Annotated in this window: 46 protein-coding genes and 1 pseudogene; 20 read left to right on the forward strand and 27 right to left on the reverse strand. The window is 45.1% G+C overall.

The features are described 5' to 3' along the window. Positions 1-440: 440 nt before the first annotated feature. The 5 genes from ACVCAM_RS20190 to ACVCAM_RS20210 form a co-directional block, all read right to left on the reverse strand. Positions 441-932, reverse strand: a complete 492-nt coding sequence (locus ACVCAM_RS20190) for a hypothetical protein (protein WP_000636790.1) — start codon at positions 930-932, stop codon at positions 441-443. 84 nt (positions 933-1,016) lie between these two features. Beyond that, entirely contained in the window at positions 1,017-1,532 is a 516-nt protein-coding gene (locus ACVCAM_RS20195) for a hypothetical protein (RefSeq protein WP_000228894.1), read from the reverse strand. A 564-nt stretch (positions 1,533-2,096) separates the two neighbouring features. After that, positions 2,097-5,432 (reverse strand): hypothetical protein, encoded by a 3,336-nt coding sequence (locus ACVCAM_RS20200; protein ID WP_000502666.1) that lies wholly within the window; start codon positions 5,430-5,432, stop codon positions 2,097-2,099. Between the two features lie 222 nt (positions 5,433-5,654). Then, complete coding sequence (locus ACVCAM_RS20205; protein ID WP_000769182.1) at positions 5,655-6,008, reverse strand: hypothetical protein; 354 nt, start codon at positions 6,006-6,008, stop codon at positions 5,655-5,657. 153 nt (positions 6,009-6,161) lie between these two features. Continuing rightward, complete coding sequence (locus ACVCAM_RS20210) at positions 6,162-6,770, reverse strand: hypothetical protein (RefSeq protein ID WP_000926374.1); 609 nt, start codon at positions 6,768-6,770, stop codon at positions 6,162-6,164. 193 nt (positions 6,771-6,963) lie between these two features. Here ACVCAM_RS20210 and umuD point away from each other — a divergent pair, with 193 nt between their 5' ends. Next, entirely contained in the window at positions 6,964-7,398 is a 435-nt protein-coding gene (umuD, locus tag ACVCAM_RS20215; RefSeq protein ID WP_000111290.1) for a translesion error-prone DNA polymerase V autoproteolytic subunit, read from the forward strand. Then, positions 7,388-8,641 carry a translesion error-prone DNA polymerase V subunit UmuC gene (umuC, locus tag ACVCAM_RS20220; protein ID WP_001371894.1) on the forward strand — a complete coding sequence of 418 codons (1,254 nt, stop codon included), beginning with the start codon at positions 7,388-7,390 and terminating at the stop codon, positions 8,639-8,641. Before umuD ends, umuC begins: the two co-directional genes overlap by 11 nt. A 45-nt stretch (positions 8,642-8,686) precedes the next feature. Here the strand turns inward: umuC and ACVCAM_RS20225 are convergent, their stop codons facing one another. Beyond that, positions 8,687-9,496, reverse strand: coding sequence for a DsbA family protein (locus tag ACVCAM_RS20225; protein WP_000031378.1), 810 nt, complete (start codon positions 9,494-9,496; stop codon positions 8,687-8,689). A 370-nt stretch (positions 9,497-9,866) separates the two neighbouring features. Between ACVCAM_RS20225 and ACVCAM_RS20230 the strand changes: the two genes are divergently transcribed. Further along, on the forward strand, positions 9,867-10,214 hold the full coding sequence (locus ACVCAM_RS20230; protein ID WP_121343843.1) for a hypothetical protein: 348 nt from the start codon (positions 9,867-9,869) through the stop codon (positions 10,212-10,214). Positions 10,215-10,273: 59 nt separating this feature from the next. Here ACVCAM_RS20230 and ACVCAM_RS20235 read toward each other — a convergent pair whose 3' ends face one another. The 3 genes from ACVCAM_RS20235 to ACVCAM_RS20245 form a co-directional block, all read right to left on the reverse strand. Then, positions 10,274-10,534: a hypothetical protein gene (locus tag ACVCAM_RS20235; protein ID WP_001439466.1), complete on the reverse strand. Its 261-nt coding sequence runs from the start codon at positions 10,532-10,534 to the stop codon at positions 10,274-10,276. Positions 10,535-10,729: 195 nt separating this feature from the next. Further along, on the reverse strand, positions 10,730-11,122 hold the full coding sequence (locus ACVCAM_RS20240; RefSeq protein ID WP_000843243.1) for a hypothetical protein: 393 nt from the start codon (positions 11,120-11,122) through the stop codon (positions 10,730-10,732). 24 nt (positions 11,123-11,146) lie between these two features. After that, positions 11,147-11,896 carry a thioredoxin fold domain-containing protein gene (locus ACVCAM_RS20245; RefSeq protein ID WP_000720274.1) on the reverse strand — a complete coding sequence of 250 codons (750 nt, stop codon included), beginning with the start codon at positions 11,894-11,896 and terminating at the stop codon, positions 11,147-11,149. Positions 11,897-12,043: 147 nt separating this feature from the next. Here ACVCAM_RS20245 and ACVCAM_RS20250 point away from each other — a divergent pair, with 147 nt between their 5' ends. From ACVCAM_RS20250 to ACVCAM_RS20265, 4 genes are all read left to right on the forward strand, one after another. After that, a complete protein-coding gene (locus ACVCAM_RS20250) occupies positions 12,044-12,583 on the forward strand; it encodes a lytic transglycosylase domain-containing protein (RefSeq protein ID WP_000494968.1) in 540 nt (179 codons plus the stop codon). A gap of 82 nt (positions 12,584-12,665) precedes the next feature. Continuing rightward, positions 12,666-13,223: an HAD domain-containing protein gene (locus tag ACVCAM_RS20255; protein ID WP_001371950.1), complete on the forward strand. Its 558-nt coding sequence runs from the start codon at positions 12,666-12,668 to the stop codon at positions 13,221-13,223. Between the two features lie 123 nt (positions 13,224-13,346). After that, positions 13,347-14,408 carry an HNH endonuclease signature motif containing protein gene (locus tag ACVCAM_RS20260; protein ID WP_000902297.1) on the forward strand — a complete coding sequence of 354 codons (1,062 nt, stop codon included), beginning with the start codon at positions 13,347-13,349 and terminating at the stop codon, positions 14,406-14,408. A 9-nt stretch (positions 14,409-14,417) separates the two neighbouring features. Further along, positions 14,418-14,924 carry a YrhA family protein gene (locus tag ACVCAM_RS20265; RefSeq protein WP_000654195.1) on the forward strand — a complete coding sequence of 169 codons (507 nt, stop codon included), beginning with the start codon at positions 14,418-14,420 and terminating at the stop codon, positions 14,922-14,924. 122 nt (positions 14,925-15,046) lie between these two features. Here the strand turns inward: ACVCAM_RS20265 and ACVCAM_RS20270 are convergent, their stop codons facing one another. The 5 genes from ACVCAM_RS20270 to ACVCAM_RS20290 all read right to left on the reverse strand — a co-directional run bounded on the left by ACVCAM_RS20270 (position 15,047) and on the right by ACVCAM_RS20290 (position 23,363). Further along, complete coding sequence (locus tag ACVCAM_RS20270; protein ID WP_094166804.1) at positions 15,047-18,997, reverse strand: conjugal transfer protein TraG N-terminal domain-containing protein; 3,951 nt, start codon at positions 18,995-18,997, stop codon at positions 15,047-15,049. Positions 18,998-19,005: 8 nt separating this feature from the next. After that, positions 19,006-20,421, reverse strand: coding sequence for an IncHI-type conjugal transfer protein TrhH (trhH, locus tag ACVCAM_RS20275; RefSeq protein WP_001257292.1), 1,416 nt, complete (start codon positions 20,419-20,421; stop codon positions 19,006-19,008). Further along, complete coding sequence (locus ACVCAM_RS20280) at positions 20,411-21,457, reverse strand: thioredoxin family protein (protein ID WP_000196727.1); 1,047 nt, start codon at positions 21,455-21,457, stop codon at positions 20,411-20,413. Before ACVCAM_RS20280 ends, trhH begins: the two co-directional genes overlap by 11 nt. 591 nt (positions 21,458-22,048) lie before the next feature. Beyond that, positions 22,049-22,561 (reverse strand): hypothetical protein, encoded by a 513-nt coding sequence (locus tag ACVCAM_RS20285; protein WP_001140952.1) that lies wholly within the window; start codon positions 22,559-22,561, stop codon positions 22,049-22,051. Position 22,562: 1 nt separating this feature from the next. Further along, entirely contained in the window at positions 22,563-23,363 is an 801-nt protein-coding gene (locus ACVCAM_RS20290; protein ID WP_000004208.1) for a hypothetical protein, read from the reverse strand. A gap of 759 nt (positions 23,364-24,122) precedes the next feature. On the opposite strand from ACVCAM_RS20290, the gene mobI reads away from it, so the two are divergent. From mobI to ACVCAM_RS20330, 8 genes are read left to right on the forward strand one after another with little or no spacing between them, the layout of a single operon-like run. Continuing rightward, positions 24,123-24,608 (forward strand): conjugative transfer protein MobI(A/C), encoded by a 486-nt coding sequence (gene mobI, locus ACVCAM_RS20295; protein ID WP_000071885.1) that lies wholly within the window; start codon positions 24,123-24,125, stop codon positions 24,606-24,608. Beyond that, positions 24,605-25,342 carry a hypothetical protein gene (locus tag ACVCAM_RS20300; protein WP_000995978.1) on the forward strand — a complete coding sequence of 246 codons (738 nt, stop codon included), beginning with the start codon at positions 24,605-24,607 and terminating at the stop codon, positions 25,340-25,342. The genes mobI and ACVCAM_RS20300 overlap by 4 nt, the downstream gene beginning before the upstream one ends. A 9-nt stretch (positions 25,343-25,351) precedes the next feature. Further along, entirely contained in the window at positions 25,352-28,498 is a 3,147-nt protein-coding gene (gene mobH, locus ACVCAM_RS20305) for a MobH family relaxase (protein WP_001011152.1), read from the forward strand. Then, positions 28,498-30,582, forward strand: a complete 2,085-nt coding sequence (traD, locus tag ACVCAM_RS20310) for a conjugative transfer system coupling protein TraD (RefSeq protein WP_001284073.1) — start codon at positions 28,498-28,500, stop codon at positions 30,580-30,582. Before mobH ends, traD begins: the two co-directional genes overlap by 1 nt. Next, complete coding sequence (locus tag ACVCAM_RS20315) at positions 30,582-31,691, forward strand: hypothetical protein (RefSeq protein WP_000343600.1); 1,110 nt, start codon at positions 30,582-30,584, stop codon at positions 31,689-31,691. Before traD ends, ACVCAM_RS20315 begins: the two co-directional genes overlap by 1 nt. Further along, a complete protein-coding gene (locus ACVCAM_RS20320; RefSeq protein WP_000718549.1) occupies positions 31,678-32,340 on the forward strand; it encodes a DUF4400 domain-containing protein in 663 nt (220 codons plus the stop codon). The genes ACVCAM_RS20315 and ACVCAM_RS20320 overlap by 14 nt, the downstream gene beginning before the upstream one ends. A gap of 10 nt (positions 32,341-32,350) precedes the next feature. Then, positions 32,351-33,532, forward strand: a complete 1,182-nt coding sequence (locus ACVCAM_RS20325; protein ID WP_094166803.1) for a S49 family peptidase — start codon at positions 32,351-32,353, stop codon at positions 33,530-33,532. A gap of 1 nt (position 33,533) precedes the next feature. Beyond that, positions 33,534-34,265 carry a nuclease-related domain-containing protein gene (locus ACVCAM_RS20330; protein WP_000338612.1) on the forward strand — a complete coding sequence of 244 codons (732 nt, stop codon included), beginning with the start codon at positions 33,534-33,536 and terminating at the stop codon, positions 34,263-34,265. A 286-nt stretch (positions 34,266-34,551) separates the two neighbouring features. Here the strand turns inward: ACVCAM_RS20330 and ACVCAM_RS20335 are convergent, their stop codons facing one another. From ACVCAM_RS20335 to ACVCAM_RS20385, 11 genes are all read right to left on the reverse strand, one after another. Continuing rightward, positions 34,552-34,905, reverse strand: a complete 354-nt coding sequence (locus ACVCAM_RS20335) for a hypothetical protein (protein ID WP_000210769.1) — start codon at positions 34,903-34,905, stop codon at positions 34,552-34,554. 65 nt (positions 34,906-34,970) lie between these two features. Continuing rightward, on the reverse strand, positions 34,971-35,255 hold the full coding sequence (locus ACVCAM_RS20340) for a hypothetical protein (protein WP_001091367.1): 285 nt from the start codon (positions 35,253-35,255) through the stop codon (positions 34,971-34,973). A gap of 356 nt (positions 35,256-35,611) precedes the next feature. Further along, the gene (locus ACVCAM_RS20345) at positions 35,612-35,911 is read right to left on the reverse strand and encodes a hypothetical protein (protein ID WP_000442693.1); all 300 of its coding nucleotides are present in this window, start codon (positions 35,909-35,911) and stop codon (positions 35,612-35,614) included. A gap of 432 nt (positions 35,912-36,343) precedes the next feature. After that, positions 36,344-36,712: a hypothetical protein gene (locus ACVCAM_RS20350; RefSeq protein WP_000537761.1), complete on the reverse strand. Its 369-nt coding sequence runs from the start codon at positions 36,710-36,712 to the stop codon at positions 36,344-36,346. Positions 36,713-36,937: 225 nt separating this feature from the next. Continuing rightward, positions 36,938-37,474 (reverse strand): hypothetical protein, encoded by a 537-nt coding sequence (locus ACVCAM_RS20355; RefSeq protein ID WP_000800251.1) that lies wholly within the window; start codon positions 37,472-37,474, stop codon positions 36,938-36,940. Positions 37,475-37,541: 67 nt separating this feature from the next. Beyond that, positions 37,542-37,979, reverse strand: a complete 438-nt coding sequence (locus tag ACVCAM_RS20360; protein WP_000286108.1) for a hypothetical protein — start codon at positions 37,977-37,979, stop codon at positions 37,542-37,544. A gap of 44 nt (positions 37,980-38,023) precedes the next feature. Beyond that, positions 38,024-38,320 carry a hypothetical protein gene (locus ACVCAM_RS20365; RefSeq protein WP_000856246.1) on the reverse strand — a complete coding sequence of 99 codons (297 nt, stop codon included), beginning with the start codon at positions 38,318-38,320 and terminating at the stop codon, positions 38,024-38,026. 134 nt (positions 38,321-38,454) lie between these two features. After that, positions 38,455-39,156, reverse strand: a complete 702-nt coding sequence (locus ACVCAM_RS20370; RefSeq protein ID WP_000237191.1) for a hypothetical protein — start codon at positions 39,154-39,156, stop codon at positions 38,455-38,457. A 314-nt stretch (positions 39,157-39,470) separates the two neighbouring features. After that, positions 39,471-39,752 carry a hypothetical protein gene (locus ACVCAM_RS20375; protein ID WP_000708863.1) on the reverse strand — a complete coding sequence of 94 codons (282 nt, stop codon included), beginning with the start codon at positions 39,750-39,752 and terminating at the stop codon, positions 39,471-39,473. A gap of 65 nt (positions 39,753-39,817) precedes the next feature. Further along, on the reverse strand, positions 39,818-41,002 hold the full coding sequence (locus ACVCAM_RS20380; protein ID WP_001272971.1) for a hypothetical protein: 1,185 nt from the start codon (positions 41,000-41,002) through the stop codon (positions 39,818-39,820). Positions 41,003-41,418: 416 nt separating this feature from the next. Beyond that, a complete protein-coding gene (locus ACVCAM_RS20385) occupies positions 41,419-41,595 on the reverse strand; it encodes a hypothetical protein (RefSeq protein ID WP_001371930.1) in 177 nt (58 codons plus the stop codon). A 510-nt stretch (positions 41,596-42,105) separates the two neighbouring features. Here ACVCAM_RS20385 and ACVCAM_RS20390 point away from each other — a divergent pair. The 5 genes from ACVCAM_RS20390 (at position 42,106) to ACVCAM_RS20410 (ending at position 45,010) form a co-directional block, all read left to right on the forward strand. Further along, a complete protein-coding gene (locus tag ACVCAM_RS20390; RefSeq protein ID WP_000778029.1) occupies positions 42,106-43,050 on the forward strand; it encodes a DUF5417 domain-containing protein in 945 nt (314 codons plus the stop codon). 95 nt (positions 43,051-43,145) lie between these two features. After that, positions 43,146-43,748, forward strand: a complete 603-nt coding sequence (locus ACVCAM_RS20395; RefSeq protein WP_224222681.1) for a hypothetical protein — start codon at positions 43,146-43,148, stop codon at positions 43,746-43,748. Between the two features lie 59 nt (positions 43,749-43,807). Then, positions 43,808-44,158, forward strand: coding sequence for a hypothetical protein (locus tag ACVCAM_RS20400; protein WP_000743059.1), 351 nt, complete (start codon positions 43,808-43,810; stop codon positions 44,156-44,158). A 46-nt stretch (positions 44,159-44,204) separates the two neighbouring features. Then, positions 44,205-44,408, forward strand: coding sequence for a hypothetical protein (locus ACVCAM_RS20405; RefSeq protein WP_001015183.1), 204 nt, complete (start codon positions 44,205-44,207; stop codon positions 44,406-44,408). A gap of 281 nt (positions 44,409-44,689) precedes the next feature. After that, positions 44,690-45,010: a hypothetical protein gene (locus tag ACVCAM_RS20410; protein WP_000332796.1), complete on the forward strand. Its 321-nt coding sequence runs from the start codon at positions 44,690-44,692 to the stop codon at positions 45,008-45,010. A gap of 608 nt (positions 45,011-45,618) precedes the next feature. Here the strand turns inward: ACVCAM_RS20410 and ACVCAM_RS20415 are convergent. Further along, positions 45,619-45,738: a type I toxin-antitoxin system Hok family toxin gene (locus ACVCAM_RS20415; protein WP_223152483.1), complete on the reverse strand. Its 120-nt coding sequence runs from the start codon at positions 45,736-45,738 to the stop codon at positions 45,619-45,621. Then, a pseudogene (locus ACVCAM_RS20420) lies at positions 45,686-45,796 on the reverse strand (DUF5431 family protein); the annotation flags it as partial. The pseudogene ACVCAM_RS20420 and the gene ACVCAM_RS20415, both read right to left, overlap by 53 nt. Positions 45,797-45,849 lie beyond the last annotated feature (53 nt).

Raw genomic sequence — 45,849 nt, forward strand, 5'->3', positions numbered from 1 at the left:
AATGGCTCATGATGTCCCTCTGGGATGCGCTCCGGATGAATATGATGATCTCATATCAGGAACTTGTTCGCACCTTCCCTAGACTTAACGATGTTAAAATTTTGGTTGTATTAAAATCCTCCTGCGAAAGTGAAATCATCCATGTATTATCTTTATGATAGTCGGTGATATAAATAAAATGAGATGTAAAAGGCGTTGAGTGATTGAACTCTCCTAAGTTCCATCCATACTGTCTCACTGTATTTGAGCTAAGTTCTTTGTCGGTAATGTTCATAATTCATACCTTTCGATAAAGTCTGTAATGATAATTAGCTATCTCAAAGGCCCAGAACAACTCTTGAAATAACCTCACTCGAAGAATTTATCATATTGAACACCCCTACCTAATAACCTTGCCGACTTAATAAATCACAATAGCCCTCCCCTGTCATTTTAAAACGCTACTTGAATTTTTGATAGCTTATAGTTGTTTTACGTTCTTTGTGATACTCATATGTCATCTTCTCTTTCCAGTACCAATCTTGTAAATCCTGCAAGTCTAGCCCATTTTTCTCACGTATGCTTTCGTGTAATTCGCTAAGCGCGAGTTTATCATTAGGTTTATAAATGGCTAATTTTTCTTCAAATAAATCCAGCCAACGTTTCCCCATCTTTCGACGCAAAACAAACACCATCGTGATAATTGTACTGAAATGCACAGCAATTAGTTCCAACTTATGCGATTGCTGACCAGATAAAATTACTATTGTAACAACAGGGATGGCCGTATATAAAGCAATCAAAGCGACCATAAGTTGATATGGTTTTTCCCGTATTACCATGTCCATGGGTAAACCAGAGGACGCTACTGCTTGCCAAAATCTTAAATACCTTCCGATGGACTTAAACCTTTTCCCGTTTTTATGCATAAACCTGTTTTTATTTACTATCATGTTAGACCTCTATTTTTCTGTAATTCTAGAAGAATGTTACCTTAACCCTTAACAGGGATAACACCGCATGTATTATCTCCATAATCAAAGCGCAGGGCCGGTAATAAAAAGTACCATACCATCGATGTGTAGTTCGTTCAGTGCATCCCTGTCCGTGGATAGCTTTCTAATGTTGTCAGGAGTTGCATCAATCGGGTATAAATCTTGCGTCAGTTTGACGAGATTCTTCTCAGTGCAGGTAAGACCGCCTTCAGCGAGAGTGCGCAGGTAATCACTAAACACGACTTCTTTTTCATCAGAGGTAAGTCGCTCGAAGTACCCCATATGTTCGGACGTGAAATTCTCATCTGCAATACTTCTCACTACTGAGATGATATCCGACCTTATGACCAACTCCCGCACCGCAGCATAAAAAATCCTGCCGTAATGTCCTGACACGTTTTCCTTTGCGAGCCACCAGCGCTCATCCGTGGTAACGGGTACTGTGGTCGGGGATGCCAGTAGCAGAACGGGGCTTAAACCGGATCGCGATAACCCTTCAGCAAAAGCTTCTTCAGGAAGACTGCTAACAGGCTTGCCTTGATAACGTGCTTCTACCATCTATGCTTCTCCTTTCTGATGTAGGCATGACTGCCTTCTATTTAAGCAATCAGTAAACCGGATTGAGCTGAGCAACGTTATCCTTCTCCCATCATTGCTTGCCACTTTTACCATAAGCGCCAAACAATTAGCCCCATTATTCCGGTTGTAAACTGAACCTTAACACTAACCAGTATGAATCGGTCATCTGGGGCAAAGTGTCCACCGGGTTGAAGTAGCCAGGTTGTTAGCGGCGGATGGAAAGCCAGTACGAATCCGTAAACTATAAAAGCCAAGCTCAGTAAAAGAAGGAGCATGCGCCCAATACGTTTGAGTTGATAAGATAAACTCGCGCTAGTTTTTCGTGGGGGTACGATATGGTCTTTCAACACTGTCTCCTTGCCAGCAAATGCCGAAGCGCTGGCATAAAGATTAAACAATTTTTATGCCAGTTACTCCGGCGAGATGGGTGATAATCCTCGTTGCCATCATAAAGCCTTATCTCTTTCAAATTTGAGCGATAAGGGGTCTTTGAGCCTGTAATGGCTTTTTGTTTGATGTTTTGATGGCACCTGCCCCCGCGTTTTACCATGACCGAAGTACATAGCGGCTCACACCTTCTGCTGGCTGTTGCCACTCGCTATTCTCCGTTGACGGTCTGAGGCGCGTCGAGCCCCGGGAGATGTTTTTCATCGCCTGCTCAAGAGTGTCCATCCTGTAGGTTTTGATGTTCACCCCTTCTTCAGAAATAGGCCCCAGCAGTTCCGTAACCTCACGCTCACCCTGATAAATATCGACCCACTGTGTAATATTCACCTTATCACCATTCGCATCAATGCCACGTCGGTTAAAGTGGTCAATTTCAAACTCACACACGGTTACCGGTACCAGCCCCTCCGGGCGCGGATACCCGAGTATTTCATCAAAACCAGGTTCCCCTTCATCAGTGACCAGATCAGGCGTCAAATAGAGTTTTCCGTTACGGGAAAAATGCGCAACATGGCAGGACCACTGGTCATTTAACATCGTTGGCATGCTTGTGAACATTCCTGAATACCACCGTCTGGCATTATCAACTGATTTGGTGACGAGGATTTCATCTGGTACTTCCCCGTTGTCCATGGTGTAAAAACTGAGAGACAGAGCGGTATTTCTGCGTGAAAGTAGCTTTTCTTTATTGACCTCTTTATTTTCAAATTTGGACAGGTATTCCTCAAGGAACAGCGCCTGCAACTCGGGTGTCGGCGCTTTCTGATAAAACCAGTCGGCCAGGTCTTTAGTGCCAATATAGATGAGGCTGGCTTTACCTTTTTCGCTCTTGACCGCAACAGGAGCCATTAGGCTTACTTGCTGTACGTACTCACTGGTTTCATTGATACTTTCATAGGCCTCAATCCACTGGCCAAGCAGATTGGTGTAAATCACCGGATCGTTCAGCTTTAAAAACTGCTTAAGAGCCTGAGCGCCACGGGAGCATGTATCAAAATAACGCTGCTTCTCTTCGAAGCTTTTGAAAGCAGTCTTTTTGCCCGACCATGTGGCCACCAGCTGTTCATCTTCGAACAGGGTGTTTTCAGCTGGTAAGAAGTGTTTCATTTTCGCAAAACGTTGATGAGTGACGTTTAAGACATTTCGGGATGTAGCAAGTACCATTCGATGAACCCAGGCATGCCCTTCCATCCGGTTGTCGCATTCAAAATTTGCTGGTGCGGCATATGCAACAAGTTTCCCTGAAGCATTTACCGATAACCTGACCAGCTCATAGCCTTTGCTGCTAATAAAATTACGAACCCCGGGAAGATGTTTGAGCCCCACATCAGCGAGCATATAGAGCTGGTTCAGGAGCTCTTTGGAGCCCTTCTCTGTACTCATGGCAGCTTCCAGCGTCGCCCCCCTGTTATCAGCTCGCCAGGCTACAATGCATCGATCTATCAACTCTGATCTCAGATTAGGCTGGCCAATATTTCCATCGGCCAGAGCCTGGCTCAGCATCTGCCGGTAAGGTTCTTCTGCCTCACGCTCGGCACGAATATAATTTAAAGCCATCTTGAAGAAGCGAATGTAAAACAGGTGATTAGACCTGAATTTACGTCTGTGAATGTACCATTCGAGCTCCTCCGCTTTAATGGTATCCATGCACAGGAAACCCAGTTCAGCATCATTCCTGCTGGACTCCTTAAATAAAGACAAATTCACCTTACAATTGAAATCTCGATCCGTTGAGTATCTGTTTACTGTTGCGTTGACACAGATATCGTCTCCCTGACGGAATGCAATAACCGGCTCATAGTTTTTATGGGTTCTCCCAAGCCATTTATAGCCAGAGTAGCTGTTGTCTTCCTGAACTGCTCCTGGTGCTGTCACTGGGTTCATCAACGAATCCCAGTTGCACATTACCCGGGATCCGGACTGAAGGCATGAGTTTGCCTGTTCAAGATAACTTTGCAGAGACGGCCGTGTCTCAGCCATACCCAAAAGGCCAGAACCGTCTTTGTCGTGCAGAAATTGGAAGTACCGTTCCTGGAACTCAAGGCTCAGAAAACTGTAAGGGGTATTGGTATCATAGAAATCACCAAATAGTTTGAGCCGGTGATCGAGGCCGCAGATAAGGATCAGGAAACGACGGTAGTGAAGTGCCATAAGATCATGCTGCTTCAGTCGGTCGGTATAACTGACGTCCTCAAACTTTATGGTGCTGCCATCAATCCCCTGGAAATGTGCTTCCTGTTCGCTGGCGGAAGGGAATAGCTGCGAAGCCCCAAGATGGCTTTCTACCGAAGAGTAAACCTGATGAATATTTTGACCGTCCCGGACCAGAAGGAATACAACCCGGTTCCTGTCATTGCGGACATGATTTTCCCAGGGATCGCGGTAATCGATATAACGTCGTGTTGTGGCCATACATACGATGGAACGTTCGGACGGAAAAATCTGCTCCACCAGCCCGGGGCTGGTTCGTAAAGTTTCATGAAATTTTTCCATATCAGAGAAGTCGAACCAGCTATCGAGATCGCACCATACGGCCAGCTCTTCATCCACCATCAGCTTTGCCTGAACGACCTGGAGCGGGAGGTGTGATGGAGCGGATTCACCCTTCACGATATTCACTACCTCAACGTCTTTGCCGGTATACAGTTCCAGACTGCCAACGCCATCGTGGATTTTCTTCACATATTCCATGGCTTCTTCTGTAGTGGCCAGACTTGCCGCTGCAACTTCCTCGAAATAGGGCAGCATTCTTTTGCTGGCATTAGCGATTGCCTGCGTTCGTTGTGTGATGATTTTGCTGATGGCTGTGCTGATCTGCCCTTCTTTTAAGGCCGCTTCTCTGATTTGTTCAATGCGGGTATCTGAAATACCAGAGGACAGAGCATTTTGAACTGATCCAATCGCCAGTGAGGTTACCGCCTGCTGCTCTTGTGGGGGCACTAACGCAACGCTAAGGCCCGTCACAGGGTTTTCACGGTCATCTGTTCCTAATTGCTCAATCGCAAGGTCACGGAGCCCCTGAGCATCGCTCACGAGGGCTGTAAGCGATGCCTGTAGGCTATTCACTTCTTCCTGAGCTTGTCTGAGTTCAGCATCCCGGATTACCTTATGGTCGGGTTCAAATACAAAACTGGACAGAAAATCCTTAACCAGGAAGCGATGCTCTCGCATTTCTTTGCCACGTTCCCTACGGTTGCCGCTGCTGTCTTCAGTGACAATAGCTACAGTCTGACCGTAAACGCGGGGATGGGCGCGTAGAATCACTGTGTGCAGCTTATCTTCAACGTAACGCAAAGACGTAATGAGCAGCGTATCCCCTGCCACAATACCCTCTTCAGGGATGCTGTCAGTGGACGTCCAGTACTGACCCGCCAGCAAAGAATGAAATCGCTCTAAACGGTCAATGTTATTTTTGCTGACCAGGTCACCCATATACCTTTCCTTCCAGATTCGTATGTTAGGTGAATCATACCAGATTGCACTTACCGTCTAATAACTCAAAAAACACCAACTTCGGCATTCACTAGAAATGAATCCGTCCACTATTATTCATTAATTAAATAGATTCTTAGATATGAATAGCGCATTGCTTTTAAAGCAGGTTTCGCAAAGGGTTAAAAAAGGCTTCTTAAGTGAAGCCTTTAATAATAAATGCTACTTATCTTCAGAGGGATACATTTCCCAGTATTTATTACGTACATTAACAAGGCAATGGTCTGCTGTTTCTGAAGCGCCTTTGTCGCGGTTTACAAAGGCTTCTGCAACTTCATCCAACTTATCCGGTACCGTATTTAATGGTAATGCCTGCTTCAGGTTGGTGGTTACCAGTTCCTTTGCTTTATCATGATTAAGTTCAGTTCGGATGCTTGCATCTTTACAAATATCATCAACCTTACCATCAAGAATAATGTTTGGGATAGGTTCGTTTTCAACTTTATGTGTAGTATTAGCAGAGGAGCCAAAAGCGACTGACATCATCGCACACAGCAGAATATTTTTTAATTTCATAGTTCACTCCATTATGACTATTGATATCTACTTATGAAGTATTAGTTATATCATGTTTGCCGTCAAAACATAGAACCCACTGTTTTGACTTTAAACATATCATGCTACAACGTTTTTTTGCACGTGACTTTAGTAGGCATGATTTATGAGGTTTCAGCAGGACGTCAGATTGTTGTCGATCCAGTATTGATGCAAGCCTACCGTCCATTTCTTCGATAAGGCCGAAAGTAAAAGCGCTAAACCACAGCAGTTACCAGGAGTAAAAATTCGTATGGGATCTGGAGAACCGACTTTAACACTCATAATGAACTCCAGAATGTTGCCATGGCATAGACTATTTCTAAGCCTGACGATATCTGCTTCAGGTTTTTTACCAGCGTCTATCTTTGCCAACATATTCTTCTCGGCTGGAAATGACAGTAATTCTATCGGCATCCCTTCCTGCTTAGCCTTTCGCATTAAAGCGTTACTCATTACTGACGTACCATCTAAGTCCACCAGTACAGGAACTGACTGCTGAACGTTAACAGTTGATTTCAACTTCAGCGTAACCCTGAGTGATGTTTCGATCCCATTCAGAAAGCTCGTACAGGCCGGTAACCATAGACCATGATGCAGCGCCTCGGTTGCTTGTTTAAAAAACCAGTCAATCACGGGGACAGTGCAATGCTCATAATAGTGATTTACCTCGCTGAACCTTGCCATATAAGCATCGTACTCAGCCTGGTCTTCAGGAGATAAAAAATTTGGTGGGAGGAGCATCAGAATCCTTTCATCCTAGCTTGTATACCTTCTTCGTAGGCCAGCTCGCCATTATCGGTAAAAGATGGTTTTTGATGTTTATGATAAAGCTTAATTTTTCGTCAGGCTTGATAGCGTTACCGGAGAGATTTGATCTTTTCTCTTCAACTCGCAATACTGTTTATACATACAGTACAAGAATTCGAGTGTAGCTATGTCTGTTATCCTTGAGCACATTAGCAACAAGCCTTACGAAATGGCACCTTTTTTCAGTGATTTACTAAGCTGTGGAGTGATGAGTCCGTGCGCCGGGCATGAAGATAATGAATTAAATTTGCATGAATATGTAGTCCGCAACCGCCCCTCAACCTTCTTTGTCAGGGCGGCGGGCCTCAGTATGATCAATGCCGGTATCAATGATGGAGCAATACTGGTTGTGGATCGGTCTTTAACAGCACGACACGGCTCTATCGTCGTTGCGCTGGTGGATGGAGAGTTTACGGTAAAGATCTTACACACGTATCCTGAGCTGCTTTTGATGCCTTCTAATCCAGCCTATAAGCCGATACGTGTAAATCCTGAATCCCTTGAGATATGGGGCGTCGTCACCTTTGCACTGAATCAGTTCAGCCATGTACATGCACGTTGATATTAACGGAGCCTATGCGGCATTTGAGTGTGCGATGGATCCCAAGCTGTCAAAAAAGCCGCTCATCATAGCCAGCAATAACGATTCGTCCGTCATTGCAATGAATAAACTGGCTAAAAGCGTTGGTATTAAGCGTGGGACCCCAATTTTTAAGTGCAGGGATTTGATTCAGCAACACCGGATCGAAGTCAGGAGCTCTAACTTTACTTTGTATGAAGACTACTCAAATCGCTTCCATGAAACGCTGGAAAGCTTCGCGCCTCAATCGAGTCGATATAGCATAGATGAAAATTTCATGTTATTGAAAAACATGAACAAGATAATAGATTATGAAGATTACGGCCGGTTGATCAGAAGTACACTTCTTCATAATCTGTCCCTTACCTGTGGTGTGGGTTGTTCAAGCACCAAAACCCTCGCTAAATTATGCACCTATGCGAGCAAACGATGGGCAGCTACAGGCGGGGTTGTAGTTTTGACTGATCAGGCCAGGATCAGGAAGCTCCTGAGCCTGATCAGTACCAGAGAAATATGGGGTATTGGTCGAAAGATTAGTGAACGCCTGTCGGCTTTCGGGATCATCACTGCCGGTGATTTTTATAATAGCGACGTTCGCTTTTTACGTAAAAGCTTTGGCGTTGAAATCGAGCGTACCTGGCGGGAACTGCATGGCGAACCATGTTTCCGGCTGCACGAGTCTCCTCCTGTCAGGCAACAGATTATCGTTTCCAGAAGTTTTGGTCAGCGCCTTAATGAGATAGGCAAGCTACATGAGGCAGTTTCATTTTTTACCGCCCGGGCGGCAGAGCAGCTGCGCAAGGATGGCTCGTGGACCCGTCAAATCACAGTCTTCATTCAGAGTAGCAATTATGCGCAAGGTGAAAACCGCTACAGCAATTGTGGTATCGAGCCGCTTACCGCTACACAGGACACCCGCGATCTGGTTGATGCAGCCATGACCATCCTGAACCGCATTTACAGACCCGGGATAGCGTATGCGAAAGCAGGGGTAATGCTCTCCGCTATGACTGACGGCACAGAGCAACTCAGCCTGTTTGATACTCGCCCGGCCAGGCCTGGCAGTCAGGCACTGATGAAAGTTATGGACCGGTTCAATAAAGAAAAGCGCGGAGCTCTGTTTTTACTGGGGGAAGGCATTCAACAGGATTTTCGTATGAAGCAGGCCATGCTATCACCGAGATATACGACCCGCTGGGATGAATTACTCGTTGTAAAAGCGTAGCGGCCATGACCGGCATGGCCGTACTCATCAAATGTGAAAGTAACTTTAGGCCCCGCGAGCTTTTTCGATTGCGCCCTGCAAAGTTGCTGCGTCCATAGCCCCGGGGATAAATGTGGTAGTCGCCGCATTCGGCTTTTTCATATTCATAATGATGAAACCGGGTGTGCCGGTGATCCCGAGCGCTTCGCCCAGCTGCATATTGCCGGAGATCACGTTTTCATACCGGTTTTTTTCCCTGTCAGAAAACGTGCTGTTAAACCCTGACTTTTCCACCACAGTATTAAAGTCAGTGAGTTCGAATTTGCGTTGAGAGGTCATGAAGGTATGAGCCACAGCCATCAGGTTGTTGTGGTACTTACGATAGGCTTCAGCACCGAAATTCTGATAGACGTGCAGACCCGTAGCGGCCCCCATGGCAGATACAGGTTTTGAACCGGCAAAAATCGGGAATTCTTTAAAGAAGAATTTTACATCTTTGCTCTGATTCATTACCGATTCAACAACAGGTGTAACCCGCATGCAGTAAATACACTGATAGTCGAAGAACTCGATTACCGCGACGTCGGCGTCATCAGGGCCGATGTTTGGCGTCTCCTTGGTATCCAGCAGAGCTGGCGCATATGGAATTATTCGTTCCACTGAGGCACTCACGTTCTGATTTTCCAGCGCCTTACCTGCTTCCACTAAATAATGGGGATTTTTTACCAGGTAAGTAGCGGCAATTTTGCCAATTTCTTCCTCACTGAGCACCTTCGGTTTAAAATAAGTTGCCGTGATTAACGCCGAGGCAGCGGTAGCAATAACCGCAGAAATTAAAATCGTGGCCATCGGTTTTAAATAAAATTCTTTAGACATAGCTACCTTTATGCTTTTCAGCCTGTTAGTTATTAACCTGCGATGGATTATACTGGCCCGGTAAATCGGAATTATTCGTGAAACAATGCTTTTTGGAGATTAAAGGATGATTAGGCAGGGCTTTATACTCACAACCGCAATGCTTTTGAGTGGATGCGGATATCATTTCGCAAACCAGGTAGATGCGTACGATCTAATGCCTCGTCCTGTTACAAATAAAAGGTTTCAGATAGTCCCTCCGGACGAAAGTATTCAGTCCAGAATGTTTTCAGGCCGTTTTGCTGATGGATTAGCAAAAAAAGGAGTCATTATTTCCACTCACCAGCCAGATTATGTGCTCAGGTTCCGAATCAGCAGCTCACAGGAGAACATGCAGTATAGCGAGCAGCTTCTTACTGGGGTGACAGGCTACGTTGTAGATAAAAAGACAACGAGAACTGACAAGCATGGCGAATTGCATACTGACTATGACTACAAGCCAGTCGATGGGGTAATAGGCACTGAGACGATGTCGCAGATGCACTATATGCGACAGCTGGATGTCGAGGTATACCCGTCAGCGAAAGGAGCAAAGCAGGTTCTGAAAGTGAGTATGCAAAGCAATGCACCTGTGCCGTCAGACAGCATTGCTTATTCAGCAATGATCGACGCCTTTACTGATAAATTTGATGCGCCGCTGCGTTCCGGAAATTATGTTGCAGTGATCCCCTGGAACTGAAAGCAGACGGCGGGAAGAGAATGTTCAAAAGTGACTTTTGGACACGCACATTAACGTGGCTATCGCCCTCCCCCATTAAAATCATAAAGTCGGTAAAGATCGCCCATCGTGATGGAATTGGGCTTATTAATGAACAGATACTGTAACTGTTCTTTATGTTGAGTACTGGCAGCTGCATTCATAAGCACTTCCAGGTAGAACTTGTAGCCTATGCTTCGCTCTGAATACATATACTGGAACTGCATCAGTAAAATGCCTGACATAACATACAACAGCAGCAGACTGAGTAATACAGTGCTATCAGGCTGTTCCAGTGCCATACTGACATACCCTGAACCCAGAATGCACAGAAGCCACCCCGTCATTAGAGCAGGCACCCTACGACTCAGACGTTTATAACAACGTTTTATTACGGGATCCCGGAGATACTTTTTGTCAGGTATCCCCGTTGCTCTGATGACGAAGCTACTGAGTATCGACATCTTTTTTCCTTCTGGACGCTCTCAGTCAATAAATCAGGCCAGGCGCTCATTGAAAGCTACCACGAGCTGCGAATCGGGATTTTTTACCAGTTCGGGCCGGATAACTTTTAGTTGCCTCGTTGGGGCGAGCTCATCTGTAGGCCTGATGGTGGTATTACCCGGCCCCTTGCGGGTACTGTCGGTGTTTACCTTGAGCTTTTTATTTCCCAGGTAGCTTTCCATCTTTTTAGAGATGGTGTCACCTGTGGTCGCAACACCAGAGAGTTCCTTTAGATGTTCACCTTTATCCATTTGTACCGATGACATCAGAAATCCGATTCCGGGATCGTTTTCCGTTCCACAGGCTCCGTACTGACATTGTGCAGCGAAAACGGGCTGTACACCTACAGCAACCAGCATTAACGTACTCAGTAAAGTAGATTTCATACACACCTCTTACAGTCGGAAAAGTTACTTTTGCGCAGCGCCCATTTGGGTCACCAGGTTTTCCGGGCTCAGCCACCCCGTAAATAACTGCGGTTTGCCGCTTAGTGTCACCATGGTAGGAGTACCTTGCAGCGGGATTGTTGAGGCCACCTGGAAATGCGATTTGATAATGTTTAAGCAAGCCTCATCAGGACGTCCTTCCGGGATAGTTGAAACCGGATTCATCGCTGCATCCAGAGCTTCGTTTGGCTTTGCTGAACACCAGATTTTGGCCATGTTCCCGGCTACTACCGAGTTCAGTCCTGCACGTGGGAATGCAAGAAACTTAATCGAAATACCGGCATCAAGATAAGACTTCAGATCATGATGCAGTTTTTGGCAGTATCCACAGGTTATATCGGTAAAGATAGCAAGCCGGTATTTTTCGTTTGGTGATTTGTAGTCGATGGATTTTGTTTTGGATGCGAATTCCCGGACGCCCATTAAAATGGCCTGCTCAGTGGTGTTTACCACATCTTTACCTTTCACGTGGAATAAGCTTCCGGTAAAAATGTAATCTCCGTCTTTGCTCACGTAACTTACCCCCTCCCTGGAAATCACCGTAAAAATATCTTTTACTGGCGAGGGTTCGACGTGCTCGATTGAAAGCCCAATGGCTTTGAGCTTATCCCGGGCTGCATCTGGCAGTACCATTGTATTAACCGGCTCGGCATTCATCGTGAAGGCGGTACTTAATGAAAGAAGTAATACCGATGCCTTAATAATTTTTTTCATTTCCGCTCCTTAAATCGAGCACTAATATTATCACGCCCCAAAATTCCAGAATTTTGCTTAAACGCTTAAATCAACGGGTAAAGCCGAAAGAAAGTCGATAGATATATGGGAGAATAGATAAAACGTAGATTCAGTGGAGAAATCGTTGTGTTTACACCACCAGCAGATGATGTGAAACCTATTCCCGTTCCTGATGAGATTTACACTCAGTGCATTACGGATGCCGCCCGCTACTTCGGAATTGATGCTGAACTGGTTTTTACGTTGTTTGACAATGAAGGCGGTAAGGTTGGTACTTTCAGCAGGAATACTAACGGCACTTATGATATTGGCCCAATGCAGATCAACTCATCCAATCTACCTGAAATAAAAAAGCATTTCCCGACGGTAACGTGGCGGGTTCTGGCTTACGATGCTTGCGCAAGTTTCTGGGTTGGAACATGGTGGCTCTATAGAAAAATTGTTGATCGCAAGGGCAATGTGTTTGAAGGGATTGCAGATTACAACAGCAAAACCCCAAAGGTACGTGCAAAGTACATATTTAACTTCATGGTAAAGTACAATCGCCGGATCCAGCAGCGTAACGGGATGGGTGAGCTTTATCAATGGACCCAGCAACCTCCTCGATACAATGGCCATATAGCTAAAAATGTCCCGGAGCAAAACCCGACTCCTGTTGTTAAATAAATACAACCCGATATTACAGAAGATCATCGAGTGGCTTGGGTAAACCACCACAAATATTTCACACTGACTCAGGAGTAATATATTGTCTTCTTCTGCAAGAAATTTATTTAAGATTCTCTCTTCTTTCTTGATCCAGAAAAACCCTCATCATGAAGAAGTATGTGTTCATGAAGAAACAACAGCTGGTTTATGGGCCCCTCTCCCTGATTCGCATGTCGTGCTTTTCTTAGATTTCGATGGGGTTTGCCACAGGTGTAAAAATGAAACCTTTGAGCGAATGCCACTGTTAGAGAAATTGCTGGATAACTGCCCTGCCATGGTGATTGTTATCTCCAGCTCATGGCGTGAGTGCGCTAATACAAGTTATCTGAAATCTCTGTTCCGGGTGCCTTATAGAGACAAAATCATAGGTGCAACCGGTTCGGTATATTTAAAACACGGACAGACTGGTGTGCGGGCTGCCGAGTGTGAGGACTTTGTCTTTTCACATCGAGTTAAAGCATTTATCTGCCTTGATGACGACGAATCATTATTTCCGGCCGGTTATCCGCATTTGCACAAAACCGATTATTACACGGGCCTCACCGAATCTGACCTTGCAGCTCTTAACGCAAGGTACCATCAGCTCATGGGACGCTGATGAACAAAGTAACTTTCCTTTTACCCTGTCACTGCTGATCTCGTACGCCCATCCACTTTAGGATTGATTGTTTTATACCATACGCAATAATGTCTCATATGAATTCGACAAGAAAGGGACATTATGCTGCATCACTGTCAGGCTAAGTCACTGGATGACATATACCTTGAGGATATTCCCCACATCATACATCCGGCCACGGCGGTACATGACCTCGAAGATACCGCCCTGCCAAACCGGATTATTCAGGAATGGAATTTACCGCAGGGATATACACAGTTTGTCAGCCGGTATCACCAGTTCCACCATCAACGCCCCTGGCTCGCTTACCGCGATACGCTTGACGACATCAGATACGGTAAGATCGTTCTGCTTAGAAAAGACATAACCGGCAATGCCGGGCCGGGGGTTATATCAAATGGCAACCTACGCAATGACCTGCCCCTGTCCCTCTTTACCCGTCTGCGCGATATCATCTCTCGTCAGTTGAAACGCCCGGGGTATTACGTTCGATCAACGACACCAGCACAGCACGCCCAATCAACAAAAACCATTAATTCCAAAGCGGCTGGTCGTCTTCTCGCAGCTGGCGGGCTTTATAATGGAAATGTGGAGGGATTTCGACATACGGCTGAACAACTTGGCGGCGAAGCTGTTGAAGGCTATGACCAGGTATTGAACGAAACAACTTCAGGTATGCTGGTTGCAGCGGCTTCACTTCTGGTTATCCGAAATCCAAGGTCTGCGGATGAATTGACAAGTTATCTCGGCAAGTACAAAAAAGCACACGTTTTGCTCGATGATATGAATGTTAGCGAATTGAACTACATGCGCCGAGACAGAGCTGAATATTTAGCTCTCCGTGGACAATTCAACAATACTGTACGCCCTAACTTCCTTAAATCACTTTCAGACCACCCAGATGCCCTGGCTACGTTTGAACCTAACGATTTGATGAAACTTGCAACAGGCAAGGTCCCCTCTGGGTGGCAGGTTCACCACAAGATCCCTCTTGATGATGGTGGCACAAACGCTATAGACAACCTGGTACTTATTCAGAATTCACCATACCATTCAGCACTGTCGAAAGCACAATCCATCATTACGAAGGATCTACCGTATAATTCAAGCACCAAAGTTCTATGGCCATCGCCGAACGGTGTTATCTACCCGGTAGGAAAGTAAGAGGCGCTCATGAAAGATTTAACTCAACTACTCAGCAGCTTAAAGAGGTTGATGGTTGCAGATCACTACCCTTTAGCCAGCCCGGTAGCCCCGGAAGTCTTGAAAGACTTAATCTGCAATCCGCCTCCAGTGGAGTGGGCAGATCACAAAAAGAGCGCCTATATAGATATACAGAAACTCATTAAAACCAGGCTTGATTATGCCCAAGTGTTTAATGCTATGGATGGTTTTGAGTACAACGGACTTACGTTTTATAACCTTGTTCAGGCAGAGAACGAAAATCTATTGTGGTCAAATATTTACATACGCAACTTTGAAGCACGAGACAATGAAATCTACGTTGACCCAAATCTCACTGATAAGGTGTTAATCGGAGAAGATGGCATGTCACTTTTCGCTTATAGTTTTGCAGACGACTGCTTTCAGATAAGAGACAAAGCATCTACTGATTATGTTATTGAATCTCATACAGAGTTTGATAGATTTTTGTCTTCACTGATTCAAACCGTCAGTTGAATGTTCCGCAAGAGCGGTACTTCTGAAAAAAAGGCCGCAAACACATACTTTGCGGCCTTAATTGTTTAGCAGTAATTTACAATCTATTGATAGTCATTTCAGGAGGTTATATTCAACCTCCCTTATTTTTTATTTTCATTAAGCCACTGATCCGCTTTATCGACACGTGACTGGTAAGGCTCATTTGTGTTGCTCAGCTCTGACTTCATGTACTGAATGAATTCATCTGCTTTCTGAGGCCCAAAGCGTGGGTCATCCGTCAATTGCTGCCGGATAGCCCTTTCAGAGTTCTGCGCTGCATTCGCATAAGTCGAAACGCCGTCGCTGCTAATACTCTGATACCGGTCACTTACAGCTGCGACGCCATCAGACATCTGCATGTGATTAAGGACTTTACCCTGGAGAGAATCAGGCATATTTGCAGGGTTAGAGGCATCATTTGCTATCGATGTCTGGGTTTGAAGGATGCCCGCTCCCGTAAGCATCTCATTTACCGGTTTCGCCCCAACGCTGGTTAGCGTATCCGAAACAAATTGCTGGCCCCCGAGTAGCGCACCAGAAATCGCGCCCCGCTCAGTGTTGGCCTCTATCTTTTCCCCAACCAAGCGATCTGTGACGGTCTGAGTGCGGTTACCAACGAGACCACCGCCCGACCCACCTTCTCCCAGGTTTGCCCGTACGACTGACTCAAGTGAACCATCAGCTCTGTTATGAGTGTTGAAACTGCTATGGATGCTCTTAACGTCATTCATACTCCAGTTAACGTTATAGTTACCCAGTTCATTAAGGATCTTCTGGGTATCCGCTTTGAGCTGCTCTCTTTCGGCACCGGTAGCCATGGTGCTGGCACCATAGGTAAAGACAGCTTGCTGTGCCAATTCAGCTCGCTTATCGTCCCGGCTTAAGTTCGGGTTGTTGGCAACACGACTAAAGTAGTTATCAGTGTTATTAGATAAGCCACGAACTTGCCCGCTCTGATACATACTGTTCAAAGCAGTGGCTCGTTGATCCATTCCATCACCAACCACCCGACCTCCAACCTTTTCCAGATCGTTAAATGTGCCTTCTGCATTTCTGACATCCTGACCCGAATTGACGACTTTCTCTACACCCTGATTATTCAGTACAGGTCCATTCTTTTCGAGAGAATTAAGCACATTCCTTTCTTCATCAGAATAAGTGCGGCCCACGTTGTTGTTATGTATTCCCTGAATATCGCCTTTGCCCGCGTTATCAAGGTTATACGGAGTAAAGCCAGCTTCACTTTTTCCAGGGACATGCTGTGTCGCGTCCTGAGCGTTGGAGGAAAGACCGAGTTTAGCCTGCGAATCTACACTTCCACCCAGTTCCCCTACGCGTGACGCACTCATCACGCCAGACGTATTTACGCTGTCAGGAGTTCTATCCTGTGCCTGAGTGATAGTATTAATTCCTGACCCGTCACCTGAAATTCTGTCGAGCTGATTGGTGATAGGTAGCAGCTGCTGTGCATTACCACCGAAGTCGGAAACCAGACTTTTAAGCAGGCTGGAGGTTTCACGGAGATCCTGTTTATTACTTTCGGCCGTCTCTCCCCGGGCGGTATCAATCGCAATTTTTTGCTCACTGAAATCTCGGGTTGCAGCCACAAGCGCGTCAGTACGTTGAAGCTGCGATCCAAGCTGATTACTGGCCTTGAAGGTATCGTTATAGGAGTTGAATTTCTCCATAAACGCATTCTCATCCAGCCCATTCTTACGAGCAAAATTCCTTACATCATCATCACTGAAGTTTTTGTTGCGAATAGAATCGGAGAACCTGTCCAGGTTAATGCTTTGTTTAGAATCAAGGCTCATTCCACTATTGGAGCTTGCGTTAGTCGAAACCGATGTAGAAATATTTTGCGCCATCGTCTGTGTCGCCTGGTTCATTTTCGACGATGCTTCTTTAAACGCATTAGTATTGGATATCTGATCGCTGCTTACCTGAGACGCCGCTTTACTGAACTGGTCAGTTAACGCAGAATCCTGGCTAAGCTGATTCGTGATTGCTTTTGAAAGGTCATTTGAAAGCGAGTCACTGCCTGTATTGGTCTTAGATGCACCGCTACTCAATTGCCCTGCTACAGCCGCTTTCAGCCCGGCTCCATTGCCAGTTCCAACACCTCCATTAAGCCCAGCGTTGAGAATAACATTTGAAGCAATGCTGGCCATCTGAGACGCACTCACCCCATGTTTCGTTGCAATACCTTCTGCTACAGAGGCACCAATCTTATCCGAGATCTGCTTCATTGTTTGCAGGTTGGTTGAGAACTGCTGGCTCGACTGTCCTGACCTTCCAATTTCGCTCATCTGACTGTAACCAGCCTGGAATGAATTACTTGCCGCACTCATAACTGATGAGGTTACAGCTGATCCTTGTCCCTGGCTGTTAGCGATACTTGAACCAGCATTCCACATTCCAAGACGGAAATTACTTGAATCAACTGCGCCGCCATCGCTGTATCCCTGACCGGTACTGGTTAAGGCGGTTCGTGTCACGTCACCAAATGAAGATTTACCGCTGTTAGGGCCATCCCATACTTTGGGCGTTACATGACCAGTATCCACCGGCGCATCGGGGGTCACTCCCTTAACCGCATTCATCATCGGGTGAATCGACTGTGTCATCAGGAATAATGTGAGTACCGGAATCAGAGCATAGAGGGCGGAAGCAACAGACAGGTATGAACTGTATGTTTCCGCAAGCCCTGGGAGTCCCATCCACGTGACGGCATTATTCTGGCTGTTGAGGGTGCTCCAGGTATCCAAGTCGGCCGTCGCGACTTTCTTCACATACGCGTTGACCATTACTGCCGTAAGCGGCCACATATTCACGAAGAGGATAAGTTGCAAATATTTCGCCGCAGCGGCAACACCATTACCACCTAACGCCAGCAGCATAAGCAAAGCAAATGGAGCAACCATATAAGCAAACATTTCAAGGAATGCGATTGCTGCTCCCGACAGTTGTAACCACAACTGGCCCTGTGAAGCCATTGTGTTGGTTCGCTTCAGAGAAGCCTCAAACAACTGCATATCGGAAGCCAGACCGAGTGGGGTCTTATATTTGCTTGCGCCATTTCTGAGCTCATTCATAATGAACAGGTTCAGGGTGGCGTCATACGAACCAATAGCCTTACCGTACATACCATTTGCTGACGCCATAACATCAGTAAAGCTTGCGCCGGTAGGTGCACCATTTGCTTCGTCTGGAGTAAGGATGCCGTTTGTCTGTCCTATAAGGGAAATAGTCTGGCGAGCTTCAGCTGTACTGGTAACCTGTTTCACAGTTGACCAGACCTCATCACACGTACCAGATTTTGAACCGTTAGCGCCAACAATACTGGCAGAGGCATTCTTCAGTGCGCCTTTCATCGCCTGATTAATCCGGTCCATGCTATCTGCCAGATTAGCTGAGAAAATATCGTTAAAAATAGTTTCTTTACCGGCAATATTTGCGCTTGAGTTTTGGGTAGCCTTCAGGCAGTTGTATGCAAGAGACTGAACGGTAGCACATACGTTCATTGGCCCTAGCCCGCTGGCCGGTTCAGGAAATGCGGAACAGTAGCCCAGGCTATCGCCGCCCCATTGCAAAAACTTCACGAATCGGATCATCGGACCGAGGGTGATGTCATCGTCCAGAGTTGTTGCAGACAGGTCCACCGGAGAAAGCGGATCAAACGCTGTTTTATAATCCTTCAGCAAACCCTGGCTTAAGTTAGTGGTGACGGTTGCCATCGCAGCAATAAAAATTGGAATTCCGTCGACGTTTCTGACCTCTCCCGACTTTACAGATTCAATAGTTACATCCACTCGAACCATTGCCATCATGAAAAGGATCAACCCCAAAAACCAGGAGAAAAACGGTAATTCATTTTTGGTCGGAGCCTGAAGCCATAGCCACGTTTTATAGAATAGGCTCACACCTGCTACAACGGCGGCCGTGGTCAGGAACTCTTTTACACCAGTATATTGAGAAAAGATCAGGGCAATACCGGTAAAAGCCGACCAGACAAAATCAATATCACCCAGGGTATATATGTTGTAATCCATGTCAGACCTCAGTTACGTGTGCCACGAATACTTTCAGTGAAAGCCTTCCGTTGCAGGCGACGGTTATCCCAGGTTGAAATGACGTCCGAGCTGGTACCGACCTGGCTGTGCGATAGCTCATAGGCGGCTTTAACCTGTTTTGAGAGATTGTCTGTTAATCGGTTGAGATCATCCCTTTTACCCGACAGCGACTCACTCGGTATGCTCATGGTTGAAATTTTGGCCTCAACCTGGCGCAACATGTTGATTACGAGGCTCGTCGCAGCAATAGTGCTGATGTCCTGAATGTATGCGTACCCTTCCGGTGCTTCGAATGTTTGCAAAGAGTCGATAATGGTCGGGATGCCGATATAGGAGATAATGCGTAATTCATCATCTGAAACACGAACGTCGTTGATGATTTTTTTCTGTACGTTTAAAAGAAGATCAGAAATGGTATCCTTCAATCCCTTAAAACCACCGTCATTAACTTCTGACATGACAAGGCACTGAGCCTTTCGTGGGGATGATGGATCTGGTGCCGGAGAACACTTGAGCATTTTAATTGATCCGCCAGCTGGTGGCCCCATGATGTAATCCGTGACAGTCATGGTAGACGGGCGGACTTCCATTCCCGCTTTTTCGCCTTTGCTATCCCAGTTGATAATGACAGTACCTACGAGAGACATAAGTTGTTCTGCCAGTTTATAACCGGATAACTCCGTTACCCCTCCGATGTTCATCGTTCCCTTATCAATATCCATGAACGACATATAGAAGAGGTTACCACTGAATTTTTCAGCGAACTCTTCGGGATCCTTTGCTTTAACCTGAGAAGTGACAGCTTCAGGTGACTTTGTCATCGATGAGCCAAAATCAGGAATAAGACCATTAATCGATCCCAGAATTGAGGCTGGTCCAGAGCTAACTGAGTTAGCGAACTGGCTTGGCGTACCCACGTTTTCAGAAAGGAAAGAGTAAGTTGCATTGCATGAATCTTTCGCAAATTTATTTAGCGCTTGCAGTTTGTTTTGGATGTCATTAATCGTTGCAGCACAGTCAGCACAAATAGCTGAAACAGCAACGTTAAAAGCATAGATAGCCGCACCCTGGGCAATACCACGGGCCACCTGCACAAGCTGGTCCCCGTTGATCATGCTGAAGGACCCAAGAAAAACGTCAATACCGTTACAACCGACAGAAGCTTTTGGAAACGACATGGAAACAAGGTTGGTATTAACGTTTGTTGTTCGGTAAGACATTGACCCGCCAACTATGCCTGTACGGGTTGCTGTGGAAAAGGTGGCCGGGCTGGTAGACGTCATCATGCCATTGAAAATGTTACGCATTGCGTTGTCTGCATTTGCAGTCGGGGCTAAAATTGCAGCACAAACAGAAAGAGACAAAAGTAACTTTTTGAAGTTGAAAACGGCATTACTGCGCATAAGTGCCTCCAAAACTGCCGCCAGCATTGAGATAATTGACCGGATCGGCCGTAGGCATGTCATAGCCTTCGAGTTTTTGGTCCATTATTTTTTGAAGTAGGAATGGGTCTGATTCCATTTCGGATTTATTAACGGTAATAACGCCATCATCGCCGATGGTATATTGCCTTTTAATATCTAGAGTTGACTGGAACGAAGCGTCATCGATCAGATTCATGCCCTTCGCGGCAAGTATAATAGTGTTCTTTAATTCATCAGCGGAGATCATGCCTTCACTAATGCGCTGAGCTGATGTCCCATCCTTTGAAACCAGGAAAATTGTAGGTACCTCTCGAATTTTAAATTGATCAATAATTTGTGCGTTGGGGATGTTAAAATCCTGAAAAAGGCCATTATGCAATGGCCTTCCATCCATACTGATTGGAAGAATATCTACCGAATAATAGTTCTGCATAAATTGAAGTATTTGGCTTTCTTCGTGGCAAAACTGGCAAGTACTCTGGAAAAAGAAAAATAAACCTGACTTAGTAAAGATATCTTTCATTACCGTTTGCTGATTTTTTTCAACAACAGTGCGGTGAGCATCCAGTGCCACCTTTTCCACTGGTTGCCTGCGTTTTTCAGACATCATCGGGTTTTTAAGAAAATAATCTTTTGATTTGTCAGAAAAACGCGTACTGATATCCAGCATTAACCTTTGCGCCGTGTAATAACGTGATAGATTTTCTGCGGTAGGGTTATCCATTGCCTGCGTTAACAGTCGAGGCATATTCTCTTTTAGCCATTTTGAATTTAAATCTACCATTTCCTCTTTTGAAGGCGAGCTAGCAGCACCGGTTGGTGGCAAAACCTCTTCTTCTTCAGCTTCGCTTTTTTTAGCAGGATCGTCATACCAGAAGAAACCCTTCTTATAAGCCTGGCCAGATACAAAGGGCGTATCTTTTATTAGGGGTTGCTCAGGGCTGGCGTGGGCACCAGTAATTACCAAAGACATAAGCAAAACCATCTTTGAAGGCGCTAATGCAATACGAGTCATAGACCGTTCTCCTTTTCTGATGCGGTTATGATGGCATACAAAAAAAAGGTTAGAGCTCGTATAGCATGGTCGTTTTTATGTTGAAAAGGACGGAAAAGGAGTGCTGACTAAGAAGATAGTCTCGGTGATGGAAAGATCATCCATCTTGCACGTTGTCAAAAATCCGGTGTAACAAAAACATGGTTTTATCGAATATCTAAAAGCAAATATTGCTTTGAAAACAGGTGTATTTAGAGCTGAAAAAAATCATCACAAGTAATGCTGTTTCTATATTTCAAAAAAGGAATAGCTAAGGATCAAAGAAGCGAACTTAGACAAGAATATAAAATATATTAATTGAAAGCGATTAAGAAGTCGTCATGCATAGAAGGTTTTGAGAACCTAAGTAGTTTTACGTTTTCAACAGAAAAAAAGGTGCACATTTTTGGAACGAAGAAAAACTGAATAAAGAAAAATCAAATTATATCTTTACTTGTCAAGAGTTGATATTTAAGTTGTAACTAATATTTGATTGTAAAGCAAACAACAGAATTTGACTTAAGTCAATATTTAGATTCAGACAAGGCAAGTTTCGCGATATCTTTTTTAAATTTAATCTAATTCTTCTTGAGAATACCTCTCTATGGCTGAAGCAGTTGAAGATAATCTGCAACGTGGACAATGAGCATCATTTGTCACTGGCACAATGTATGGGCGTTTACATTTTTCGCAGGCACCTAGTTCTTCAATTTCTTTCATAGAAGTAAGGATTTCTATTATTTTATTAACTTCCGGTGCGCATACAAAGTATCCCAGATTATGAAGGACACTCATTATTCGGTTGAAGTCAATTTGCCGAAAACTCGCTTCCGGATTTATTGGATCAAAACCAAAATAGTTAACTGCGACATCAATAACAGCAGAAAAGGCTCGGCGGTTATCTGTGCGTTTGCTCCAGCCCCGGATACCTTTTTTGAGTTTTGTTTTTGCACCAGGCTCAAAATCGATATTTTCAGCAACATGATTACCGTACAAAATTCGTATTGTATTTTTATTTGCCCCAAGCGACATAGTTCTTGCTGCTCGCAATAGAGCATTAGCTTTTGTTTGATCGACCTTTGCCATATCAATAATCCTTTAACATAACTTTATTTGTTAAAGTGTTGAACACATCCTGACGGTGACTGGTGAACATAGTGTCATAACGTAATAGTTCCATCAAATCATCACTAACTTTTCCTAACCGGATGTCAGCAGACAATTCATAAGCCCAGGCAAAAACTTTCGTTTTAAGTGAAACACTCTCTTCAATATGCCCTTGTGAGAAAGCAATTGTACGTGGGAAAAGAACGACATCGTTAATTGTTTTTAACGATGAATAACCAATGTCTTTAATAGCATCAGCTGTAGTTGGTTTTAAACCAAAGAAAATACTTACAAACTCTGGTGCGAGCATTGAGATAAAGAACACCTGCATAAAGTAGTCATTCTGTATATCAACACATTTAGAACGCAACTCATGAATCTTCTTGGGATTATAGATATCCACTGTACCATTCAGAAAAGTCACTTTTTCACCGGCATCGTAAATACCATAGTCAATATCATTTGTATCATATTCACGAATTACATTGGAATCACCGTCCAAGACCGCAGAAAAAAACCTCTCCCATGTAATTTCCTTTCCGAGTGTACGCGGAACCAAAAAACTACCTGGACGTGTTTCCACTTCAAAAGCTAAATCAGCGGCTGTACTAAATCCTTTCCCAAATAGGCGACGCTGGAGAAGAGGAGTCCCAGTTTGATATGCAGAAGATCCATGCACAGGCAATAACATTAAAAATGCACGGTAACTACGAATAAGCGAAATCTCAGTGCGGAAAAGTTTACCGAGTAAGCTACGAGTTAAATTATCAGATTCTGACATGTGCTGATTGTCCTTGCGCCATTACAATTGTTCAAATCTTCAACATGGATTTTTTGTTAGGTGTTCGGTAGGGTGAAAAGTAACTTTTAGTATTTTCTTAAGGCTTGAATAAGCCTTAAATCTATCCCTTCAACCACACCGCTTACTTGTAACACTTTTTAACCAAACTAACCAGAATTTTATCAAAAATTCCTGCGCATGCTAACGAAATGTGAAGCGATTAAAAAAAAACCTAAATCCAGCCCCTCCCAACGTTGGATTAGAATAACGACGTCTTTCACTGACCGTCATAAACTGACATTTTTACTTTTCATCAACCTCATGCTTACATAGGATCACTAAACAAAGAAAAGTGACCCTATGAATGCCTCACATAGGGTCACTTATGTTTGAAAAGTGACCCTATGTAATGTCGTCATAGGGTCACTTTTTATAAAAGTGTCACTATGGACAAAGTTCCATAGGGTCATTTTTTTTGGAAAAGTGGCACTAGATATATGTATAACTTTAATAGAGCAATGCACATTATCAAAAGCAATAATCCACAATGGTCATTCTGTCAAAAGTAACTTTAGGGGGTAGCGATGGAAGTGAGGCTAAACTCGCTGTTACTGTTTCTGAAGGCCCCTCCCGAATGGGGGAAACAGCGAGTGCATTACATCTGTTCAATTCCCTCATCAAAGAGCATTCAAAAATCTTCTGTTCGTGAAAAAAAACGGAAATTTCCTCCGGTATAGTAATTTCACATCAGGAGGCGTCATGAGTAATTCAAATCTTATAAGTTCTATAGAGCTAACACGTAAAAATTTACGTGCTCAGATTGAAGGTTTGCGTGTTGAGGCTGAAGATCTCATTACAAAATACTGGATCAAGTGGAAGGAACGAAACCACCAAGAGATTAACCTTACCCGACATAGCAAAGTTCCAAAGAGGGAGTACCTGGGTTCTTACGCACCAAAAGTTGAGCTAATTGGTAATGCCAGAAAAGTAACGATCACTTGGCATCAGTTCAGCCCTTATAAAACAAGAGCGCCTAGCCACATGTCAAAACGGGTGCAACCAATGAAAAGTGGAAAATATTCTAAGAACTGTTTTGTAAACCATGCCAGCTGGGAATACGAAATGATTTCTGAAACGGAAGCATTGCTGGAGCCTTACAGAGAAATGCTTGAGCTCTATCATTCAGCATATATCGAACTTGGACGAAAAATCCGTCAATACTCAAAAACTAAGGTGGCACAATGAACGACGCAATTATCACGGACAATGAGCGTATTAACATTGAACCAAAAGATGTAATGGTAAAAGGTTCAAATAAAAAGCAAGGCGTAAACGCTCAAACTTCTACTCAACGTAGACCAGAGCACCAGGGTATGGCCAAAGTTATTATTAACCCCGGCACCCCAGACTTTAACCGGTTTTTAACTGCCAGAAATGGAGCAGTCATCAGAGGTTTTGATGATGTGAGTATCGCTATTTCCTCTCTCTTTAAAACGGTTGATGCAGTTAAACATCCTGACCTTGTTCAGGCTATTCAGGATTGGTTCAACGAGCTGCATGAAGAAAACAATAAGATGAAAGAAAATCTTGTTGCTTATATTAAGTCAATTGAGTTCGACAAGAATGACTCATTCATGTCATCAACTCAGTTTGTACCTTTCAGTTTTGAACCAGTACAACTCAACTTCAATAACCACAACACCATGAGGTTTTACAAGTACATCTTCGAGATGAACCAGCTCATGAACACAATGTATGAGTACAACTCATTGGGTTTACTGGCTGTAAGCGACTATCCGGTTATGTCTCACAACATTATAAAGAGTATTAATTTATATGTTGAGAATGTGAAAAAGACTCTGAATGTTTCTCGCCGTAAGGATGGGCCATACAGTCCAGCAGAGTTCATCACCAAAGTAATGCAATATAAAAGTGTGCAGGCATACATTGCAGCCGAACTGTCAGGCAAACGTCGATAAGGTATGATGATGAATTTCAGGGCGCTGTATTTATGTATTAAACGGATTTTGGGGATATTCTCATCTCAGGAGAATGATGCAACCTCTGTAATGATTGAGGATATATCAAGCCTCTCTCCTTTTGCGCAGATTCTAGGAGATCAGAAGTACACTGTTCCTGATCATCCAAATCCAGAAGTCCTGAAATTCATCGAGTATCCAACTCGTCCGACGGGCATACAGACATTTAATGAACAGTCAATCCTGTCTCTGTATCGGGAAAAGCTGCACTCAATTTCAATGATGTTAGCTATCAGCGATAGCGACATCAGGGACGATGCATATACATTTACTAATTTAGTTTTAAAGCCCTTGGTTGAATATGTTCGCTGGATACATCTTTTGCCAGCTTCCGAAAATCATCATCATAATGGTATTGGTGGGTTACTTTCTCACAGCCTGGAAGTGGCCATACTCTCTTTAAAAAATGCGCATCACTCAGAACTGAGACCAATCGGATATCAAGATGAAGAAGTAGTCCGTAGAAAAGTATATCTCTATGCTGCGTTTATCTGTGGTTTAGTCCATGATGCCGGAAAGGTTTACGATCTCGACATTGTAAGCCTGAATTTAGCTAGTCCGATCATTTGGACGCCAAGCTCACAAAGTCTTCTTGACTGGGCACGTGAAAATGACGTGGTTGAATACGAAATCCACTGGCGAAAGCGTATTCATAATCAACATAATATCTGGTCCAGCGTTTTCCTTGAGCGAATCCTAAACCCGGTATGTCTTGCATTTTTGGATCGGGTAAATAAAGAACGTGTTTATTCAAAAATGATCACCGCCCTAAACGTTTATACTGATGGGAATGACTTTTTGTCTAAATGCGTGAGGACCGCTGATTTCTATTCTACTGGTACAGACCTTAATGTTTTACGTGACCCTATCATGGGTCTGCGTTCTAATGATGCAGCAGCAAGGGCCATTAGTACCATCAAGCACAACTTTACCAGTATCAATATCAACAATTACAATGCTAAGCCTATGCACATCATTATCGTAAATGGTGAGGTATACCTTAACGAGAACGCATTCCTTGATTTTGTTCTCAATGATTTCGAATTACATAAATATAACTTCCCTCAGGGAGAGGCTGGTAAGACCGTATTGGTAGAATCCCTAGTTCAACGTGGTTACGTCGAGCCCTATGATGATGAGCGTGTCGTTCACTACTTCATTCCGGGTATCTATTCGGAAAACGAAATATCAAACATCTTTAGAAATGGGATAGGGAAACTAGAATTCTATAACCTTCTTAAGCTAAGGTGGATTGGTTTAATCTTTGATTCCTATAAAATCCCTGACTCAGTGCCGGGTCTTTTTAGCGTTAATGCCAATAAAGACTTTATTTACATTGACGAGCAAAAAACAGTTACTGAATACAGAAGACCAGTGCCCGGTCGGGACGTTATAACTAAAATTACTGATACTGTTGAGACGGCTGTTCTTAAGGTTAATGATTTAGGCCGCTCCTCTGCCTCTATTGATGTTGATATACATTCTAAGAAAAATGAAGGCTCATCCGACGATTTTGAGAAGAAAGCCGAAAGTGATAATGAAATTGATAATGACACGCAGATAGTTAAATCTGAGGGTGAGGAAGCAGCTGATCCTGTCATTCCTGATATAGAAGAAAGTGAAGATGAATCGGCAAAGGACACGGAATCCCATGTCCTGGTCAACCAACTTCATGAACTCCTTTTAAGCGCTCCACTTTCCAATGACTATATAGTGTGTGTTGATGCTGTCCCCTACCTCAACATAGATACCACTATGGCATTGCTGCCGGGATTAGATGAAAAAGCATTCAGTGAAGAGCCCTATTTCCAACTGACATTCAGAGAAGGCTCTCTCGATGGAATGTGGATAGTAAGGGACATTGACGATCTGCGTTTAGTCCAGCTCGGCGATAACTGCGCCGGGTTCCAGCTCACCTATCATGAGCCAAGAAGGCCAACAACTTTAAAGTCACTTTTCAATACTTCTATGTATCAGGCATTAGTGATTAATGATGAGTCTTCTGTTGAAAACTCTGCCCCACGTCCAAAGCAAACGCTTGAGCTGCCTCCCCCACGTGTAAATGCAGTCGAAGAACATTCTGGCGACGTGGAATATCATGGAACCGATAGTGCATCCGCGACTGGTCCGCTGAAAACTGAGGCTGTGGAATATGAACATTATCAACATCTTTTTGAGAAAGAAGATGAAGAGCATGAGATCATTGATTATACCGATTTCTCACAGCTTAGTGTTTCTCGGCCAGAAGTCGGTAGTTGTGCAACAAGCTCTTCGGTCCATAATGAAAAGCTTCTCTCCGAGCCGTCAGAATTACCAGAACTTAACCGAGAACAGAACGCTGATCCCCAGGGTACGAATGAACGCTCTATGGATGTTTCTGTAGGACAAGAAAACTCAGAACCAGATACTGAGGGTAACTGCCCACCACCAGCTGAAGTTGTGTATTCCCAGACCGAAGCAGCCGCAACCAGTGTGATGGCAAGTGAAGAGCCCGCCTTACCTCCTGTACTTGAAGAATCAAATGGAGAGCATGCGCCCACAGACGCTAAGGGGCATCATCTTTCGCCAGCACTGGCCAGACTGTTCGCCCCAACAGCACCGGTAGAAAAACAAAATCCCAAGCGCAACCGGAATAAATCATCGGACAAAGCAGAAGTACAAAAACCAGCATCACCTGTTTCTGGTCACAATCTGAACAGTAAAGTCTTTGCATCTACTGAATCAGACCAAAATGGTGAATTCTCGCTTATAAGCGAAGGTGACGTTACAGAGCTTGAATTTGTAGAAATTGCGTTAGTACTGCATCAAATTCTGTCCAAAATGGAGGTGGCGTTTAAAAGAAAGCGCAAAAACAGATTTATGGTAAGTACTCCTAATACTCTCTATCTGACCCAATCTTGCGTGGAAAAATTTGGGTCGCAGTTAGAGGCTCAAGATCTTTTCAATAAGCTTCCTCAGTACCTCGTTAATTCTGGTGCTGTGATCAATACAAAATGCCATGCATTTAACATGCCTACTTTGCTGGCCGCATCAGACCGGGCGAAAGTGGACATTGAACGAATTATCAATAACCTGAAAGAGGCTGGGAACCTATAATGTCAGATTCGAAGAGGACTAACCTCCATGCACAAGAGAATTTTTATCGGCCTATTCTTGAGTATCGTAGTGCCTCAATACTTTTGATTTGTTCGGTTTCTATGCTTTATATGGGACTTTCTTCAGACGGACTGGACATCGCCCCAATAGTTCTGTTCACCTCAATATTGCTTTTTTTGCTGTGCCTTTATCGTTGCAAAACAGCAGCGCCATTTTTGATGGCTCATTGGCGTGTATTCAAGCGACATTTCATGTTCGTTAGTCTTGATTCACTGCGTGTAATTAACAAAAGTAACTTTTTCTCCAATGAGCGAAAGTATCGTCAACTGGTTCAGGATTATCAAAATAAAAATAAGGATATACCCGAGCGAAAGTCCTATTTTTGTGATGGGTTTGAGTGGGGTCCGGAACATGCGGATCGGGCATATCAAATAGCTAACCTCTCCAGTGATAAACGTGAGATCGAGTTGCCATTCGTCTTCAACCCAATTAAGAGACATTTTGACGCAATGGCTCGTAAGATGGGCGGCAGCAATGCAATTTTTGCTGTGGAACGTAGGGAACCCATATTTGTAACTGAAGACAATTGGTTTGGTCATACTCTGATAACCGGAAACGTGGGTACCGGGAAAACGGTGCTACAGCGTTTACTAAGCATTAGCATGCTTCATCTTGGTCATGTTGTTGTTGTCATAGATCCAAAGAACGATGCAGAGTGGCGAGAATCTCTAATGGAAGAGGCTAAGACCCTCGGTCTTCCTTTCTATAAATTTCATCCTGGCCAGCCAGCATCTTCGGTCTGTATTGATGTCTGCAACACCTATACTAATGTTTCTGACCTAACATCTCGTCTTTTGAGCTTGGTGACAGTTCCCGGTGAGGTTAACCCATTCGTTCAGTATGCCAAGGCTCTCGTTTCCAATGTGATTTCCGGGCTTTCTTACATAGAGAAAAAGCCTTCTATTTATCTGATTCACAAGAACATGAAAAGCCACATGTCTATTGTGAATCTTACAGTCAAGGTAATGGAGTCATGTTACGCGAGATATTATGGTTACGATGTCTGGACCGAAAAAGTTAAGTACGTCGCTAACGATACCTTGCCGGTACGTTTCAAGCGTCTCGCTGAATGGTTTACGGCTCATTTCATGAATTACGAGGGGTCCGAACAAATAGACTGGTTAGATACTGTTTCCCAGCTTATTGATTACTCAATGTCCGACCCAGAGCATATGGCTAAAATGACCGCAGGTATTATGCCTGTTTTCGATATGCTCATTGAAAAACCTTTAAATGAGCTTTTATCTCCTAACCCGAACTCAGTATCATCAAGAGAAATTGTAACAAGCGAAGGGATGTTCAGCACTGGCGGGGTGCTATACATTTCGCTTGATGGCCTTTCAAACCCCGATACAGCAGCTGCTATTTCTCAATTAATAATGTCAGATCTGACCTCCTGTGCCGGTAGTCGCTACAACGCTCAAGATGGTGATATGTCAGCTAATTCCAGGATAAGTATTTTTGTTGATGAGGCACACTCAGCCATTAACAACCCTATGATTAACCTTCTGGCGCAGGGTCGTGCAGCGAAAATTGCACTGTTTATTTGCACCCAAACCATCTCCGACTTTATTGCTGCGGCAAGTGTTGAAACTGCCAATCGAATTACGGGGCTCTGCAACAATTATATAAGCTTGCGAGTCAACGATACTCCTACTCAGACGCTTGTTGTAGAGAACTTTGGTAAGAGTGCGATAAGCACAAATATGGTCACTTATACGACCGGTTCAGAAACATCTTTGCCGCATAATAACTTCTCAGGTTCAATCTCAGAAAGAAAGCAGACAACTTTAGAAGAGAGTATTCCAAAGGATCTCTTGGGTCAGGTCCCTATGTTTCACATAGTTGCCAGGCTTCAAGATGGCAGGAAGGTTGTAGGCCAAATCCCTATTGCTGTTGCTGAGAAACAAATGAAGCCAAACACAACTCTGTCGGAAATGCTTTTCAAGAAGGCCGGAAAAGTTACTTTGCGTCAAAATCTCGATATCAAAAATCTTAATAAATTTCTAAGGAAGTTGCATTGATGGATGAAAAAATTGTCCTGACGCGCCAGCAAATTTTAAGCTCTGCACTAAAAGTCAGCAAATGTCGCTCGCTCGTAAAAAGGCGCTTTCAGTCTTTGGGTTTAAAGTACGCAGATTCTCAGGAAGTTCGAGATCGGCTAACTATGATAGAAAAAAACGCGTTTCATCATTTGGGAAAATTTTGTCAGAGCAACGATATCGATTCCCTATTCTCCATGGCAAATACCCTGTCTGAGCTTTTCCTTTTAAAGGGAGAGTTGATCACGACTGATCCCTTTGGGGACCGTGAAACCAGCTACTGGTCGGTACCACAAGGATCATGCCATGAATGGATTCAATCACTGACCACCAGCGAAGGTCCTGAACGTAAATTCGTTAGTTTCCGTATTTCTTTCGATAACAATGACGTACGGTGTGATCTTGTAAAAAAGAATGCCCGTATGCTTGGTTGTTATCTTTTGCCTTATTTCGTCGATTTAACACGCACGGTGGGCGCATTCATTAATTTGCCAGGTAGTGTCTCTTTTAAACAAGTACAGCGCATCAAACCCCAGATTCATCCAGAAACAACACATAGTCATATAGTTACTATTGAGGACTCTCCCTTTCTTTCTCGGTTAAAATTTAAAATCATTACTGCCATAGATCAGCTTCCTGACCCTAATGGCCTTTATACAAACACCTTTAACAGCATTATTGACCGTGCACTGCTGACTCATCTCAAAACCGAACAGGAAAAAATAGATAGTCCAAGAGTCTGCAAAAATGTGATTTCGGCTTTTGCCGACTCAACTCTTTCTCTGCCGGTGTTTAACATCGGCCTAAACGAGCAGTACAGATACTGGACGCCGTGGGGCATCAACTTTATAGAATTTTCCCGCCAGGCCGCAAAAGCAAGGACCGCTGTATTTGTTCCTGATGTGGGACAGATCGAGTGGAAAAGCGCAGAGCATAAAGAACTGGCGGAGTTAAGCCTCATCGACCAAATCATACCTAAACAGTACCACTGGCTCCTGGGTATCCCGACGATGTGGCGTAACAACTATTGCAATCACGATCAGAGGCTAGCTCTTTTTCGTGAATGGAGGGAAAGCAATGGCTGCGGATAATACAAGCAGGGCAGCAGTGCTCAGAACAATGCTTTTTTTTGGCATGGTCATTTATTTTGGTTACAGCTTGGCTTTCCAGAATACTGAGGAGCTCAAATATCAGATTACTCAGGAGGTTAATGCAAGCCGGTCCATCATATCAAATGACCGTTGGAAGTCTGTCATTGCAAATAGTGAAGCGACTTTAAATTGGTTGGTACATGACTATAAGTTAATTGACTATCTGAATACTATTCTGATCCCTGACACCAAAAAACCAGCCAGAGGTATTAACATTGTTGCTGAAAAATTTACCTCTATTAATTACACTATGGCCAAAAACATACCCCTCTTACTTTATCAGTCCATTTTCCGGTGGAACTTAATCCTGGGGTGGCTAATCGTTTTTCTGCCCTATCTATTTGCCATGCTAGCAGATGGAATGTACCAGTGGAAATTGAAGAGGTACGTATTTGGTAAGGTTACAGTTCAGTTTTATCGTATTTGGTTTCGAGCATTTTGGGTGATCAGTGCTTTAACGATGGTCTACCTGGTCATGCCAAATATGTCACTATTTAACAATATCGCTCAACTTTTCCCACCAGTCGCTTTATTGATACTGGGAATTGCATTGAATCGCTTGTGGTCTAACTTTCAAAAACTCATGTAAAGGTGGTCAGATGTTAAGCAGTAAAAAAAGGAAGTCCCCTACAAATATCAAAGAATCGCTCAATGATAACGCTGACCGTTTTTATAAGATGTTTCGCATTCATACCACGGCAAAAGTTGCTATGTCGCTAATTGCCATGACCGCTGTAGGGTTTTCTTTCTACAATCTTTACGAACAATGGCAGGACGCTGAAGGGAAGAAAGACCATATAGCTGTAATACGGATTTCTGGCGAGATGGGTACCGGCTCGGAAACGGGCGATGGAACAGTGATCGCAACAGCTCTTGCCAAAGCTTACAATAATCCCCATGCCAAAGCAGTTATTATCGAGGCAGAGTCAGGTGGTGGTGGTCCCTCTGACGCCATCATTATTTACCGCCAGATAAACGCGCTTGAAAACCACCAGCCACAGATTGAACGCGTATCAGATGCCGGTGGCTCTCTTTCATCTGTAGCCGCTGACAAGAGTAACAAAACCGGGAGCACAGAACGTGGCGATGAAGCACGGTCGAAGCAAAACTCCCTCGAAGTACTCTCCAGCGGTACCGGTCGTTTTTTCTCTGATATCGCAGACTCATATAAACCAATCATCGTTAGTGTGAAAGGCATATGCGCATCCGCATGCTATTACGCGGTATCGCCCGCTGATGCAATTTATGCCGACAGTAATGCCCTGATCGGTTCTATCGGTGTGCGTATGGACCACTGGAATCTGTCAGAGATCATGAGCACAGTAGGCGTCAAGAATGAGCCCCTTACGGCCGGTGAGTTCAAAGATGCTCTTGACCCCTTCCACCCATTGTCCGATTCAACGAGGGAGTTCATGCAGAAGGAGATCCTGAACACGATGCATGAAAAATTTATAACTGATGTTGAACTTGGACGGGGTAAAAAGCTTCTCTCGCGTCATGATGCCGATGCTGTTTCTCTCTATTCAGGCCGTGTATGGCCAACACCTCAGGCAGTTAAGTACGGCCTGGTGGATGGAGATCTTACGTCAGTAGAGATCCGTACACGTCTTTCAAAAATGTACTCCACTGACACGTTCAAAAACTACAATGAGCCTCATCGTAATCTCCGTTCTGCACTCGGCATGCTGATGAGCCTGTCTTCAAATATTGAGAGCCTTACCGGTACCACTACCCGCTTAGTAGAATCTGTTAATGCCACCAGCTACCCCTCTGTGAGGTAACATGGATGCTTTCAATCTGCTGTGGAGCATTACGGGGGTAGCTTTCATTATCCTTATTTTCGTCGTGTTGCTGTGTCTGTTGGGATTTATGACCTCTGCCATAGCGGAACGGCGGACTGCAAAGGCAATTGAATCTGGGCTTCCTGAAGAAGCTCAGGGGCTACTTAGTGATCTCACCTTTCAGTTGTCGGCTCATAGCACTACGCAGGTTGATCACATTCTCGTAGCCCCACATGGTATATACGTCATAGAGCAGAAAAACTACGTAGGCAAGCTCTACGGTACTCTGGAGGAAAGCCACTGGCGGAAATGGACTCAGTCCCGAACCCTCAAGTTGCAGAACCCGTTTAAGCAAAACCAGGGGCACATCAGGGCTATTCAGTCTGCTCTTAAGGCTAGAGAACTGGAATGTATCAATGTCGTCATCATAAACGGACGTTGTAAGTTTGATGGCATCAAGCCGGAATGGTTATGTATGGGGATGGACGATTTTATCCATAAAGTCAAACAACGACGAGGGCTACGGTTGTTCACACCGGAGTCTGTTCAGCACATCTGTTCGGTGTTGAAGTCAACAAGGAAGTCGCCAGGGCTCTATACGGACCTTACTCATATTCATAACATAACGACAAAGTACAAAGCCCCGATGAAATTCGAGCAACGAGTAACATACATTCTGCTCAACTTTATCCATTATCTGTGGGCAAGTCTGTTCACTAAGCAGAAGCCTTAGCGCTCTATCATTGGTAAGGCTGTAAAATGTCTGCAAAAGGCCCCATCGGTAAATTGTTGGGGCTTTTTCTTTGCGTAGTTCTGATACGGTTTATCCTGTGGAGCATTATGGCCACCAGCCAGCTGGTGACTGGCCAACGCTTTGTATGACGTAGCCTACTCAGGGCAGGCTATTTTAGAGGGACCGATTTTTATCCGGGCTAATTTAGAAAGAGATAATTTGAACTTAGGCGGGCTGACCACCAGCAGAGAGGTAAATCACTAGCCGGTGATATTGACAGAAGTCGTCAGGGGTTTAACGCCGGAATATTTTGCCAGGCCTCCTGCAAGGTCTGCAAGACTTCTACAAGTGATAGTGACGGCCACAGGACTGTTTCCGTCATTATCACTCCAGGTGGCTCGCACTCTACTGGTACCAGAATTAAAACAACACGAGTTCCTTTTACCTGGTAGGCAAGGTTTACTGCCGGTTGGCGGTAGGAGGCCAGTACACCCTCACCATATTGAGCAGGGTTACTTGCCCAGTTCCGCACCATTGCATACACCTGAGGCATATACCGACTATCCAGATCCCCTTTGGGCCGTCTGAACGGCACGATTTCTTCTGAGCGGTAGGTGGTCGTTGTTGTATTGGTTGTCATCTTTGTCACCTCCCCTGTTCGTCCATTTAGAGTTTTAAGCTGCTTTACACATCACACTCAACTGATTATTTAAGCTGGTCATCGTCTCTGGCCAGCATAGCCCAACCATTCGCCTGGTTTTCGCGGGAGTAAGGATTCATTTCAAAATAACTATCTACCGCGTCGCTGTCCGCAACAGAACTGTTGTTAGCTCTCTTTGAACCCTGAACCACTACAGCATCAACCTCTGCGGCTTTCCCGTTGCGCTGTACCAGGATTTTAACCGTATTGGGCTTACGTCTTGCGAGCAGTTTGTTGGCGATAAAAAGCACAACAATCCAGGCCAAAAGCACGTATAAAAATGTATTCATAATGCCCTCCTTTGTATGTGATTATTATACCTGCTTCCATTGCAGGCCAAACAGGTTCGGTGCATGAAAAATAGACTTCTCTCCGGCGTATAGCAATCTACTTACTGATCTGTTTTCGTATCAAACTGTATGGCATAACCGAGGGGCGTACGTGGTGAGTCAGAAAGTTACTTTTCCGTAATAGTTAATTTCAGATCCTTCTTCCAGTTACGCTTCAGTATAAAACCGATACCCTCTAATTCAGCATCCTTCACGTTTAATACGCTTCACTTTAAGGCAGGGCTTTTCGGTTGAAATGAATTCTTTTTCCGGTTGCTGGACATGGGTTTCATCCTGATAGTTAAAGTTGCAGGCTATCAGTCACCACCACCACCTCCGTCACCTCCTCCACCGCCACCATCACAACCACCAGCTATGCTATTTTCACCATTACAATCACCTCCGAGGGGGTTCAAATGGCTGCTCCCCTGTAGATGGTGTCCTTGCCAGATCGAACCCGAACCAGCGCCTCCTGAGCGTCTTTGCTTGCCCTGAGGCAATTGTGCAGGCTCACCAGCACCGGCGGTACCAAAAATGTCCCGGGCAATTTTATAAAGAAGGTAAAAAGGTACGCCCAGCATCATAAAAAAGATTACTGAAAATATTACACGTTCCATTGATGATCTCCTGTCTTGTGAGAGACCAGTTATATCAGGGTGATTCAGTATTTCCGTTTAGAAAAGAGTACTAATTTGGCCCTGTTCGCTCTTAATTTGCCATCCGGGAAAAAGTCATAGGGATAGGCCTGCCAGAGTCAATAACTTCCAGTGATCTGGAGGAGACCCCGGCTCTCTGAGCCCTCATGGATGGTACGGCTTTACCCCTTGTAAACAGATTCACGTTCCGCAGGACAAACATCGACTACTGACGTCTCATATTTGCTGACGCTAATCCGACGTCTCATTGCCGTCTGCTTGTTTTCTTTAAAGGGTGTATTAGACGAATATCAAATCGGAATGGTAGGGGATGTGTGGGCACCATGCCCGGCCCTCTTTGAGCATCTGAGAGATTGGAGACCTAGCCGGGTAAGATAGCTACTTTCTTACGGGTTACCCTTCAAATCCAAAGACGAAACGGACGCTGCCGTTCTCCACGTGGAGACGCTTTACTTCTTCGACAAATTCCTGGATCACCTCTCCGGCGTTATCGGGTGGTATGGCTGACAAAATTTCTTCCGAAGTCAGCCATGAGTATGAATGTTCACCGAATAAATCATCATCTTCGGACGGTATATCATCAGGTAATCCGCGTAATGCGTGGATAAAAACTGCTGATGTGCTCGCCCTTTCACGATCTACATCAAATCCGAGCCAGGCAAAGTGGAGATATGATCGGTCCCCTTTATAATTGCTTGATAAATTAATCCATTTACCAGGCTTTTCTTCCCTTTGAAATCGCCAGCAGATATCAACGCCCATTAAGAAACTCCATTACTATCGTTCGTATGAGATAACTATCATTTCAGAATACTATGACTTCTTCCCGTATAGAACTAATCGCTCACGCCATTTAGCTACTTACTTTTTTTACGTACGCTTGCAGCGCAGTACCTTGAGAGAAGTAAGTAAGACTGGGCGAAGCCAACCGGTTCCGCCACCTCGCTCACCGGCTTTTAGGCGTAAGCACTGAAGTCAGCCTCCATGCTAACTGGCGAGCCTGCGAAAGTCAGACTCGTTGTTATAAAGCGGCATATCGTAAGCAGTGTCTGAAATGAACATTCGGATCTGCTCAAGCGTCATGCCACAATGAAAACGGGTTACGCTCACATTGGCCCGGGGGAAGTCAGCACAAAATGCATTCAAAACATTCTCATGGACAATACCAATGTTGATTAACGCAGCTGGCCCGTTGTCACGGAAAGATACGACACGGAATCCCCCATACCAGCCTGACTGGGAGAAAAATGAAAATGCACTCGTTGCCAGACCATTAGACAGGTCATAGCGCAATTTCCCGCTCAGAGACTGGCTGTCTCTGCTGTACACGCGATTAATGAAAATGCCGGGACCAACTTCTACCGGCTGCTTGTTGCTTGCTAAACACGGAAAGCCCACCAGCGAAACCTCCCTTTCTCCTAACCAGTTTACCTGATACCCGGCAGTGAGAAAGTCAGTCAGTTCTACGCCAGAAAGAGCATTAATGGCCGCAATATCGGTATCCAAAATATTTACGTTTTTCATATTCATCTCATCTATATTCTAAAGTGCGTTTTTTGTCTATCAGCCCGAGGATTGAAAATTTGAATATTTAATGTGACAGAAAAATACCTGTCACCTTTTCAAAAACTGCCTGCAATTGAATATCGAGAGAGTCCATTTTAAAATCCACCAGCTCAGCTTTATTATCGCAAACCGAATAAAAATAGGAGTCAAATGCGTCTGTATCTTCATCTTTAAAAATACGGAAGGAATTAATTTTATTATGCCCTTCAAATTCGGCATGAATACCATAGCGAACCGAGCCGTCATCGAACTGAACAACCCGTCGTACAGAATTAATCCGGACGTACTGTTTTAAGGCCCTCGCGAAATCGGCATTTAACGCCAACGCTCGTAAGATTGAATCAGCGGTTTCATTCTGCTTTTTACGATCATATTCAAACATCCCACAGCCGGTGTTACGAAAGACCGGCTGAAGAGCATTAACCAGGTTGAAGGAATCCACGTTTCTGTCGTTTCTGTACATGAGATATCTCCTGCCCCTCCGCTATACGAAGGGGCTTGATAGGGTTACTGCCAGGCTGCGATCACTTCTTCGCACTGGAAATGAGATAAGCACTGCTGGAGTAAAAGGGCCAGCACCGCTGTGTTAGGGACGCGATTGTTACACCACGCGTTGAATAGCAGCTGCCATGGACCGGCATAATACCCGGCCAGTTTCTTTTTTTGTTTATCTGTGCAGCAGCTGGAAATGGCCTGCTGATAAAGGCTTTCATTCTCGGCACCAGAGCGTTGTTGCAGTGCCTGATAAATATAGGAGTAGACAGAATCGGAGCAATTAGATGCATAGGCCAGATTGGTTTTCATAATACCTCCTGTGTTTTTGGGTATTATATAAAACTCCGACCTACTGGCTAATAACCCACACTGTAATTTCTTTTAAAAACACAATAAATTTTCAAAATTGGACCAGTGTGGATTTAAGCGAGCAGTTTAAATCTTTATGAACTAGCTTTCAAAGAGGTTGGTTTTTCGGGAAGTTTTTTGCCAGACCAGCATGTTGGTTTTTTTTCTGTAGTGCAGATTAGCTGGTACCTGCCCCTTCTTACCTCTTTGAGCAATGACTGTTTGAAATATGGTAAGCCCAGTTCAAAAACCCAGTAACGACCGTCTGCAAAAACGACTGAATTTTCAACGCCATCCGAAGCCACCAAGGATGCATCATTAAGTAGACGTTCTTCATAATGAAATGGTAATGAAAATGTCAGATATAACGCACAAAGTACAAAGATTCCTGTGAGACTAACTGCCAGTGAACCACAATAACCAGAATAAACATTTAAATTTCTTTTGATAAATTTCTCATGCAAGATTACAAGCAGACAGAATACACAAGCTACCAGCCCAAATCCTACATGCAGATAAAACTGTCTTATTTCATCATTCCAGACGATGTTGTCCCATTTCGTGCTTAAGATTGAACCCAACAAGGAGATAATAAAAGCGGCAATTTGAGAACTGATAAAGTAGGAGAAAGCTGACTTTGAAGTTATTTTTTTCATAGAAACAGGAACCTCTTTACCTCGTTCCTGATCAGAGAAAAGACACAAAACGCACCATGCGCAAAAAACTGCAAGTCCAGATGCAATAATCTCGCGTAAAAACATATTAAACGTTTCCGATAATGAATAAGTAATTACCATATCCTCTCCGTAAGTCTACATATAATTCAGACGTGACAAATAATTAAAGGCATTGCTATTCTATCATTATGCATTGCGTTTAAAATCATTTCTAATTCAGCAGAGTAGCGATACAGGCATTTCGCTATCCTAAAATCTGGTAGCTTTCCATTTCCTTGCTGAGATAAATCAAAATAATTCTATTTATTGCCTATTCGGATGCTGCAAAACCTTATAAATCCGGATGTATATCACTTAACAGTGAACCATTCGGTGACTTGCTCTCCGTGAGGTCCACCGGGTTTATCCAGTAGGGAACATTCTGCTTTTACCGTTTACTGCATACGCGAGCAGGAATTCTGTTGCAGTTCTGCATTTGCCTGCTTTTCCAGTGCTGTCATAACCCGGCGGAGCATCGCCAGAGCCTGAACAGGCGAGCTCCCAAACTGCACTTTCACTTCATCCGTATCATGATCCTGAATCAGGTCGAGGATGTTCACTTCGATCCCTGCCCCGTTTTCATCTTTTGCCGTGCACTGAATACTTACCCGGGTCACCGAATCCGTCAGGACTGGCAGTGGGTTAGTCTTGTCTACGTTGATAAAAGCCTTCTTCATTGCCCTGTTTCCCCTTGTCCTGAAAAAGTTACCGACCCGTCCGGATGGAGGGGTCGGTCAGAAAATCATGCCTGTCCCTTATTCATCTTCTCAGCATGCTTACGCAGGTACTCTTTCAGGTCAGCATGAGCATTGATGATATCGTTCATTTCATCATTGGTCAGAACAAGCGTGTAAGTATCAGTGCTGACAGATTCACCTTCTTTAAGCTTGGCTTCTTCAGCAATACGTTCAAAAATCGGGATCGCGGTGTCGGCAATGACGGTCACGGTCTTTTTGTTCAGAACGCTGGACATGGATGGTGCTTTACCTGCCGGGTTCTGTTTAGGAGCGCTGTCCTTTGGAGCCGGAGCTGGTTCCTGTACCGGTGGCGTAACCAGCGTCTCTGTATTGCTTTCATCATTCAGTTGATCCGGTACCGGGGTGTTAACGGTAGCATTACCTGCCGGTTGCTCATCACCGGAGTTTTCCGGAGTCTGCGGATCTGCCATGCGCTCTTCTACCTTGGCAGCTTTGACGAATTTCAGCGTGTTTTTCGTCGCTTTACCATAGATGGAGATCGCCTTGTTGATGTTATCTACCGCATCCTCACCGCTGTACATATACTCGTCCAGCGCAACGTACATGCTCACCTGATCGCTCACAAGCATGGTCTGTAGTTCAGAAGGCAGGTCCAGTACGCGAACCATCTGGCGAAGATGCTGCTCTGATTTACCACGTTTTTTTGCCAGTTCCGCAAAGGTCTTAGGCTCTTCTTTATCTTCAACAAGACGCTTAATTGAAAGCGCTTCAGCTACGACAGACAGCGCCAGGTTGGAGTTGCCGGTCAGGGTGAAGAGTTCTGCTTTTGAAGCGCTACCGCGAAACTCTTCGCAGCGAATACGAGTAATGCGTTCACGCCCTTCTGCTTCCAGCTGGCGGTTTGCAATAGCGATGGAACGGATACGGCAAGCCCCCTGACGCAGTACAGGTACGCCATTAACCATCTGAACAACGATAGGCGTCACGCTGAACGGGTCTTCCATGTAGGCATCGGCCAGGCTGTTCAGGTGTTCCACAACGTGAGGCATTGAATAGTAGAGCTCGCCCATACCGGCCGTGCGGGTGTTAAAGCCTTCCTGCTCTACAACAACCGAAGGGTCAATGATAAGGCCGTTACCTTTACGGGCACCGTTACCAGTGCGTTCCAGGTAACCACGAAGGCTGATTTCGTTGCTGTTGTTTTTTACTTCAGTTTCGATTGCGGACATTTTTGTTCTCTCTTTTGGTTGGTTGTTTAACTGCGCTACAACACAACAATACCAGGTTCGACATTTTTTCTAATAGGTTGCACAGAAGAAAAAGTAACTTTTCTTAAAAAAAATTCCTGAGACAATACTACTCGATCCGTCCGTTTTAAATCTTCACAACAGTGGGCCGTTTTTACGTTTAAGCAAAATAGCTGGTTCAGAAGGTGAGTCGGAGAGAAAAGTTACTTTTCCGGTTGTCTGGGCCAGTGATGAGAGAGTGGCAGGACAGGAATGGCTAAACCGGTGCGGGTCTCTTGTAAGTCGCAGGGGATTGAGGAGATATAGAGGTAAACCGGTACGTTCAGTTTTTGGATTGAGCCGGGCTTTTGGCCCGGGCTTAAGGAAGCGGAAATTTGAACGAACTGGCAGGTAATGATTTATGCCGCCGACAGCTGGCCGTCAGTGCTTTGCTGTTCTGGTTTGACAGTTGGGGGATAACCGGCAGTTAGCCGCTGGCATTCCGCATCACAGAAAGCCCTGAGGTTGCTGAAGACGGACTCCATGAAATCAGCATGAGCATACGAGTCTACAGGACGTGTCTTGTTATCTTTCATCTTGTTCTCCTCAATCATTATTAAAACCAGCGGATTTAGTTCCTGGCGCTCCATCTGCTGACCGGCTTTCCCAGAGAGCAGCGATGTGTCGGGTTCTGTTTCTCATTTTATCGTTTTCATCGGGCCCATCCGGCCGTATAAGAGACCGATTTGGCATGTTTAAGAAACGTACTGGCGACATTAAAAGCTGAGGTTGGCTTTGGAATAAAAGGATACTTTTCCCGTTTGTCAGGTCTTTCGCTACCGCTGCACGATGATTCTGTCAGGCATTCTGCGCCCTCCTTGGCTGTACATCTTGAAACAAGCGGTGGGATGTTCCCTTCCCCCTGCTCACCGCAGAATAATTGGCAAGTCCCGACGGTCGTTCCGTACGAGCCGGGTCCAAATAATGAATAAATACAACGCCACTTCAATTGTATTGACAATAGAAGTTAGGAGGATCATAGTGTCATTCATGGTGCGGCTTTCGCACCACCGCCCCGGCGGTACCGGGCAGAACTGGAGTACCTCATGAAACTTTCCCGTCAGACGACTTCTGATACTTCTGTTGATGGCCGTTCACGCGCATATGCCTGGGGCCGTGTCCATTATTTCATTATCGAACATGCACCAATGGCTGAGCTGGTCGCTATTGACGAGCTGCTGGAAAAAGCTGGCTGGAGCAATGACGGCTGTCCGAACTATGAGAAAGATGACGAGTTTGGTAATGCTGGTTACAGCTGTGGTTACTGGATCGATATTGACAGCGTGGGAAGCTTCAAGGCTGACTACAAACGTCTTAAGGGTGAGATTAGTGCGCATATCGCCTCAAAGGCGGCAGAGGTGGAGATCCGCGTACTGGACTCGATGTCCGACAAAGAATGTAAAGATGTTGCCTCGGTGGCATGTACTGTTCGCCGTGACTTACGTACGCAGTCCGAATCGCTTCATTCACTGCGTACTATCGTAACGGTTGATCATTACAATCCCTATGTGATCACCAGCCGCCCGCTGAGCATTTCCGCCTGGACACTTATCCACGACTGTCTGAAAACCGGCACCATCAATGACGTCTGTTCACGGTTGAGTTCATTAATCCTGCACTCTGAAGCCGCGATTGCCCGTTGTAAGGGAAGCTCCGACTACTCTTCGGAACACGCTCAGCTATCGTTTTTTGCTGGTAACGACTATGTCACCAGACGCACCCTTGTTGATGCAGCTCACGAAGAGGCTCTGCGAATGAACCGCCGCTTTGATGAACGTATTGCAATGAACGCGGATTCTGATGCCAGAAGGCTCCAGTGCGAATTCAACCTGAGCAACCATGTCGTACAGCGTCGGACCGTTGAATCTGCTCATATCCAGGCAATCAACGAAGACGTCACCCGTTCACAGGCGGAACCACGCTGCCCTGGAAAGCTTCTTCTGAAAATGACCAGTCATGAGGAAGTGCGGGACTCACTGAGCACCTGTTAGTCCAGCGACACCCCCTGCGGCTCTACTACCGGGCCGCAGTCTGCTCCGGCCAGATGGTGCCAGTGGCGTAATGAATTTGTTTAATAAGGCTGAGTATGATGAATAAAGAACAACTAATCGACAAACTGGAACGCGTGGTATGTGGTCAGTACTCCTACGAAATGCAGGAGCTTGCGTATTCGGCCCTCTGCTGCATTAAAGGCACCCCGGACGACTGCGCTAAGTTCCCTGTTACGCGTCCGCTGCCTGACACCTTAGTGGACGTATGGGACGAGATCGGGCAATACCTTGGCACAGGCAAAGCCATTGAAACTCGCAGTTGCGGCGTTTCGCTTCTGCTTCATGGACACTGCTACGATTCAAATCATGTGCTGTACTGGCGCAATGCTGGCGCACTTCCAGCAGCTTGCGATACGCCACTGGCTGGTGGGTCTCGCAAACTGTTCACCTGCTCAGCCTGTGGAGTGGACGGTCTGGATGAACCACCTGAAACCAGTTGCCACTGCTGCACAGAGGGGGCCCACTGGATTGAGAGCAGGCTCTTCACCTCCGGGCAGGCAGACCCTGAAGAATTTAGACCCGTGGCGGTCGTGAAAGTGTGTGCAGGCTCAACGCCGGATGATCGGCTCATCTGGAGCGTGATTGAACAGCTCAACGGCGAACTGGCGGAAGGCGATAAACTATTTAAGCGACGCTGACAGATCACGTCAGCATTTATATCAGACGAACTCCAGAATAATTTAAAGCAACCATGAACATGAAAAAGCCCAAAGCTGCATTACAGAATGCCATGAAAGAAGATGTGCCAGCTGTGACACAGATTCAGATGCGATCTACGGTTTCCAGAAAGGTTCGCTATGTAAAACAGGCAAATCGAGAGGGTCTGAAATTATCTGAGTGGATGTCGCGGCATCTCGACGCTGTCTGTGATACCGCAGATGAGATTCATAAAGGCAAACGCTCAACTCCGGTTGCGCCTGGGAAGATTCCCCCTGAGGTATACCAGGTGATATACGATCAGTGCGGCGGGTTCGTGGAGTGTGATGCTAATGCCCAGGTAATCTGGGAAGCCTGCCGTGATGCCATTCTTAACGGAGACAAAGGGTAAACGGCAGGTATCGCCTGTCATTTTTACCCTTGTGAGGAAAATCCTGATGAACCATGAGAGCCGAACTGTATACCTGAACACGGCCATTGAGGCCCTGTTGAAAGCTGAGGCGGCTCTGAACGAGCTGGCATTAGCCTATGTACTCAAACCAGGTGAAAAGGCAAGCGCATGCCATCCCCGAACCGGTACGCTTTCCACAGCTTCCCAGGTAAGAAAACTTCGCCGTGTTCTAGAAAAAAACAAGTTATGACGGCCCTTATACGCTGGCATAATGTACCGTGCTTCGCTCATCCCAGCAGTATGGGTTTTAAACTCTTCCATTTTTAAGAGTACGGGAAGAGCCTTATTATTGTCGCATACCCTACGGATGCATTGCAGTTCAAACCGCTGTTCGGTGCAATTATTGCTGTATCCGGCGGATTTGAAAATGACAGAAATAGTGATGTAAAGCTCCGCCATTAAAGAAATGCCCCGTAGTTTGGCGAATCAACTTTCTGAATTATCTCGATGAACACCATTTAAGGAAATCGAATGTGTGATTTTTGCAGGGCTGACGAAAATTACTTTCATATGGCAGAATGCGTGTATGACCAACTGGTTAAAGAGTATCCCGTAATGTGGCTGCGGGATTCAACCCGGATCGGGGCCTGCTACCTCTGTCGAGAACTGCTGTCGCCGGAGGGGATGGTCCTGGCGATGCAGAGCGCTTTCCCTGCGAAGGGATGGCGGCTGCGTATTTGGTACAATGAAACCATTGACGAAGAGATAGAACCGCAGCGTGGAGACTGTATTGAGCTGTCCTCCAGGGCGGACGCTCTGCTGTCCTTCATGTCGTTCCAGGAAAAGGTTTAGCGCTGCGGCCCCCCTCACAAAAAGGCGCTTTCCGCGACAAATCTGGTACGACCGGACAACGTTGAGTCAATTCTTGCTTCCCCGCAGAAGAATCCCTATGAAGTAAAGTAGAGGTAGGCATTACGCCCACCAGCAAACCTGATAACTGTTCTTTGCGTAACATCCTCAAACTTCTGGTGCCTTCGTAGACTGCGATGCGAATGCCCATGAGCTGAATTCACCGTATCATTTGACCGGATGCAGCGAGAACAGAAATGACAATGTTTGAACGATTTGCCAGACGGCCATAAAACTCTACTGGGTACAGAATAAGGACTGACCGCAATGGCTACGTTCTATGAGCTACCGACCAGTGAGAAGTCCATTGTTTCCGGTACGTGCCCGGACGAGCACCGGTGAAATTTTTCCCGACTGGATTACGCTAAGGCTTTTGAACGGTTTGCGTGAAGTGGGACTCTTTGGGTCTGGTTCTTGATTTATACAAAAGGCTATATGCCACAAGACGGGAGGAAAAAAGGGTTTCCCCGACTGGAGAAACCCTTTCAAAAGGTGCCGATGGCATACTAATCCACACCCCGAAAAGAGGGGGTTGCCCCCCTCTTTGTCAGCTACTTACCGGATTCGTAGGCCAGGATAGCAGATACCTCCCTTGTTCCGTCTTTCATCCGCAACTCGCAAAGCGAGTTTCGTGTGAGCCAGGTGAATATCAACAGCGTTAAACAAACTATTAATATGCACAAAACAATGGGTTGGTTCGGCATTTTCATGGCCTTCTTCTCCTTGCATTTAAGCAGGCAAGAGGCTACTCTGAATGTGACTAGCATACAGGGGCCTCGGGT

This window comes from Enterobacter sp. CFEC122 (genome assembly GCF_052983755.1).

Coding starts and splice junctions, on each gene's coding strand:
- ACVCAM_RS20395 (WP_224222681.1), top strand. CDS start 43,146: ATGATGAATAAAGAACAACTAATCGACAAACTGGAACGCGTGGTATGT.
- ACVCAM_RS20235 (WP_001439466.1), bottom strand. CDS start 10,534: ATGGCACTGGAACAGCCTGATAGCACTGTATTACTCAGTCTGCTGCTG.
- ACVCAM_RS20265 (WP_000654195.1), top strand. CDS start 14,418: ATGAAAGATTTAACTCAACTACTCAGCAGCTTAAAGAGGTTGATGGTT.
- ACVCAM_RS20280 (WP_000196727.1), bottom strand. CDS start 21,457: ATGACTCGTATTGCATTAGCGCCTTCAAAGATGGTTTTGCTTATGTCT.
- ACVCAM_RS20385 (WP_001371930.1), bottom strand. CDS start 41,595: ATGAAAGATAACAAGACACGTCCTGTAGACTCGTATGCTCATGCTGAT.
- ACVCAM_RS20350 (WP_000537761.1), bottom strand. CDS start 36,712: ATGGGCGTTGATATCTGCTGGCGATTTCAAAGGGAAGAAAAGCCTGGT.
- ACVCAM_RS20335 (WP_000210769.1), bottom strand. CDS start 34,905: ATGACAACCAATACAACAACGACCACCTACCGCTCAGAAGAAATCGTG.
- ACVCAM_RS20230 (WP_121343843.1), top strand. CDS start 9,867: ATGCAGTATAGCGAGCAGCTTCTTACTGGGGTGACAGGCTACGTTGTA.
- ACVCAM_RS20270 (WP_094166804.1), bottom strand. CDS start 18,997: ATGGATTACAACATATATACCCTGGGTGATATTGATTTTGTCTGGTCG.
- ACVCAM_RS20405 (WP_001015183.1), top strand. CDS start 44,205: ATGAACCATGAGAGCCGAACTGTATACCTGAACACGGCCATTGAGGCC.
- ACVCAM_RS20410 (WP_000332796.1), top strand. CDS start 44,690: ATGTGTGATTTTTGCAGGGCTGACGAAAATTACTTTCATATGGCAGAA.
- mobI (WP_000071885.1), top strand. CDS start 24,123: ATGAGTAATTCAAATCTTATAAGTTCTATAGAGCTAACACGTAAAAAT.
- umuC (WP_001371894.1), top strand. CDS start 7,388: ATGCACGTTGATATTAACGGAGCCTATGCGGCATTTGAGTGTGCGATG.
- ACVCAM_RS20375 (WP_000708863.1), bottom strand. CDS start 39,752: ATGAAGAAGGCTTTTATCAACGTAGACAAGACTAACCCACTGCCAGTC.
- ACVCAM_RS20330 (WP_000338612.1), top strand. CDS start 33,534: ATGGATGCTTTCAATCTGCTGTGGAGCATTACGGGGGTAGCTTTCATT.
- ACVCAM_RS20260 (WP_000902297.1), top strand. CDS start 13,347: ATGCTGCATCACTGTCAGGCTAAGTCACTGGATGACATATACCTTGAG.
- ACVCAM_RS20390 (WP_000778029.1), top strand. CDS start 42,106: ATGAAACTTTCCCGTCAGACGACTTCTGATACTTCTGTTGATGGCCGT.
- ACVCAM_RS20190 (WP_000636790.1), bottom strand. CDS start 932: ATGATAGTAAATAAAAACAGGTTTATGCATAAAAACGGGAAAAGGTTT.
- ACVCAM_RS20210 (WP_000926374.1), bottom strand. CDS start 6,770: ATGCTCCTCCCACCAAATTTTTTATCTCCTGAAGACCAGGCTGAGTAC.
- ACVCAM_RS20205 (WP_000769182.1), bottom strand. CDS start 6,008: ATGAAATTAAAAAATATTCTGCTGTGTGCGATGATGTCAGTCGCTTTT.
- ACVCAM_RS20340 (WP_001091367.1), bottom strand. CDS start 35,255: ATGAATACATTTTTATACGTGCTTTTGGCCTGGATTGTTGTGCTTTTT.
- ACVCAM_RS20195 (WP_000228894.1), bottom strand. CDS start 1,532: ATGGTAGAAGCACGTTATCAAGGCAAGCCTGTTAGCAGTCTTCCTGAA.
- ACVCAM_RS20290 (WP_000004208.1), bottom strand. CDS start 23,363: ATGTCAGAATCTGATAATTTAACTCGTAGCTTACTCGGTAAACTTTTC.
- ACVCAM_RS20345 (WP_000442693.1), bottom strand. CDS start 35,911: ATGGAACGTGTAATATTTTCAGTAATCTTTTTTATGATGCTGGGCGTA.
- ACVCAM_RS20245 (WP_000720274.1), bottom strand. CDS start 11,896: ATGAAAAAAATTATTAAGGCATCGGTATTACTTCTTTCATTAAGTACC.
- ACVCAM_RS20225 (WP_000031378.1), bottom strand. CDS start 9,496: ATGTCTAAAGAATTTTATTTAAAACCGATGGCCACGATTTTAATTTCT.
- ACVCAM_RS20200 (WP_000502666.1), bottom strand. CDS start 5,432: ATGGGTGACCTGGTCAGCAAAAATAACATTGACCGTTTAGAGCGATTT.
- trhH (WP_001257292.1), bottom strand. CDS start 20,421: ATGCGCAGTAATGCCGTTTTCAACTTCAAAAAGTTACTTTTGTCTCTT.
- ACVCAM_RS20380 (WP_001272971.1), bottom strand. CDS start 41,002: ATGTCCGCAATCGAAACTGAAGTAAAAAACAACAGCAACGAAATCAGC.
- ACVCAM_RS20370 (WP_000237191.1), bottom strand. CDS start 39,156: ATGGTAATTACTTATTCATTATCGGAAACGTTTAATATGTTTTTACGC.
- umuD (WP_000111290.1), top strand. CDS start 6,964: ATGTCTGTTATCCTTGAGCACATTAGCAACAAGCCTTACGAAATGGCA.
- mobH (WP_001011152.1), top strand. CDS start 25,352: ATGAATTTCAGGGCGCTGTATTTATGTATTAAACGGATTTTGGGGATA.
- ACVCAM_RS20315 (WP_000343600.1), top strand. CDS start 30,582: ATGGATGAAAAAATTGTCCTGACGCGCCAGCAAATTTTAAGCTCTGCA.
- traD (WP_001284073.1), top strand. CDS start 28,498: ATGTCAGATTCGAAGAGGACTAACCTCCATGCACAAGAGAATTTTTAT.
- ACVCAM_RS20355 (WP_000800251.1), bottom strand. CDS start 37,474: ATGAAAAACGTAAATATTTTGGATACCGATATTGCGGCCATTAATGCT.
- ACVCAM_RS20360 (WP_000286108.1), bottom strand. CDS start 37,979: ATGTACAGAAACGACAGAAACGTGGATTCCTTCAACCTGGTTAATGCT.
- ACVCAM_RS20400 (WP_000743059.1), top strand. CDS start 43,808: ATGAAAAAGCCCAAAGCTGCATTACAGAATGCCATGAAAGAAGATGTG.
- ACVCAM_RS20325 (WP_094166803.1), top strand. CDS start 32,351: ATGTTAAGCAGTAAAAAAAGGAAGTCCCCTACAAATATCAAAGAATCG.
- ACVCAM_RS20300 (WP_000995978.1), top strand. CDS start 24,605: ATGAACGACGCAATTATCACGGACAATGAGCGTATTAACATTGAACCA.
- ACVCAM_RS20365 (WP_000856246.1), bottom strand. CDS start 38,320: ATGAAAACCAATCTGGCCTATGCATCTAATTGCTCCGATTCTGTCTAC.
- ACVCAM_RS20240 (WP_000843243.1), bottom strand. CDS start 11,122: ATGAAATCTACTTTACTGAGTACGTTAATGCTGGTTGCTGTAGGTGTA.
- ACVCAM_RS20285 (WP_001140952.1), bottom strand. CDS start 22,561: ATGGCAAAGGTCGATCAAACAAAAGCTAATGCTCTATTGCGAGCAGCA.
- ACVCAM_RS20320 (WP_000718549.1), top strand. CDS start 31,678: ATGGCTGCGGATAATACAAGCAGGGCAGCAGTGCTCAGAACAATGCTT.